General features: G+C 66.2%; 57 protein-coding genes and 1 tRNA gene (2 of these 58 running past the window's edge). 36 read left to right on the forward strand and 22 right to left on the reverse strand.

Going from position 1 to position 55062, the window contains the following annotated elements; all coding sequences use genetic code 11:
* Positions 1–726 carry the 3' portion of an MBL fold metallo-hydrolase gene (locus ACTJI2_RS12065; protein ID WP_440842234.1) on the forward strand. It extends 204 nt beyond the left edge of the window, so the window shows 726 of its 930 coding nt (coding positions 205–930); its start codon lies off the left edge, out of view; its stop codon occupies positions 724–726.
* Here ACTJI2_RS12065 and ACTJI2_RS12070 read toward each other — a convergent pair whose 3' ends face one another.
* From ACTJI2_RS12070 to ACTJI2_RS12100, 7 genes are all read right to left on the reverse strand, one after another.
* On the reverse strand, positions 727–1110 hold the full coding sequence (locus tag ACTJI2_RS12070) for a VOC family protein (protein WP_203323127.1): 384 nt from the start codon (positions 1108–1110) through the stop codon (positions 727–729).
* Positions 1111–1157: 47 nt separating this feature from the next.
* Positions 1158–1541 carry a VOC family protein gene (locus ACTJI2_RS12075; protein WP_183639225.1) on the reverse strand — a complete coding sequence of 128 codons (384 nt, stop codon included), beginning with the start codon at positions 1539–1541 and terminating at the stop codon, positions 1158–1160.
* Between the two features lie 68 nt (positions 1542–1609).
* Positions 1610–2974, reverse strand: coding sequence for a dihydrolipoamide acetyltransferase family protein (locus tag ACTJI2_RS12080; RefSeq protein ID WP_318287767.1), 1365 nt, complete (start codon positions 2972–2974; stop codon positions 1610–1612).
* A complete protein-coding gene (locus ACTJI2_RS12085; RefSeq protein ID WP_183639222.1) occupies positions 2971–3339 on the reverse strand; it encodes an SH3 domain-containing protein in 369 nt (122 codons plus the stop codon). The genes ACTJI2_RS12080 and ACTJI2_RS12085 overlap by 4 nt, the downstream gene beginning before the upstream one ends.
* Positions 3339–4370 carry an alpha-ketoacid dehydrogenase subunit beta gene (locus tag ACTJI2_RS12090; protein ID WP_440842287.1) on the reverse strand — a complete coding sequence of 344 codons (1032 nt, stop codon included), beginning with the start codon at positions 4368–4370 and terminating at the stop codon, positions 3339–3341. Before ACTJI2_RS12090 ends, ACTJI2_RS12085 begins: the two co-directional genes overlap by 1 nt.
* A gap of 8 nt (positions 4371–4378) precedes the next feature.
* Positions 4379–5455: a pyruvate dehydrogenase (acetyl-transferring) E1 component subunit alpha gene (gene pdhA / locus ACTJI2_RS12095; RefSeq protein ID WP_141455536.1), complete on the reverse strand. Its 1077-nt coding sequence runs from the start codon at positions 5453–5455 to the stop codon at positions 4379–4381.
* Between the two features lie 334 nt (positions 5456–5789).
* A complete protein-coding gene (locus tag ACTJI2_RS12100) occupies positions 5790–8990 on the reverse strand; it encodes a lamin tail domain-containing protein (RefSeq protein WP_440842237.1) in 3201 nt (1066 codons plus the stop codon).
* A gap of 247 nt (positions 8991–9237) precedes the next feature.
* Between ACTJI2_RS12100 and ACTJI2_RS12105 the strand changes: the two genes are divergently transcribed.
* On the forward strand, positions 9238–10110 hold the full coding sequence (locus ACTJI2_RS12105; protein ID WP_183639218.1) for a tryptophan 2,3-dioxygenase: 873 nt from the start codon (positions 9238–9240) through the stop codon (positions 10108–10110).
* Positions 10111–10289: 179 nt separating this feature from the next.
* On the forward strand, positions 10290–11795 hold the full coding sequence (locus ACTJI2_RS12110; RefSeq protein WP_203323206.1) for a peptide MFS transporter: 1506 nt from the start codon (positions 10290–10292) through the stop codon (positions 11793–11795).
* An 81-nt stretch (positions 11796–11876) separates the two neighbouring features.
* Here ACTJI2_RS12110 and ACTJI2_RS12115 read toward each other — a convergent pair whose 3' ends face one another.
* Positions 11877–12404, reverse strand: coding sequence for a MarR family winged helix-turn-helix transcriptional regulator (locus tag ACTJI2_RS12115; protein WP_440842238.1), 528 nt, complete (start codon positions 12402–12404; stop codon positions 11877–11879).
* Between the two features lie 99 nt (positions 12405–12503).
* On the opposite strand from ACTJI2_RS12115, the gene hppD reads away from it, so the two are divergent.
* The 4 genes from hppD (at position 12504) to ACTJI2_RS12135 (ending at position 16728) form a co-directional block, all read left to right on the forward strand.
* Entirely contained in the window at positions 12504–13598 is a 1095-nt protein-coding gene (gene hppD / locus ACTJI2_RS12120; protein ID WP_440842240.1) for a 4-hydroxyphenylpyruvate dioxygenase, read from the forward strand.
* Positions 13599–13689: 91 nt separating this feature from the next.
* Complete coding sequence (gene hmgA / locus ACTJI2_RS12125) at positions 13690–14985, forward strand: homogentisate 1,2-dioxygenase (RefSeq protein WP_440842242.1); 1296 nt, start codon at positions 13690–13692, stop codon at positions 14983–14985.
* Positions 14986–15046: 61 nt separating this feature from the next.
* A complete protein-coding gene (locus tag ACTJI2_RS12130; protein WP_440842243.1) occupies positions 15047–15697 on the forward strand; it encodes a lectin in 651 nt (216 codons plus the stop codon).
* 83 nt (positions 15698–15780) lie between these two features.
* Positions 15781–16728, forward strand: coding sequence for a calcium/sodium antiporter (locus ACTJI2_RS12135; RefSeq protein ID WP_440842244.1), 948 nt, complete (start codon positions 15781–15783; stop codon positions 16726–16728).
* Here ACTJI2_RS12135 and ACTJI2_RS12140 read toward each other — a convergent pair whose 3' ends face one another.
* Genes ACTJI2_RS12140 through ACTJI2_RS12165 form a run of 6 tightly spaced genes read right to left on the reverse strand, consistent with a single transcriptional unit; the run spans position 16729 to position 22615 of the window.
* The gene (locus ACTJI2_RS12140; RefSeq protein ID WP_183639205.1) at positions 16729–17091 is read right to left on the reverse strand and encodes a Na+/H+ antiporter subunit G; all 363 of its coding nucleotides are present in this window, start codon (positions 17089–17091) and stop codon (positions 16729–16731) included. It lies immediately after the preceding gene.
* Entirely contained in the window at positions 17088–17372 is a 285-nt protein-coding gene (locus ACTJI2_RS12145) for a K+/H+ antiporter subunit F (protein WP_141455545.1), read from the reverse strand. Before ACTJI2_RS12145 ends, ACTJI2_RS12140 begins: the two co-directional genes overlap by 4 nt.
* Positions 17369–17854, reverse strand: a complete 486-nt coding sequence (locus ACTJI2_RS12150; RefSeq protein WP_183639203.1) for a Na+/H+ antiporter subunit E — start codon at positions 17852–17854, stop codon at positions 17369–17371. Before ACTJI2_RS12150 ends, ACTJI2_RS12145 begins: the two co-directional genes overlap by 4 nt.
* Complete coding sequence (locus ACTJI2_RS12155; RefSeq protein ID WP_440842245.1) at positions 17854–19389, reverse strand: monovalent cation/H+ antiporter subunit D; 1536 nt, start codon at positions 19387–19389, stop codon at positions 17854–17856. The genes ACTJI2_RS12150 and ACTJI2_RS12155 overlap by 1 nt, the downstream gene beginning before the upstream one ends.
* On the reverse strand, positions 19386–19781 hold the full coding sequence (locus ACTJI2_RS12160; protein ID WP_440842247.1) for a Na+/H+ antiporter subunit C: 396 nt from the start codon (positions 19779–19781) through the stop codon (positions 19386–19388). The genes ACTJI2_RS12155 and ACTJI2_RS12160 overlap by 4 nt, the downstream gene beginning before the upstream one ends.
* Positions 19781–22615 (reverse strand): monovalent cation/H+ antiporter subunit A, encoded by a 2835-nt coding sequence (locus ACTJI2_RS12165; protein ID WP_440842248.1) that lies wholly within the window; start codon positions 22613–22615, stop codon positions 19781–19783. Before ACTJI2_RS12165 ends, ACTJI2_RS12160 begins: the two co-directional genes overlap by 1 nt.
* Before the next feature lie 124 nt (positions 22616–22739).
* Here ACTJI2_RS12165 and ACTJI2_RS12170 point away from each other — a divergent pair, with 124 nt between their 5' ends.
* Positions 22740–23609, forward strand: coding sequence for a nucleoside-diphosphate sugar epimerase (locus tag ACTJI2_RS12170; protein ID WP_440842249.1), 870 nt, complete (start codon positions 22740–22742; stop codon positions 23607–23609).
* 16 nt (positions 23610–23625) lie between these two features.
* Here ACTJI2_RS12170 and ACTJI2_RS12175 read toward each other — a convergent pair whose 3' ends face one another.
* The 3 genes from ACTJI2_RS12175 to ACTJI2_RS12185 all read right to left on the reverse strand — a co-directional run bounded on the left by ACTJI2_RS12175 (position 23626) and on the right by ACTJI2_RS12185 (position 25586).
* Complete coding sequence (locus ACTJI2_RS12175) at positions 23626–24105, reverse strand: Mpo1 family 2-hydroxy fatty acid dioxygenase (protein WP_440842250.1); 480 nt, start codon at positions 24103–24105, stop codon at positions 23626–23628.
* Positions 24106–24196: 91 nt separating this feature from the next.
* The gene (locus tag ACTJI2_RS12180; RefSeq protein ID WP_183639191.1) at positions 24197–24532 is read right to left on the reverse strand and encodes an SMR family transporter; all 336 of its coding nucleotides are present in this window, start codon (positions 24530–24532) and stop codon (positions 24197–24199) included.
* A 127-nt stretch (positions 24533–24659) separates the two neighbouring features.
* The gene (locus ACTJI2_RS12185; protein ID WP_183639189.1) at positions 24660–25586 is read right to left on the reverse strand and encodes a phosphoribosylaminoimidazolesuccinocarboxamide synthase; all 927 of its coding nucleotides are present in this window, start codon (positions 25584–25586) and stop codon (positions 24660–24662) included.
* Positions 25587–25771: 185 nt separating this feature from the next.
* On the opposite strand from ACTJI2_RS12185, the gene ACTJI2_RS12190 reads away from it, so the two are divergent.
* The 10 genes from ACTJI2_RS12190 to ACTJI2_RS12235 all read left to right on the forward strand — a co-directional run bounded on the left by ACTJI2_RS12190 (position 25772) and on the right by ACTJI2_RS12235 (position 34287).
* Positions 25772–26098 carry a J domain-containing protein gene (locus ACTJI2_RS12190; RefSeq protein WP_141455554.1) on the forward strand — a complete coding sequence of 109 codons (327 nt, stop codon included), beginning with the start codon at positions 25772–25774 and terminating at the stop codon, positions 26096–26098.
* A 43-nt stretch (positions 26099–26141) separates the two neighbouring features.
* Positions 26142–26813, forward strand: coding sequence for a ribulose-phosphate 3-epimerase (rpe, locus tag ACTJI2_RS12195; RefSeq protein WP_141455555.1), 672 nt, complete (start codon positions 26142–26144; stop codon positions 26811–26813).
* Positions 26814–27177: 364 nt separating this feature from the next.
* Positions 27178–28107, forward strand: a complete 930-nt coding sequence (yegS, locus tag ACTJI2_RS12200; RefSeq protein WP_440842251.1) for a lipid kinase YegS — start codon at positions 27178–27180, stop codon at positions 28105–28107.
* 284 nt (positions 28108–28391) lie between these two features.
* Entirely contained in the window at positions 28392–29867 is a 1476-nt protein-coding gene (gene trpE, locus ACTJI2_RS12205) for an anthranilate synthase component I (RefSeq protein ID WP_440842252.1), read from the forward strand.
* A 34-nt stretch (positions 29868–29901) separates the two neighbouring features.
* Positions 29902–30663: an SIMPL domain-containing protein gene (locus ACTJI2_RS12210; protein WP_440842288.1), complete on the forward strand. Its 762-nt coding sequence runs from the start codon at positions 29902–29904 to the stop codon at positions 30661–30663.
* A gap of 44 nt (positions 30664–30707) precedes the next feature.
* Positions 30708–31286 (forward strand): anthranilate synthase component II, encoded by a 579-nt coding sequence (locus ACTJI2_RS12215; RefSeq protein ID WP_440842253.1) that lies wholly within the window; start codon positions 30708–30710, stop codon positions 31284–31286.
* 52 nt (positions 31287–31338) lie between these two features.
* On the forward strand, positions 31339–32379 hold the full coding sequence (trpD, locus tag ACTJI2_RS12220) for an anthranilate phosphoribosyltransferase (protein WP_440842254.1): 1041 nt from the start codon (positions 31339–31341) through the stop codon (positions 32377–32379).
* Positions 32380–32381: 2 nt separating this feature from the next.
* Positions 32382–32723, forward strand: coding sequence for an antibiotic biosynthesis monooxygenase family protein (locus ACTJI2_RS12225; RefSeq protein WP_183639177.1), 342 nt, complete (start codon positions 32382–32384; stop codon positions 32721–32723).
* 50 nt (positions 32724–32773) lie between these two features.
* The gene (gene trpC / locus ACTJI2_RS12230) at positions 32774–33568 is read left to right on the forward strand and encodes an indole-3-glycerol phosphate synthase TrpC (protein ID WP_440842255.1); all 795 of its coding nucleotides are present in this window, start codon (positions 32774–32776) and stop codon (positions 33566–33568) included.
* Entirely contained in the window at positions 33565–34287 is a 723-nt protein-coding gene (locus ACTJI2_RS12235; protein WP_183639172.1) for an HAD-IB family phosphatase, read from the forward strand. Before trpC ends, ACTJI2_RS12235 begins: the two co-directional genes overlap by 4 nt.
* 15 nt (positions 34288–34302) lie before the next feature.
* Here ACTJI2_RS12235 and ACTJI2_RS12240 read toward each other — a convergent pair whose 3' ends face one another.
* The 3 genes from ACTJI2_RS12240 to crp form a co-directional block, all read right to left on the reverse strand.
* Positions 34303–34677 carry a zf-TFIIB domain-containing protein gene (locus tag ACTJI2_RS12240; RefSeq protein ID WP_440842256.1) on the reverse strand — a complete coding sequence of 125 codons (375 nt, stop codon included), beginning with the start codon at positions 34675–34677 and terminating at the stop codon, positions 34303–34305.
* A 67-nt stretch (positions 34678–34744) separates the two neighbouring features.
* Positions 34745–35494 (reverse strand): sulfite exporter TauE/SafE family protein, encoded by a 750-nt coding sequence (locus tag ACTJI2_RS12245; protein ID WP_183639167.1) that lies wholly within the window; start codon positions 35492–35494, stop codon positions 34745–34747.
* Between the two features lie 105 nt (positions 35495–35599).
* Positions 35600–36286: a cAMP-activated global transcriptional regulator CRP gene (gene crp / locus ACTJI2_RS12250; protein WP_141455566.1), complete on the reverse strand. Its 687-nt coding sequence runs from the start codon at positions 36284–36286 to the stop codon at positions 35600–35602.
* A 182-nt stretch (positions 36287–36468) separates the two neighbouring features.
* Between crp and speD the strand changes: the two genes are divergently transcribed.
* Positions 36469–37263 (forward strand): adenosylmethionine decarboxylase, encoded by a 795-nt coding sequence (speD, locus tag ACTJI2_RS12255; RefSeq protein WP_141455567.1) that lies wholly within the window; start codon positions 36469–36471, stop codon positions 37261–37263.
* 181 nt (positions 37264–37444) lie between these two features.
* Complete coding sequence (gene sugE / locus ACTJI2_RS12260; protein ID WP_183639165.1) at positions 37445–37765, forward strand: quaternary ammonium compound efflux SMR transporter SugE; 321 nt, start codon at positions 37445–37447, stop codon at positions 37763–37765.
* 186 nt (positions 37766–37951) lie between these two features.
* On the opposite strand, the gene coq7 is transcribed toward sugE, so the two are convergent.
* Positions 37952–38596, reverse strand: a complete 645-nt coding sequence (gene coq7 / locus ACTJI2_RS12265; RefSeq protein ID WP_440842257.1) for a 2-polyprenyl-3-methyl-6-methoxy-1,4-benzoquinone monooxygenase — start codon at positions 38594–38596, stop codon at positions 37952–37954.
* 222 nt (positions 38597–38818) lie between these two features.
* On the opposite strand from coq7, the gene rplM reads away from it, so the two are divergent.
* The 6 genes from rplM (at position 38819) to maiA (ending at position 42376) form a co-directional block, all read left to right on the forward strand.
* Entirely contained in the window at positions 38819–39247 is a 429-nt protein-coding gene (rplM, locus tag ACTJI2_RS12270) for a 50S ribosomal protein L13 (RefSeq protein WP_141455570.1), read from the forward strand.
* A 2-nt stretch (positions 39248–39249) separates the two neighbouring features.
* Entirely contained in the window at positions 39250–39642 is a 393-nt protein-coding gene (gene rpsI, locus ACTJI2_RS12275; RefSeq protein ID WP_141455571.1) for a 30S ribosomal protein S9, read from the forward strand.
* A gap of 21 nt (positions 39643–39663) precedes the next feature.
* Positions 39664–39738: transfer RNA gene (locus ACTJI2_RS12280), tRNA-Gln, on the forward strand.
* Between the two features lie 93 nt (positions 39739–39831).
* Positions 39832–40569: a 2OG-Fe dioxygenase family protein gene (locus ACTJI2_RS12285; RefSeq protein ID WP_440842258.1), complete on the forward strand. Its 738-nt coding sequence runs from the start codon at positions 39832–39834 to the stop codon at positions 40567–40569.
* A gap of 58 nt (positions 40570–40627) precedes the next feature.
* The gene (locus ACTJI2_RS12290) at positions 40628–41617 is read left to right on the forward strand and encodes a fumarylacetoacetate hydrolase family protein (RefSeq protein ID WP_183639159.1); all 990 of its coding nucleotides are present in this window, start codon (positions 40628–40630) and stop codon (positions 41615–41617) included.
* A 99-nt stretch (positions 41618–41716) separates the two neighbouring features.
* Entirely contained in the window at positions 41717–42376 is a 660-nt protein-coding gene (maiA, locus tag ACTJI2_RS12295) for a maleylacetoacetate isomerase (protein WP_141455574.1), read from the forward strand.
* Positions 42377–42438: 62 nt separating this feature from the next.
* Here the strand turns inward: maiA and ACTJI2_RS12300 are convergent, their stop codons facing one another.
* On the reverse strand, positions 42439–43584 hold the full coding sequence (locus ACTJI2_RS12300; RefSeq protein ID WP_183639157.1) for a PilT/PilU family type 4a pilus ATPase: 1146 nt from the start codon (positions 43582–43584) through the stop codon (positions 42439–42441).
* Between the two features lie 96 nt (positions 43585–43680).
* Here ACTJI2_RS12300 and ACTJI2_RS12305 point away from each other — a divergent pair, with 96 nt between their 5' ends.
* The 10 genes from ACTJI2_RS12305 to ACTJI2_RS12350 form a co-directional block, all read left to right on the forward strand.
* Entirely contained in the window at positions 43681–44076 is a 396-nt protein-coding gene (locus ACTJI2_RS12305; protein WP_183639156.1) for a DUF4398 domain-containing protein, read from the forward strand.
* Positions 44073–44963 (forward strand): OmpA family protein, encoded by an 891-nt coding sequence (locus ACTJI2_RS12310; protein ID WP_183639154.1) that lies wholly within the window; start codon positions 44073–44075, stop codon positions 44961–44963. Before ACTJI2_RS12305 ends, ACTJI2_RS12310 begins: the two co-directional genes overlap by 4 nt.
* Before the next feature lie 356 nt (positions 44964–45319).
* Positions 45320–45538: a YdcH family protein gene (locus tag ACTJI2_RS12315; RefSeq protein WP_183639152.1), complete on the forward strand. Its 219-nt coding sequence runs from the start codon at positions 45320–45322 to the stop codon at positions 45536–45538.
* Positions 45539–45642: 104 nt separating this feature from the next.
* A complete protein-coding gene (locus ACTJI2_RS12320) occupies positions 45643–47013 on the forward strand; it encodes a pyridoxal-phosphate dependent enzyme (protein ID WP_318287754.1) in 1371 nt (456 codons plus the stop codon).
* Positions 47014–47112: 99 nt separating this feature from the next.
* Entirely contained in the window at positions 47113–48300 is a 1188-nt protein-coding gene (locus ACTJI2_RS12325; protein WP_440842259.1) for a cystathionine gamma-synthase, read from the forward strand.
* 154 nt (positions 48301–48454) lie between these two features.
* Positions 48455–49693 (forward strand): glycosyltransferase family 4 protein, encoded by a 1239-nt coding sequence (locus tag ACTJI2_RS12330; protein ID WP_440842260.1) that lies wholly within the window; start codon positions 48455–48457, stop codon positions 49691–49693.
* Positions 49686–50480 carry an ABC transporter permease gene (locus tag ACTJI2_RS12335; protein WP_318287751.1) on the forward strand — a complete coding sequence of 265 codons (795 nt, stop codon included), beginning with the start codon at positions 49686–49688 and terminating at the stop codon, positions 50478–50480. Before ACTJI2_RS12330 ends, ACTJI2_RS12335 begins: the two co-directional genes overlap by 8 nt.
* On the forward strand, positions 50477–51760 hold the full coding sequence (locus ACTJI2_RS12340; RefSeq protein ID WP_440842261.1) for an ABC transporter ATP-binding protein: 1284 nt from the start codon (positions 50477–50479) through the stop codon (positions 51758–51760). Before ACTJI2_RS12335 ends, ACTJI2_RS12340 begins: the two co-directional genes overlap by 4 nt.
* A gap of 33 nt (positions 51761–51793) precedes the next feature.
* The gene (locus ACTJI2_RS12345; protein WP_440842262.1) at positions 51794–53377 is read left to right on the forward strand and encodes an FkbM family methyltransferase; all 1584 of its coding nucleotides are present in this window, start codon (positions 51794–51796) and stop codon (positions 53375–53377) included.
* A 488-nt stretch (positions 53378–53865) separates the two neighbouring features.
* Positions 53866–55062, forward strand: the 5' portion of a protein-coding gene (locus ACTJI2_RS12350) for a glycosyltransferase (RefSeq protein ID WP_440842289.1). 1857 nt of this gene lie beyond the right edge of the window; only the first 1197 of its 3054 coding nucleotides appear in the window; the start codon lies at positions 53866–53868; its stop codon lies off the right edge, out of view.

The raw sequence follows: 55062 nt of genomic DNA on the forward strand, positions 1-55062 counted from the left end.
GATCACGCCGGCGGCGCGGGCGAGTTGATGGCGCACCTGCCGCATGCGCGCCTGGTCGCGCATCCGCGAGCCGCCCCCCACCTGATCGATCCGGCCAAACTGATTGCCGGCGCCACCGCCGTCTACGGAGAAGCGGAGATGGCGCGCAGCTACGGTTCCATCCGGCCGGTGCCGGAGGAACGCGTGGTCGTCGCCGAGGACGGCCATGCGCTGGAACTGGCCGGACGCCGCCTGCAGTGCATCGACACGCCCGGGCATGCGCGCCACCATTACTGCGTGTGGGACGAACGCAGCCGCAGTTGGTTCACCGGCGACACCTTCGGTCTGTCGTATCGCGAGATGGACGGTCCGCACGGACCGTTCATCCTGCCGACCTCCTCACCGGTGCAATTCGAGCCCGAGGCGCTGAAGATCTCGATCGCGCGATTGCTCGCGTACCGGCCGCGGGCGATGTACCTCACCCACTATGGCCGGGTTGAGGAACCGGACCGGCTGGCGGCGGAGCTGTTCGAACAGATCGATGCGATGTGCGTGTTGGCCCGGCAATGCGACGGCAAGCCGGACAGGCACCGCGCCATGGTCGCCGGATTGACCGCGCTGTACCAGGAACGCGCCCGCGCGCTGCGGTGCCCGCTGGACGATGCCGGCGTGACGCAGGTGCTGGAGATGGATATCGAACTCAACGCGCAGGGCCTGGCCTGCTGGCTGGATCGGGATCGCCGCTGATCAATCCCAGCGGTTCACGCCCTCGCGTTCGCCTTCACCCATCGGCACGATGCAGAAGCGCTGCCCGGTCGGGGCTTCCATCACCCACCAGCGGTCGTGGACGAAGCGGATCCGGCGCGCGCCGAGCTGTTCCAGGCGCGTGGCCTCGGCTTCCAGATCGTCGGCTTCGATATCCAGATGCACGCGGGAAGGGTGATCGACCTTCTGCACCTCCACGTGCAGTCCGCCGGCGGCGTCCTTCAGCCGGTCGTACAGGCCAACGCCGCCATCATCGGCGCTGACCACCGGCAGGCCGAGGGCGCGGCTCCAGAACGAGGAGGCGGCGCCCAGGTCGTCGGTCTGGCAATCAATGATGAATCCGGCGAGGCGGCTGTGGTGGGCCATGTCGATGCTCCGGAAAGGATGGTTTGAACGTCCGCTGGCGGGAGGCGTCAATCCCAATGGTTCGGCTCGACGCCGCGCTCGGGATGGCGCATGCGCACCACGCAGAAACGTTGCCCGGTCGGCGCTTCCATCAGCCACCAGCGTTTGACGAAACCGATGCGCTTGGCACCCAGTTTCTCCAGTCGGTCGGCTTCGGCATCCACGTCGTCGGCCTCGATGTCCAGGTGCACGCGCGAGGCGTGCGCCACCTGTTGCACTTCGACGTGCAGGCCGCCCGGCGCGCCTTCCAGCTCGGCGTAATGGGCTTCGCCATCCTGGTAGGTCTCGCCGCGCGGCAGGCCCAGCGCCTGGCTCCAGAACTGCGCGGCGGTTTCGTGATCGTGGGTCTGGCAATCGATGATGAAGCCAGCCAGCCGACTGCGATGGGCCATGTTCCGTTCTCCGCGACGTGGGAGGAAACGCGACCCGCCGCCGTGTCCGGCGGCGGGTGGGGACCGGCTTACGCCGGCAATGCCAGATCGTCGATCAGCGCCTTGAGGAAGCGCGCGGCTTCGCCGCCGGTGCAGGCGCGGTGATCGAAGGTGACCGACAGCGGGATGATCTTGTGCGACTCGAAGCCGCCCATCACCGGCGTGACCTGGTGGCGGGCGCGGCCGGCGGCGACGATCGCCACGCACGGCGGCACTACCACCGGCGTGGCGTAGCGGCCGGCGAACATGCCGAAATTGGACAGCGAGATCGTGTAGCCGCTCAGCTCGGAAGCCGGGATGCTGCGATCCTCGACCTGCGCGCGCAGGCGGTTGATGCCTTCGCGCACGCCGCGTGCATCGAGGATGTCGGCATTTCGCAGGGCCGGCACGAACAGGCCGTCGTCGGTGTCCACCGCGATGCCCACGTCCACCTGCGGATGCAGGGTGCGGGTGAGCTTGTCGCCATCGAACCAGGCGTTCATCGCCGGCACCGCCTTGCAGGCGCGGACAATGGCGCGGATCAGGCGCACGGTGACGTCGTTGCCCGGCGTCCAGGCATGCACGTCGGCGTCGTCGCTGAGCGTGGTCGGTACGACCTTGGCGTGCGCGTCGGCCATCACCCGCGCCATGTTGCGGCGCACGCCCTTGAGCTGTTCCGGCTGGCCGGTGACCGCCACGCCCGGAGGCTGGGTGCGCATCGGCTTGCCGGAGGCGGACAGCGTGGTGCGCTGCGCGACGGCGGGAGCCGGCGCCGGGGTGGCTTCGGCCACGGCGGCGCGAACCGGTGCGGCGGGCGCCGCGCCGGCCCGGGCCGACCCGTCGGCGGCGGCCTGCTTGACGTCGGCCATGGTCACCGCGCCATCGGCGCCGGTCGCGCGCACGCGGGCCAGGTCGACGCCCAGCTTCTTGGCCATCGCGCGCACCGCCGGCATCGCCTTGACGCCGCCGACCGCGACCGCCTGCTCGGTGTGCACGGCGTTGGAGGTCTGCATCGCGCCGACCACGGTGCCGGCGTCGTCGCGCTCGGTTTCGGGGGCGGCGGGTGCAGGCGCGGGCGCGGCCGCCGCCGGAGCGGGTTCGGGCGCATGCGCCTTGGCCGGGCCGTGGTGGTGGCCGGTGTCCTGGCCTTCCGCGCGCTGCGGCAGGTTGGGATCGGGCTGGAACACCGCCAGCATGCTGCCGGTGACCACCACGTCGCCCGCGCCGCCGGCCAGCTTCAGCACCTTGCCGGAGACCGGCGACGGCACTTCCACGACCGCCTTGGCGGTTTCCATCGAGACCAGCGGCTCGTCGAGCCGGATCACGTCGCCTTCCTTGACGAACCACTCGACGATGGTGGCGTCGGGCAGGCCTTCGCCCAGATCGGGAAGATTGAAGGTCTTGCTGTCGCTCATTCGGATTTCTCTTGTGCAGGTGTTGCTTGGAAAGGTTCCAGGTTGCGCGCCGGAATCCAGCCGGTGCGGCCGAGTGCGTTCTCGGCCCACCACCAGTCCGCCATCTCGTGGTGCAGGGTCAGGATCTCGCCCTTCTCCGCATCCAGTTCGCGCGTGTCGTATTCGTCCGTCGCGGTGGCCGCGCCATGTTCGGCGTCGAACAGCGCGACCGGAATCCAGCCGCCCAGTCCGCTGGCCAGGCTGGTCCAGACGAACTGCGGCCAGTCGGTGTCGCGTTCGCCCAGCGTCACCGGATCGCCGGCGGCGATCCGGATGGCCGGGCGATCCGGCGCGCGGTGCGTCGCGATGACGCGCGCGCGCTTCATCAGCCGTTGGCCAGGGTGCGCTTGGCCGCGGCGACGATCTTGTCGACGCTGGGCAGGTACTTCATCTCCAGGCGGAACAGCGGAATGTGGGTGTCGTAGCCGGTGACGCGCTCGACCGGCGAGAGCAGGTCGTACATCGAATGCTCGGCCAGGCGCGCGGCGATCTCGGCGCCGAAGCCGGCGGTGCGCGGGGCTTCGTGCACGATCACGCAGCGGCCGGTCTTGGACACCGACTCGGCGATGGTGTCGAAGTCCAGCGGACGCAGCGTGGCCACGTCGATGACCTCGGCGCTGATGCCCTCGGCGGCCAGCTGGTCGGCGGCTTCCAGCGCTTCCTTCACCTGCGCGCCCCAGGTCACCAGGGTGACGTCGGTACCGTCGCGCAGCACGAAGCACACGTCCAGCGGCAGCGCCTCGCCGTCGTCGGCGACCACTTCCTTGTACTGGCGATAGATGCGCTTGGGCTCCATGTAGATGACCGGATCCGGATCCCGGATCGCCGCCAGCAGCAGGCCGTAGGCGCGCTGCGGCGAGGAGGGAAGGACCACGCGCAGGCCGGGCACGTTGGTGAAGATGGCCTCGTTGGCCTCGCTGTGGTGTTCCGGCGCGCGGATGCCGCCGCCCCACGGCACGCGCAGCACCATCGGGCAGTGCAGGCGGCCACGGGTGCGGTAACGCATGCGCGCGGCGTGGCAGATGATGTGATCGACCATCGGGTAGACGAAGCCATCGAACTGCGCTTCGGCGACCGGCTTCATGCCCTGCACGGCCAAGCCCACGGTGAGGCCGGCGATGGTGGTTTCGTCTAGCGGGGTGTCGAGGATGCGATCGGCGCCGAAGCGCTGCTGCAGGCCGGCGGTGGCGCGGAACACGCCGCCGTTCACGCCCACGTCCTCGCCCAGCACGATGACCGAGTCGTCATGCGCGATTTCCCAGGCCAGCGCCTGGGTGATGGCTTCGATCAGGGTGATCGCGGTCGGCGCCGCCACGGTGTCGGCCGCCTTGTGCTTGGCGGTGGTGTTGTTTTCCATCACGGTGCTCATGAGCGGCCCTCCGCGGCGAGCGCGGCGGCCCGTTGCGCCAGCAGTTCCGGCGGCGGATCCGCGTACAGGTAGTCGAACATCGCTTCGACCGGCTGCACCGGGGTGTTGAGATAGGCGTTCACTTCCTCGTCCACGCGCGCGCCGCATTCCTCCTTCCACTTGGCCTCTTCGGCCTCGTTCCAGGCACCCTGCGCGACCAGCCAGGTACGCAGGCGGGTCATCGGCTCGCGTTCCCAGGCCGCCTTCACTTCGGCGTCGTCGCGGTAGCGGCGGGCGTCGTCGGCGGTGGTGTGATCGGACAGGCGATAGGTGACGAATTCCAGCACGGTGCCGCCCTGGCCCTTGCGGGCGCGTTCACCGGCACGGCGCATCGCTTCCAGCACGGCGATCAGATCGTTGCCGTCCACCTGCAGGCAGTGCAGGCCGCCGGCCAGGCCTTTCTGCGCCAGCGTCTGCGCACCGGTCTGGGCCTTGCGCGGCACCGAGATCGCCCAGCCGTTGTTGACCACGCACAGGATCAGCGGCAGCTCGTAGGCGCCGGCCGAATTCAGCGCGGCGTAGAAGTCGGTCTTGGACGAACCGCCGTCGCCACAGGTGGCGACCGCCAGATGTGGCTGGCCACGCAGCTTGAACGCCAGCGCGGCGCCGGCGGCGTGCAGGCACTGGGTGGAAATCGGCACGCTCCAGGCGAAGTCGTGGCGGGCGATCTTGAAATCGTTGCCACGTTCGTCGCCGCCCCAGTACATCAGCACGTCGCGCGGCTGCACGCCACGCATGAACTGCGCGCCGTACTCGCGATAGCTGGGGGCGAACACGTCCTCGGGCTTCATCGAGGCGCCGATGCCGACGTGGGTGGCTTCATGGCCCAGGCAGGAGGCGTAGGTGCCCAGCTTGCCGGTACGTTGCAGCGCGATGGCCTTGGTGTCGAAGGTGCGCACGAACAACATCTGCTTGAACAGCTCGCGCAGGCGCTGGGTGTCGCGCCCGGCTTCGGGCAGGTCGTCGCGGACGAGCTTGCCGTCCGGGCCGAGGTATTGGAGGAACTCGATTTCGAACTTTGCGGCGATGGTCATGCCGGGTGTCACTCTGCGGATGTTGCGGCGAATGTTGAAGGATCCAATGTTAAGGAACCGGAGCCGACCGGCCTTCCTGCGCTGCAACAACACAGATCCGCACGGTGCGCGGAAATACCGGGAAACGCTGGCGCGTCAGGTGCTTGGCGCCGGCAGCGCGGCGCCCGCGCGGGAATTGTCCGGAGGTTGGACCAGCGCGATTCTGCGCGGAAAAACCCCGGCTTGACGCGCACGCGGGGAAGGTGCACAGGGCGGGCGCACGCGGAAAACCAAGCGCGGAAACGACAAGGGCGCGGCCAGGCCGCGCCCTTGTTCATCCATCACCGGTGCCGCGTCAGCGGATCAGCTGCGCGCGGTTGTTGCCGGTGTCCGGGTCCGGGGTGGCGCTGTCCACCTGCGCGGTGAAGGCGAACACCGTGCCGCGCTTGGGCCGGTTCGGCACCACCAGCGCGAACGCCAGCACCTGCGTCGAACCGGAGGCCATCGGCGTGCTGCGCGTGCATTGCGCGGCCGAGCCGGTGGCGGTGTCGGCGGCGCGGCCACACGACCAGCCGCGCGGCGCTGCCACCGCCATGTGGCGTGCCTCGACATTGCTGGCCAGCACCACCTTCACCTGTTCGGCGGAATCCGGGCCGGCGTTGCGCACCGGCACCAGCAAGGTGGCGACGGCGCCGCGGCGGAACGTCGCCGCCCCGCCGAGCAAGCGTACCGACAGGTCGGCCTGCGGCAGCGCGGCCACCGTGACCGCCACGGTCGCGGTGTTGTCGGCATTGGCCGGATCCGGCACCGGCGAGCTGGCCGACACGCCCAGGCCGAGCGCGCCGCCGGCGACGCTGGCCGGCACGGCGACCTGCAGGCTGAAGCCGGCTTCGGCACCGCTGGCCAGCGACGGCGTGTTGCAGGCCAGGCGGGTGCTGCCGCCGGATTGCACCGGCGCTTCGCAGGTCCAGCCCGGGGCGATGGCGCCCAGCACCGGTGCCACGTCCGCGGCGAACACGAAGGCGACCGCGGCCGGCGCCGCCACGCCTGGACCGGCGTTGCGGACGGTGGCGGTGTAGGACACGGTATCGCCGACCGCCGCGCTGGCGCGATCCGCGCTCACCGTCGCCGACAGATCAGCGCGGGCGAAGCCCGGCACGCGGATGGCCAGGCGCACCGGATCGTGATCCGAAGAGCGCAGCGCCACGCTGGCGTCGCCGAAGTTGTCCACGCCGAAATCGGCGTTGATGCGCGCGTGATCCACCTGCACGTCCGCACCCATTACCAGCGCCTCGTTGACCAGCACGTGATCCAGGGTCTGCGCGTTGCCGCCGAAGACATAGGAGTAGCGCTGCGCGGGATCGGCGATCAGCTGCGAACCATCGATCAGCGGCGTGGTCACCGGGCTGGCGGCCCAGGTCAGTACCTGATCGGCCGGCGCCGCGTCGCCACGCAGGATGCCCATCACGTCGACGTAGCCGTCGTTGAACTCGAACGCGTTGAAGTCGCCGACCAGCACGATCTTCTCGTTCGGATCGGCCTGTTGCATCTGCTGCACCAGTCCGCCCAGGTAGGCGGCTTGCGCGGCGCGCTTGGCCCGCACGCGATCGCCACCGGTCGGCCAGCCGTTGCTGCCCGGCGCGGTGTCGTCCATGTCGTTGAGCGAACGCAGGTGGTTGACGATCACGGTGACCGGATAGCCGGCCGCACCGTCCTGGTGGATCCGCGCGCGCAGCCGCAGCGGCGGGCGATCGTTGAGCAGGCTGGTGCTGCCGTCGGGATTGGCCAGCGGGGTGTTCTTGCCGAACTGGGCCACTTCCAGCACTTCCACCCGCGGCGCGCCGCCGGCGGTGGCGCGGGAACTGACCAGGAAGCCGACGTTGATGCCGCCGACGTCGTTGCCCGGTTGCAGATAGGGAACATAGCCCGGGCGGCTGGCGCAGGTGGCGTCAATGCGCTCGGACAGCAACTGCAGCACGCGGGTGTTCTCCACTTCCACCACGCCGAGGATGTCCGGCGTCTTCAGGAAGTCGCAGATCGCCAGCGCCGCCTTGGCCAGGCGCTTGTCCAGCGCGGCCGGCGTCAGGGTGACCGCGCCGTTGCCGTCGGCCACCTCGTCAAACAGGCGCAGCAGGTTGAAGCTGCCGATGGTCGCCTCGTCGTAGCGCGCATCCGGAACCGCGCGCGGCGCCATGCCGGCGCCGGCCGTCGGCGGCGTGGCCGGATCCGGCAGCAGCGCCCAGGTGCCGGAGAAGTAGTCGAGCACGCCGGACAGCCCGGTGACCTCGGCGCCGGTGTCGACCGACAGCGGTTGCGCGTTGACCTGCCCACGGCTGCGCACCATCAGGCGTTCCTGGTTGGTGTCGAAGCGCGGCGGATGCTTGTCGCCGGGAATCGGGATGATGTCCATGACGCCGATGCCGGGTTCGCGGAACGGACGCGCGACCTCGGGCAGGGTCACGTGGAACACGCCGTCGCTGCTGGCGGTGGCGTCGTTCTCGTCGATGCTGCCCCCCGAGGGCGCCACCACCACCGCGCGGGCCACGCTCACGCGCATGCCTTCGAGGCGTTCCAGCGTGCCGGGCAGGGCGGCGGGTGCCAGATCGGCGGCCGCCAGTTCGACCGGCGCCGGCAACGCCACGCCGGCTTCCAGCATCTCCACGGTCGGGCCGGTGATCTGGGTGATGGTCAGCTGGTGTGGATTGGAGGGAGGCACGAATTCGGCCACGGTGCCGGTCACGCGCACGCGGTTGCCGACCGCGACGCTCGCCGGCGGCGCGCTGCCGGTGAACACGAACAGCCCTTCGGACGTGGCCGGATCGCCATCGTCGTTGGCGGCCTGCAGGAAGAAGCCGTTGTTGAACTTGAGTGCGGTGACCACGCCTTCGGTGATGACCCGCTTCTCCACATACGGCGAAATCAGTCCGTTGCCCTGGATCTGCGGAATGGTACGGGCCACCGGCGGATCCGGCGGGGCCGCGCCGCTGTTGCGCGGATTGGGCGTGCCGACGCTGAAGTCGGCGCCGTTGTTCTGGGTGTCGATGCTGCCTTCGCCATTGCGCAGCGCCGCGCTGGTGTTGCTCAACGTGCCGGTCGGGGCGGCGCCCTCGAAGCAGTTGGCCGCACTGCCGAAACCGACGAAGTCGACCAGGTTGGCGTCGGTGAGCGGACATCCGCCGGACAGCGTGGCGGTACTGCGGCTCAGTGCGATCTTGCCGGCGGTGCCGGACAGGGTGAGCGTGCCGGTCGCGTCAGGCGTCGGCAGATCGACGGTGCCGCCGTTGCCCTGCGCCTGCTGGATCAGGTAGTAGCCGCCCGGGGCGATGCTGCCGGCGAGGTTGGTGCGGCTCCAGGTGGTACCGGTGGAGGAGGCGTACTGCACGCTCCATCCGTCCAGGCTCACCGCGCTGGCGCCGTTGTTGCGCAGTTCGATGAAATCGTTCTTCAGCGTGGCGCCGCTGTTGCCGCCACCACCGTAGACCTGGCTGACCACCACCTGCGCCTGCGCCGTGGCGGCAAGCAGCAGGGTGGCGACCGAAAACAGCAAGACCGCCATGCGGCGGTTTCGAGGCATGCCCATCAACAGACTCTCCCTGACCGTGAATGCGTGCGCCGCTGCCCGATGCTGCCGTGGCCGGCTCCGGTTGGCGCAATGTAGCGGAAGCCTCCGGCCCGTGCATTGCATGGCGATGACATAAGTCCCGGTTTTTGCAGGCGACCGCCGGCCGGGGAGGGCGCGGTCGGCGGTATCGGTTACGCTGGCGACCCCGCTGCACCCGCAGCCTTGCCCCGCCTGTCGACGGATGTCCGTAGAAAAGAACGAACGCGCCCTGGAAGCCGGCATCCACACCGACCTGGAAGGCCGGCTGACCTACGGCGGCTACCTGCGCCTGGATCGTTTGCTGGCGGCACAGCAGCCGGTCTCGGATCCGGCCCATCACGACGAGCTGCTGTTCATCATCCAGCACCAGGTCTCCGAGCTGTGGATGAAGCTGATGATCCACGAGCTGCGCGCGGCCACCGTGCACCTGCAGCGCGACGAGGTGTGGCAGACCCGCAAGGTGCTCGCGCGCGCCAAGCAGGTGCTGCGCCAGTTGACCGAGCAATGGTCGGTGCTGGAAACGCTGACGCCTTCCGAGTACATGGGATTCCGCGATCTGCTGGGGCCGTCGTCCGGCTTCCAGTCGCTGCAGTACCGCACCATCGAGTTCCTGCTGGGCAACAAGAACGCCGCGATGCTCAAGGTGTTCGCCCATGATCCCGAAGGACAGGCGCAGCTCCAGCGGATGCTGGAGGCGCCCAGCCTGTACGACGAGTTCCTGCGCTACCTGGCGCGTTTCGGCCACGCGGTGCCGCAGGAGCATCGCGAACGCGACTGGCGCCAGCCGCACGTGTCGGATTCGGCGCTGCTGCCGGTGTTCGAGCGCATCTACGAGGACACCGACCGCTACTGGCGCGAGTACTCGCTGTGCGAGGACCTGGTGGATCTGGAATCGCAGTTCCAGCTCTGGCGCTTCCGCCACATGCGCACGGTGATGCGCATCATCGGCTTCAAGCGCGGCACCGGCGGTTCCAGCGGCGTGGGCTTCCTCAAGCAGGCGCTGGAACTGTCGTTCTTCCCGGAACTGTTCGAGGTCCGGACCTCCATCGACGGCGACCGACCGGCGTCGCCCTGAGCCTCCCGGGCTCGGCCCCCGCAGGAAATCCGCGGGTTTTCCGGGCTTTCCGCTAGCCCACCGGCCCCCGTATTCAGGAAAAACGGCATTGACGGAGCCGCGGGCGTCGGTAATTCTCCCCCGTCCCGCGCGGCTTTCGCGTGGATTTGTCATTCCTGAATAACGAGGGGGGAGACCGCATGAGCGGTGCCGTCGATACGCAAAACCCGGTGCAACCGATACCGGAATTCCAGCAGGCCCTGGGCCATCCGCGTCCATTGTGGATGCTGTTCATGACAGAATTCTGGGAGCGGTTCGCCTTCTACGGCATCCGCTGGGCGCTGGTGCTGTACATCGTGGCGCAGTTCTACGGCGGCAGCGGCACCGGCGAGACGCCGGCCAACCAGGTCTATGGCGCCTACCTGGCGCTGGTCTACGCGGCGGCCATCTTCGGCGGCTACGTGGCGGACCGGATCATCGGTTACCAGCGGTCGATCCTGCTGGGGGCGGCCATCATGGCGGCCGGCCTGTTCATGATCGCCGTGCCGGACCAGAACATCTTCAAGGTGGGCCTGGCCACGATCATCGCCGGCAATGGCCTGTTCAAGCCGAACATCTCGACCATGGTCGGCAAGCTCTACACGGTCGGCGACGAGCGCCGTGATTCGGGCTTCACCCTCTTCTACATGGGCATCAACCTGGGTGCGATGATCTCGCCGCTGCTGACAAGCTGGCTGGCCGAGAAGGTGTTCGGCACCGATACGATGCCGGTGTACAAGATCGTGTTCATCACCTCCGGCATCGGCATGCTGATCAGCCTGGTGTGGTTCTGGTTCGGACGCAGCCAGCTCAAGGGCATCGGCGTGCCGCCGGTGGGCGGCGAGAGCATGGCGCGGTTGGCGGTCACGGCGATTTGCGCGATCGCGGCGATCCCGGTGTTCTACTTCCTGCTGAACCTCGGCGCGGATTCACTGCAGTGGATCCTCACCGCGATGTTCATCGGCCTGGCGATCCTGTTGCTGGTCGAAGGCATCCGCAATGGGCCCAAGCAGCGCGACATGGTGATCGCGATGTTGATCATCTTCGCCTTCAACGTGCTGTTCTGGTGCTTCTTCGAGCAGGCCGGCAGCTCCTTCAGCTTCCTCGCCGACAAGATCGTCAATCGCGACTTCGGCGGCTGGATTTTCCCGGTCGGCTGGTTCCAGTCCGTCAACTCGGTCGCCATCATCACCCTGGCCCCGATCATGGCGTGGCTGTGGGTCAAGATGGGCCGCGCCAACCCGTCGATCCCGCGCAAGTTCGGCCTGGGCCTGATCTTCAACGGCCTGGCGTTCCTGCTGCTGATGTTCGCGCTTTCCAGCCTGGTGGATCCGCAGAGCCTGAAGATTCCGTTCTGGACGCTGTTCGCGGTGTACTGGATCCAGTCCATCGGCGAGTTGTGCCTGTCGCCGATCGGCCTGTCGATGGTGACCAAGCTGGCACCGGTGCGCCTGGTCGGTTTCGGCATGGGCGGCTGGTTCCTGTCCACCGGCATCGGCAACAACCTGTCCGGCATCTTCGCCAGCCACGTCAGCGGCGAGACCGGCATGACCACCGCTTCGGCGCTGTCCGGCTATACCTTCGGCTTCTGGACCCTGCTCGGCTTCGGCGTGCTGCTGTTCCTGATCGCGCCGCTGGTGCAGAAGCTGATGCACGGCGTGAAGTAAACCGCCGGCATCGATGGAGAACGAGAAAGGCGGCCGATGGCCGCCTTTTTCGTGTCCGCGGAATGTTTCCCGCGTGCGTTGTCAGTCGGCCTGCTTCCACGGCGTGGAGCCGGTCATGTGGGCGACGCCGTCGGACAGCTTGTCGATCAGCTGGCTGAGCTGCCGGGTTTCTTCCGGGCTCAGTTCCGACAGCAGCCGGCGCTCGCATTCCAGGGTCATCGGCGCGACCTCGTCGTAGACCGAGTAGCCGACTTCCGACAGCGCAAGCACCGAGCGGCGGCGGTCGTCGCCATGGGTATCGCGCTTGATCAGGCCGCGTTCCAGCAGCTTGGCCACGGCCCGGCTGACCGCCACCTTGTCCATCGCGGTGCGCTCGGCGACCTCGCCGGCGGACAGGTCCGAGAACCGCCCCAGCACCGCCATGATCCGCCACTCGGTGATGGCCAGGCCGAAGCGCTGGTCGTACAGGTGGGCGATGGTCTGGCTGACCCGGTTGGACAGCACGCTCAGGCGGTAGGGCAGGAAGCGCTCCAGTTCCAGCACGGCATGGGGATGCTCGGCCGGGAGGGGGGCGGGCGGGGCGTCTCGGGTCGGGTTGGGGTCGTTCATGGGGCCGGTTCGGAAAGGGATGGCGCGGCGCAGCTTGCAAGTAGTTTCAATTGAAACTATAAAGCAGGCTGTCCCACCGCAAGCCTAGCGAGGCGCTCCATGAACGCACAACCCAACCTCGGCATGCAGGTCACCACCTTCGAGAACCCGATGGGTATCGACGGCTTCGAATTTGTCGAATTCGCCGCCCCGGATGGCCAGGGCGAGGCCCTGCACGACTACTTCCGCCGGCTCGGCTTCACTGCCGTGCTGCACCACAAGACCCGTCCGATCACCGTGTACCGCCAGGGCGGAGTGAACTTCCTGGTCAACGAGGATCCGGATTCGTTCGCAGCGGATTTCGCCCGCGCGCACGGTCCTTGCGCCTGTGGCTTCGCGATCCGCTTCAGCAAGCCGGCGGAACAGGTGTTCGACACCGTCCTCCACAACGGTGGCGAGGCGATCGATCACAAGCCGGAAACCCGCGCGGTTTCCGCGCCGGTGGTCAAGGGCATCGGCGACTGCATGCTGTACCTGGTGGATCGCTACGGCGGTACCGGGAGCATCTACGACGGCGACTACCTGCCGGTGCAGGGCGCGGAGCAGAACCCGAAGGGCTTCGGGCTGACCTTCATCGATCACCTGACCCACAACCTGTACTTCGGCAACATGGACAAGTGGTCGGATTATTACGAGCGCCTGTTCAACTTCCGCGAAATCCGCTACTTCGACATCAAGGGCGCCAAGACCGGCCTGCTGTCCAAGGCGATGACCGCGCCGGATGGCATCGTGCGCATCCCGCTCAACGAATCCTCGGATCCGAAGTCGCAGATCAACGAGTACCTGGACGCGTACAAGGGCGAGGGCATCCAGCACATCGCCTGCTTCACCGACGACATCTACGAGACGGTGGAAGCCATGCGCGAGGCCGGCGTCGAGTTCCTCGACACCCCGGACACCTATTTCGACGTGATCGACCAGCGCGTGCCGGATCATGGCGAGGATGTGCCGCGGCTGGCCAGGAACAAGATCCTGATCGACGCCGATCCCGAGACCCACCAGCGCAAGCTGCTGCAGATCTTCACCCAGAACGCGATCGGCCCGATCTTCTTCGAGATCATCCAGCGCAAGGGCAACGAAGGCTTCGGCGAAGGCAACTTCCAGGCGTTGTTCGAGAGCATCGAACGCGACCAGATGCGCCGCGGCGTGCTCTGAACCCGGGCGGCGCCTGGCGCCGCTCCCCAGTTCAGGCAGAATCGCGTCATCGGCATCGCCGCGACGGACGTCGCGGCCACAGGCAGGCACCATGAAAATCAGCGGCTACCAAACCGGTTTCGGCAACCATTTCGCCAGCGAGGCCGTGGCCGGCACGCTGCCGATCGGACGCAACTCGCCGCAGCGGGTGGCCCACGGCCTGTACGCCGAGCAGCTCTCGGGCACGGCGTTCACCGCGCCGCGCAGCGAGAACCGCCGCAGCTGGCTGTACCGGATCCGCCCGGCGGCGATGCATTCGAATTTCGAGGCGTTCGAGCAGCCGCGCTTCCACAACGATTTCGGCAGCGGGCCGGTGACCCCGGATCAGCTGCGCTGGAATCCGCTGCCGCTGCCGGAAGCATCCACGGATTTCGTCGAAGGCCTGTACACCATGGCCGGCAACGGCTCGGCCGCCGGCCAGCATGGCGTCGGCGTCCACCTGTACGCGGCCAACCGCTCGATGCAGGGTCGGTTCTTCTACGATGCCGATGCCGAGTTGCTGATCGTGCCGCAGCAGGGGCGGTTGCACATCGCCACCGAACTGGGCGTGGTCGAGGTGGAGCCGCAGCAGATCGCGGTGATTCCACGCGGCGTGCGCTTCCGTGTCGAACTGCCGGATGGCCCGTCGCGCGGTTACGTGTGCGAGAACTTCGGCGCCGCGCTGCGCCTGCCCGACCTGGGGCCGATCGGCGCCAACGGCCTGGCCAATCCGCGTGATTTCGAAACGCCGCACGCGGCGTACGAAGAAGTGGAAGGCGAGTTCGAATTGATCGCCAAGTTCCAGGGCCACCTGTGGCGCGCGTCGATCGGCCATTCGCCGCTGGACGTGGTCGGCTGGCACGGCAACTACGCGCCGTACCGCTACGACCTGCGCCACTTCAACACCATCGGGTCGATCAGCTTCGATCACCCGGATCCGTCGATCTTCACCGTGCTGACCTCGCCCAGCGACACCCACGGCACCGCCAACCTGGATTTCGTGATCTTCCCGCCGCGCTGGCTGGTGGCGCAGGACACGTTCCGTCCACCGTGGTTCCACCGCAATGTCGCCAGCGAGTTCATGGGCCTGATCACCGGCGTGTACGACGCCAAGGCCGAGGGCTTCGCGCCGGGCGGTGCGTCGCTGCACAACTGCATGACCGGGCATGGCCCGGACGCAGCCACTTTCGAGAAGGCCAGCGCCGCGGACCTCAGCAAGCCGGACGTCATCCGCGACACCATGGCCTTCATGTTCGAGACGCGCGCGGTGATCCGCCCCACGGCGCAGGCGCTGGAAGCCGGGCATCGCCAGCGCGACTACCTGGCCTGCTGGGCCGGATTGCAGAAGCACTTCCGCAAGCCGGACTGATCCGTTCGCGACAGCTTCACCGCGACGCGCTAGGCTGCGGCTTTCCCACGGAGCCGCCGCCATGACGTTCGCCCCCAAGCCGGTCCTGCTGACTTTCGCCCTGACGCTGGCGCTGGCCGCCTGCAAGCCGCCGGCCGCGCAGCCACCGGCCGAGGCGGACGCACCGGCTCCCGCGCCGCCGCCGGCCGCGAGCGTTCCCGCCGAACCCACCACTCCGCCCACCACTCCGCCCGCCACCGATCCCGCCGCGCCGCCCGCATTGGCCCAGGCCGGGCTGGCCGGTTTCGGCGACATGAAGCTGGGCAGCAGCGAAGACGAGGCCAAGGCTGCCTGGGGCGGCGAGCTCAAGTCGCTGCCGGCGGGCGAGGGCAGTACCTGCCACTACCTGCTGCCGAAGTGGGCGAAGGACGGCAACGAACTGGCCTTCATGATCGAGGACGGCAAGTTCGTCCGCTACGACGTCGGCAACGACAAGGAGACCGCGCCCGGCGGCGGCAAGGTCGGCATGCAGGCCGATGCCCTGCAGAAGCTCTACAACGGTGGCCTGCAATCCACGCCGCACAAGTACGTCGAGGGCGGCCAATACCTGTCGATGGCCGCCAGCGGAGTGGCGCCGAGCAAGCTGGTGTTCGAGGTCGGCGCCGACGGCAAGGTCACCCGTTGGCGGGTCGGCCTGATCCCGCAGGCCGACTACGTGGAAGGCTGTTCCTGAGTTTCCCTCCGCCGACGGTGGCTGGCTGGTGGCCGGCCGCCGCGCGGGCATAGAATCGCCCATCGACGCGAGGAGGCGCACGGATGGAAGCATGGGGCTTTTTCCTGCTGGGCCTGGTGCTGCTGGCACTGGGTGGTGATTCCATCGTCAAGGGCGCCTCGGCGCTGGCGCAGCGCCTGGGGGCCTCGCCCTTCGTGGCCGGCCTGCTGCTGATCGCCTTTGGCACTTCGCTGCCGGAACTGGCGGTCAACGCGCGCGCGGTCTGGGTGGGCGCGCAGGACCTGGCGCTGGGCAACGCGGTCGGCAGCAATATCGCCAACCTCGGCCTGACCTTGGGCCTGGCCGCGTTGTGCGCGCCACTGGTGGTGCGCATGCGCCTGCTGTCGCCATTGCTGCTGTTGCTGGTGGCGGCGACGCTGGCGCTGATCGTGCTCGGCCTGGACGGTGTGATCGGACGCATCGAAGGCGGTGTGCTGCTGCTGGCCTTCGTCGCCATGCTCGTCTTCCTGCTCGCGCGCGGTACGCGCGAGGACGAGGCGGTGCGCGCGGATGTCGCCGCCTATGCCGGTCCCGCGGTTGCCTGGTGGCAGGCATTGCTGCGTCTGGCCATCGCCATCGCGCTGCTGTACTTCGGCTCGAAATTCATCGTCCAGTCCGCGACCACGCTCGGCGCCGGACTGGGCCTGACGCCGCTGCTGTCCGGCCTGTTGCCGGTGGCGATTGGCACCGCCCTGCCGGAAGTGGCGGCCGCCATCGCGGCGGCGCGGCGCGGGCAGGGCGACATGGTGGCCGGCCACGTGATCGGTTCCAGCCTGTTCAACCTGTTGGTCGTGGTGGGCGGCATGGCGGTGTTCCGGCCGCTGCCGCTGCCGACCTCCTTCGTCCGCCTGGAGCTGCCGGCGGCGATCGCCTTCGCGGTGATCCTGTTGCCGATGTTGCGCGGGGACCTGCGCGTGAGCCGGGGCGAGGGCGCCGTGCTGGTGCTGGCGTTCGTGGCCTGGGTGGTGCTGGAAATCGCGATGCTGGCCTGATCAGGCCGGGTCGTCCTGCGCGGGTTCGCCCGCCTGTCCATCGGTCTGGCCGGGTTCGGGTGGGCGCGTGGCCATCTTCAGCGACAGCGCGGCCTTGGCCATCAGGTGCGCACTGATCGGCGCGGTGATGAACAGGAACGCGGTGACCAGCAATTCACGCGGTTGCGGATCGTGCCCCAGTGAAGCGTGGTAGCCGACCGAGGCCAGCAGCACGCAACCCACGCCCAGCGTGCTGGCCTTGGTCGGGCCATGCAGGCGCTTGAAGAAATCCGACAGCTTGGCCAGTCCGTAGGAACCGACCAGGATGAAGAAGCTGCCGACGGCCAGCAGCGTCGCGAGCAGTACGGCGATCAGCATGTTCATTCGACGATGTCCCGGCGCAGGATGTACTTGCTCAGCACTACGGTGCCGACGAAGCCGAGCATCGCGATGATCAACGCGGCCTCGAAGTAGATTGGCGTGTCCAGGTGCATGCCGAACAGCATCAGTTCGGCGATGCCGGCCACGAACAGGGTATCCAGCGCGAGAATCCGATCCGGCACGGTCGGCCCGCGCAGCAGGCGCCACAGCGCCAGCAGCATGGCCAGGCCGACCACGTGCATGGAGCCGACGATGGCCACGGCGACGATGGATTCGGGCGTCATGGGAATATCTCCATCAGGGGCGCTTCGTAGCGGTGCTTGATCTGGGCGACTACCGCTTCCGGATCCTTCAGATCGAACACGTGCACGAGCAGATGGCGGCGGTCGTCCGACAACACCGCCGACAGGGTGCCGGGTGTCAGGGTGATGATGCTGGTCAGCGCGGCGATGCCATGGATGTTGCCGATGTCCAGCGGCACCCAGACGAAGCCGGGCGTGATCGCCGACTCCGGTCCCAGCACGCGGCGCGCGACTTCGATGTTGGAACGGACGATGTCCCAGCCCAGCACCCACAGCATGCGCGGTACCTGGCGCAGGCGGCCGATCCGGGCGAACTCGCGATCCAGGCGCGCGGCGAACAGCGGGATGACGATCGCCAGCACCACCGCCAGCACGGCGTGCCCCCAGCTGAGCGCCGAGTTCATCAGCAGCCAGAAGCAGAAGATCGTCAGGCTCAGCGGCCAGGAAGGAATCCAGCGCTTCATCAGGGTTTCCTCATCGCCGGCAATTGCGCGCGCACCTGTTCCACATAGTCGGTCGGCGACAACAACTGGGCGGCGGCGGCTCGCGTGTAGCCCAGGATCGGGGCGGCGGCCAGCACCATCGCCACGCCGTAGCCGAGCAGCAGCACGGTGGCGGCGGTTTCCAGCGTGCGCGCCGGCGCCGCGATCGTGCCCGATGGTGCGGGAACCTGGGCGCCCGGGGGCACCCGCCAGAACAGCCGCGTGCCCGCGCGCGCCATGCCGACCAGGACCAGGAAACTGCTCACCAGCAGCGCCGCCCAGATCCAGCGTTGCTCGACCGTGGCCATCAGCAGCACCAGCTTGCCGATGAAACCCGACAGCGGCGGCAGGCCGGCCAGCGATACCGCCGCGATCAGGAACATCAGACCGGGCAGGGTCTTGGACGGCACCGGCAGTCCGCGATCCCCGCGATCGCCATCGGCGCCGCGCTGGCGCCGGACCAGATCCGCGATCAGGAACAGCGACGCGCCCGCGAAGGTGCTATGCGCCAGGTAATAGAGTCCCGCGCCGATGGTGCCTTCGCGGGCCAGCGCGAAGGCGATGAACAAGGTCGCCGCCGACACCAGCACCAGGTAGGCCGCCAGCGCGCGCAGCCTGACCGCTGCCATCACTCCCAGCGAGGCCAGGGCCAGCGTGATCACGCCGGCCGGCAGCAGCCAGTCCCAGGCGAATCCGGCCAGCGCGCCGGCCGACGCGCCGAACAGCAGCAGGCATACCCGCAGCACCGCGTACAGGCCGACCTTGGTCATGATCGCGAACAGTCCCGCGACCGCGGCCGGTGCGTGGGTGTAGGTCTGCGGCAGCCACAGGTACATCGGCAGCAGCGCCGCCTTGGTGCAGAACACCAGCAGCAGCAGGCCGGCGGCGGCCTGGATCAGCGGCAGATCGGCGGCCGGCGCCTGCGCGATCTTCGTCGACATCTCGGCCATGTTGAGCGAGCCGAGCAGCGCGTACAGCAGGCCCAGCGCCATCAGGAACAGGGTCGAGGCGGCGATGTTGACGCTGACGTAGTGGAAACCGGCGCGCATGCGATCGCCGCGCCCGCCGCTGAGCATCAGTCCATAGGAGGCGATCAGCAGCACTTCGAAGAACACGAACAGGTTGAACAAATCGCCGGTCAGGAACGCGCCGTTCAGGCCCATCAGCTGGAACTGGAAGAAGGCGTGGAAATGCGGCGCGCGCCGATCCCAGCCGGCGCCGGCGTGCAGCAGGCAGGCCACCGCCAGCAGCGCCGACACAAGCACCATCATCGCCGACAGGCGATCCACCATCAGGCTGATGCCCAGCCGCGCCGGCCAGTCGCCGAGCAGATAGACCAGCACCGTGCCGTCTGCGGCCGCGCGCAGCAGGCACACCGCCACCAGCACCTGCGCGGCCAGCGAGACACCGGCAATCAAACGTTGCGGCACCATGCCGAAACGGCGGTGCTCGGCGAACAACGCCAGCGCCGCGGCGAACAGCGGGATCAGGATCGGCAGCAGCGGCAGGTGGCTCATGCCTTCCTCCGCCGGTCTTCGTGGTAGCTGTCCACGCGCGCCTCGTGCAGGCGTTCGCCGGCGGTGCCGTCGACGTGATCGCTGCCGTTGTCGGCGCGGCTGCGGATCGCCAGCACGATGCTGACCGCGGTCATCGCGAACGCGATCACGATCGCGGTCAGCACCAGCGCCTGCGGCAGCGGATCGGTGTAGTAGGCGAGGGTGGTCGCCACGCCGTCGCGCAGCACCGGCGGCTTGCCGGCCACCACCCGGCCGCCGGCGAAGATCAGCAGGTTGGTGGCGTAGGAGAGCAGGGTCATCCCGAGGATGACGTCGAAAGTGCGCGCGCGCAGCAACAGGTACACGCCGGAGGCGGTGAGCAGGCCGATCGCGCTGGCCAGGGCGAGTTCCATCAGCGTTCCACCTCGCCGGTCCGGAGTGAGCGCCGGTCGAGATCGATGACACCATCGCGCGCTTCCCGCGTGCGCGAGGGTTTGATCGTGCCCAGCATCGAGAGAATCAGCATCGCGCCGCCGAACACCACCAGGTAGACGCCGGTGTCGAACACCATCGCGCTGGTCAGCTCCAGGTCTCCGATCAGCGGCAGCGTCCATACGACGTGGCCGCTGGTGAGGAACGGGTACCCCAGCAGCAGCGGCGCGACCCCGCCCAGCCCCGCCACCAGCAGGCCCACGCCGATGCAGCGCACGTAATCGAAACCGAAGCGCGACTCGACCGAGGCGGCGCCCTGCATGACGTACTGCATCAGCAGCGGCACCGCCAGAACCAGACCGGCGACGAAGCCGCCGCCGGGGGCGTTGTGCCCGCGCAGGAACAGGAAGAACGAGACGGTGAGCGTCAGCGGGAACATGATCTGGGCCAGATCCGCCGGCACCGGCAACGGAATCGGCGGGCCGGGCATGATCTTCTCCGGCGCCATCCGCGCGCGCCGCAGCAGCGCATGCACCAGCAGGGCGGCGATGCCGAACACCGTGATCTCGCCGAAGGTATCGAAACCGCGGAAATCGACCAGGATCACATTGACCACATTGTGGCCGAACGCCTCCGGCAACGAGCGCGCCAGCATTTCCTCGCCGATGCCGCCGGCCGGCCGGGTCATCGCCGCGTAGGCCAGCACCGCCACGCCGGTACCGGCGACCAGGGCGATCACGATATCGCGCCAGCGCCGCGCCGCGTTGCGCTCCGGCGGCGAGCGGAACGGCAGGTAATGCATGCCCAGCAGCAGCAGCGGCAGGCTGACCATTTCCACCAGCAACTGGGTCAGCGCCAGATCCGGCGCCGACAGGAACACGAAGGTCAGGCTGACCGCCAGTCCCGCGCCGCCCAGCAGGATCAGCACCACCAGGCGCTGCCGGTACCAGCGCAGCGAGGTGATCGCGCAGGCCGCCAGCACCAGCCACAGCACCCAGCCCAGCGGCGGCATCGGTTGCGGCGCGCGCCATTCGATGGAAGCGCCGCCGGACAGGAACGGCGCCAGTCCGACCGCGATCGCCGCCAGCACCAGCCAGGCCAGGCTGCGCTGCAGGCTGCCGTTGGCGATGCGCCGGGTCAGCCGCTGCGCCAGCGCGAACAGCGCCTCGACGTTGAACAGGAAGATGCGTCGTCCCAGCGACTGGCGGACGATCGCGTGCAGATCCAGCAACCGGCGCAGGCCGAAATACAGCGCCACGCCGCCGACCAGGCTGACCACGCTCATCAGCAGCGGCAGGTTGAAGCCGTGCCAGACCGCCAGGCTGTAGGTCGGCGCGGCGGCGCCGAGCGTGCCACGCACCGCAGCCTCCAGCACCGGGGCGATGGTCCAGGCCGGGACGATGCCCACGATCAGGCACAACACCACCAGGATCTCGACCGGGATCTTCATCCAGCGCGCGGGCTCGTGCGGCTCATGCTCCAGCGCGCGGGGGCCCTTGCCGAAGAACGTGTCGTGGACGAAGCGCAGGCTGTAGGCGACGCCGAAGATGCCGGCCAGCACCGCGACCAGGCTCATCGCCGCGCGCATGGTCGCGTGCGCGTCGCTCATGTCCAGCGTCTCGGCGAAGAACATTTCCTTGGACAGGAAACCGTTGAGCAGCGGCACGCCGGCCATCGCCAGGCTGGCGATGATCGCCAGCGCGCTGGTGAACGGCAGGTAACGGCGCAGGCCACCGAGCCGGCGCATGTCGCGGGTGCCGGTCTCGTGATCGATGATGCCGGCGGCCATGAACAGCGAGGCCTTGAACACCGCGTGGTTGAGGATGTGGAACAGGCCGGCGACCACCGCCATCGGGGTGGAGAGGCCGAACAGCAACGTGATCAGGCCCAGATGCGAGATGGTCGAATAGGCCAGCAGGCCCTTGATGTCCTGCTGGAAGATCGCCTGCCAGGCGCCGATCAGCAGCGTCGCCGCGCCGATCGCGCTGACCAGGTAGAAGAACAGTTCGCTGCCGGCCAGGGCAGGGTGCAGGCGCGCCAGCAGGAACACGCCGGCCTTCACCATCGTCGCCGAATGCAGGTAGGCCGAAACCGGTGTCGGCGCGGCCATCGCGTGCGGCAGCCAGAAGTGGAACGGAAACTGCGCGCTCTTGGTGAACACGCCCAGCAGCACCAGTACCAGGGTCAGCGGATACAGCGCGTGCGCGCGGATCTGCGGGCCGGCGGCGAGCACGTCATCCAGTTGGTAACTGCCGACGATATGGCCCAGCAGCAGCGCGCCGGCCAGCAGCGCCAGGCCGCCACCGCCGGTGATCGCCAGCGCCATGCGCGCGCCCTCGCGGGCGTCCTGGCGCTGGTGCCAGTAACCGATCAGCAGGAACGAACTGATGCTGGTCATCTCCCAGAACACCAGCAACAGGATCAGGTTGCCGGCCAGCACCACGCCGAGCATGGAGCCCATGAACAGCAGCAGGTACGCATACAGGCGCACCGCCGAATCGCGCGGGCTCAGGTAGTAGTGCGCGTACATCACCACCAGCGCGCCGATCGCCAGCACCAGCCCGGCGAAGGTCCAGGCCAGGCCGTCCAGGCGCAGGCCGAAGGCGAGGCCAAGGTGGGGAATCCAGGGATGCTCGGCGCGCACGATGCCGCCTTGCAGGATCTCCGGCGTCATCGTCGCCAGCAGGCCCAGGCCCAGCAATGGCGCCGCGCCGGCCAGCCAGGCCGCCATGCTGCGCGACTTGGGTCGCCACAGTGCGATGAGCAGGGCGATCAGGAACGGCAGGCACAGGAGCAGGTCGAGAGATGCGGACACTCGTCGGACTTCGATGGCGGGTGTTGACCCGAGTTTAACAGGGCAACGCACGCGGAATGGCGGCTTCGCTATGCTTTGCACCGGTTCCGGCCATCTCGTTCATCCACGGGGAAACGTGCATTCCATGTCTTCGCAGTCCCGCAGCGCCCTGATCTTCGGCGGCACCGGACAGATCGGCGCGGCCCTGCTGGCGCGTCTGCGCGCGGCGGGTTGGCGCAGCTACGCCGTGTCACGGCAATCGCGCGAGCAACAGTCCGGCGTTCACTGGTTGCGAGGGGAGTTCGACGCGATGCCGGAACTCCCCGAGCGGGTCGACGTGATTTTCAGCACCGGTCCGCTGGATCGCTTTTCACATTGGTACGCGGACGCGCGAATGGCATGTCCGCGCGTGGTGGCCTTCGGGTCCACCAGCGTCGAGACCAAGCACGCTTCCGCCGACAGTGGCGAGCGTGATCTGGCCGGACGCCTGCGGGATGCCGAAGCGCGGGTGTTCGGGACGGCGGCGCTGCGGGGGACGCAGGCCACGGTGCTGCGTCCCACGCTGGTCTATGGCGCGGGCAGCGACCAGACCCTGTCGCGAATCGCGGCGATGGCACGGCGCAGCGGATTCTTCGTGTTGCCTGCCAATGCGCGCGGACGGCGCCAGCCGGTCCATGTGGCGGACCTGGCCGCGGCCGCCCAGGCGGTGGTGGATGTGGCGGCCACGCACGCCAAGGCCTATGCGTTGCCCGGTGGCGAAACCGTGGTCTATCGCGAAATGGTCCGACGCACGCTGGCCGCGCTGCAGCCTCCACCGCGCCTGATCGTGCTGCCGTCGCCGCTGTTTGCCGCCGCGGTCCTGGCGGCGCGCGCGAGCGGACGCTTGCAGGGCCTGACGGGTGCGGCGGTGGCACGTATGCGCGAGGACCTGGTGTTCGACGCCGGGCCGGCGCGACAGGATTTCGGCTACGCGCCGCGCGGTTTCCAGCCGGATGCGGACATGCTGCCGCGCTGAGCGCGGCGCATGCCGATCAGTAACGCCAGCCCATCACCCGGTAGAACTTGGCCAGGACCCAGGCCGGCCCGATCAGCAGGTAGGTGAGATCGGTGAGGAAACTCGGTTTGCGGCCTTCGATCTTGTGGCCGATGAACTGCGCGATCCAGGCGATCACGAATACGCCCAGGGCCAGCCAGAACAGGTTCGCCACCCCCAGCATGCCTTCCAGCCAGCGGGTCAGCCAGGCCATCGCCACGAAGATCGCCAGCATGCCCAGGCCGAGCGGGCGCGACATCCGGTTGTAGAACATCCACGCACCGAACATCGCCAGCGCCGCCCAGATGCCGGACTTCATCCAGGTGCCGAACACGGGGATGCACCACAGCAGCGCGACCACCGTCCACAGGATGGCGGGGACGGCGAAGAGATGGATCTTCTGGTTGGTGACGTTCTGGTGGTCGCCGGAATAACTGGCGAACCAGCGGTCCACCGGGCGTTGCGCGGTCGCGTTCATGCATCCCTCCCGAGGATGTCGATGCGGCAGGGTATGGAGCATAGCGCAGGCGCGGGCGGCGCGCGTCGCCACCCGGCCCCGGGTGGGCGGACTAGTGGGTGGAAACCCGCGAGAACAACTGGATGACCGCGACCCCGGCCACGATCAGGCCCATGCCGAGCACGGCGGGCAGGTCGAGCGCCTGCTTGAGCACCAGCCAGCCGACCAGGGCGATCAGGACGATGCCGGCGCCGGACCAGATCGCGTAGGCGACCCCGACCGGAACGGTCTTCATCACCTGCGACAGGCAGTAGAAGGCGATGCCGTAACCGGCCGCCACCAGCAGCGAGGGACCGAGGCGGGTGAAGCCCTCCGCCGATTTGAGCGCGCTGGTGGCAATGACCTCGGCGACGATGGCGACGGCCAGGTACAGGTAACCCGGATTCATGGCGGCGGGACAGGCGGCGTGCGTGGCACGGGACCGGGATGCTAGCCCACGCCGCGGTGAACGCCGCCCGACCGGCCCGCGGCCCGAACCGGAGGAACGGGCTCCGGGTGCAGTCTATTGCCTGCGATCAATCCAGCCGCAGATCAGCCAGCCGCAGCAGCGCTTCGGCGTACTTCGCGCGGGTGCGTTCGATGACTTCGGCGGGCAGGCGCGGGCCGGGCGCGGTCTTGTCCCAGTCCAGCGTTTCCAGGTAGTCGCGCACGAACTGCTTGTCGTAGCTCGGCGGGCTGGTGCCGACCTCGTACTGATCCGCCGGCCAGTAGCGCGAGGAATCGGGGGTCAGCATCTCGTCCATGATGTACAGGCGCCCGTCGGCGTCGGTACCGAACTCGAACTTGGTGTCGGCCAGCAGGATGCCGCGCTCGGCCGCGTACTCGGCGGCGTAGCGGTAGATGCGCAGGGTGGCGTCGCGCACGCGCTCGGCCAGTTCCGCGCCCACGGTCTTGACCATCGCGTCGAAATCGATGTTCTCGTCGTGGTCGCCGACCGCCGCCTTGGTGGAGGGGGTGAAAATCGGTTCCGCCAGACGTTCGGCCTGGCGCAGGCCGTCGGGCAGCTCGATGCCGCTGACCTTGCCCGTGCGCTGGTAGTCCTTCCAGCCGCTGCCGATCAGGTAGCCGCGGGCAATGGCTTCCACCGGCACCGGCTTGAGCCTGCGGGTCACCACCGCGCGCTTCGCGTACAGCGCGGGATCCACGCCTGCGGGCAGCACGCTGGCCACGTCGATGCCGGTCAGGTGGTTGGGCAGCAGGTGGGCGGTCTTGGCGAACCAGAAGTTGGAGATCTGGCAGAGCATCTCGCCCTTGCCGGGAATCGGATCCGGCAGCACCACGTCGAACGCGCTGAGGCGATCGGTGGCGACCATCAGCAGGTAGTCGCCGGGCGGCGCGTCGGCGGGCAGACGCTCGCGGGGAATGTCGAATACATCGCGGACCTTGCCGCGGTGGCGCAACGGCAGGCCGGGCAGATCGGATTGAAGCAACGTCGTCGGCACAAATACTCCTCGGGGAGTCCGGATTTCGGTCGGAAGGGCGCGCGCAGCGCACCCGAAGTCCTCCCCGCTCCGTGTCCCGCAAGCCGCCTGGGCGTGCCCGGAACCCGGCCGGGCCGCGTAGTGTACGGCGATGCCGGGCCGCTGTGCCGTAAAATGGCCGCCAATTTCACGGAAACCCCGCCCGGATGAAGCGCTGGTACGGCAAATTGCTCGGATTCATCGCCGGCTGGCTGCTGATGCGGCACCCGGTGGGCGGCCTGATCGGCCTGCTGATCGGCCATGCCTTCGACGAAGACTGGTTCAAGCTGTCCCGGGACAACCCCTACCGGGTGTTCAACCTCACCAGCGACGCCACCGACGCCGAGATCGACCAGGCCTACCGCCGGCTGATTTCCCAGTACCACCCCGACAAGTACGCGGGCGCCGCCGAGGAACTGCGCCGCCAGGCCGAGCGCAAGGCCGGCGAAATCAATGCCGCCTACGACCGCATCAAGACCCTGCGCCGGCGCTGAACGCGCCCGCGCCTTCCCGCCGCACCGACCCGACGAGAGCCCCATGTCCGATTGCCTGATTGCCCCCTCCATCCTGTCCGCCGACTTCGCCAGGCTGGGCGAGGAAGTCGACAACGTGATCGCCGCCGGCGCCGACTGGGTGCACTTCGACGTGATGGACAACCACTACGTCCCCAACCTCACCATCGGCCCGATGGTGTGCCAGGCCCTGCGCAAGCACGGCGTCACCGCGCCGATCGACGTGCACCTGATGGTGGAACCGGTGGATCGGATCATCCCGGACTTCGCCGAGGCCGGCGCCAGCATCATCAGCTTCCATCCCGAGGCCTCGCGTCATGTCCATCGCACGGTGCAGCTGATCAAGTCGCACGGCTGCAAGGCCGGGCTGGTGCTGAATCCGGCCACGCCGGTGGACGTGCTGGACTGGGTGCTGGCGGATCTGGATCTGGTCCTGCTGATGTCGGTGAATCCCGGCTTCGGCGGCCAGGCATTCATTCCTTCCGCGCTCGACAAGCTGCGTGCGGTCCGCGAAAAGATCGATGCCTCCGGCAAGGCCATCCGGCTGGAAATCGACGGCGGGGTGAAGGCCGACAACATCGGTGAAATCGCCGCAGCGGGCGCCGACACCTTCGTCGCCGGCTCGGCGATCTTCAACGCGCCGGACTACGCCGATGTCATCCGCCGCATGCGTGAAGCCGTCGCCGCCGCCCGCTGAGTAGAGCGGAGCTTGCTCCGCTGCCCCGGCCGTCAAATCCCGGCCAAGAAGAAAGGCGGTGGCCAATGACCACCGCCTTTCGGAAAATTGGAGGCTGATCCTGCCTCCGCCCATCGTCCCTGCTATGACTTTCTACGCTACCGGCGCCGGATGACACCCGGATGACAGCCGGGCCTCATCACGGTAGTTCAGGCGGTTGCGCAATGTGCGCCGGGATCGACCCAAGCGGGAACGAAAGCAACGGCACCTGCACGATTGCCGCGACCGCTGCCGGGCAGGCATTCCGCATCGTCCGCACCCACGCGTTAACCTGCCGGTGCGCGCGACCTGCTAGCGTTCGCCATCCCCTTCTTCATCCTCCTTCATGCAGACAGCGCGCTGGCGTCTCATCCTCAATGGCAAAGCGGCGGGCGACGATGCCCTGCGCGCGGCGGTCGCGCACTGGCGTGAACGCGGGATCACGCTGGAGGTGCGGGTGACCTGGGAAGCCGGCGACGCCGAACGCCACGTATCCGAAGCAATCGCCGAAGGCGTGGACACGCTGGTGGCTGCCGGAGGCGACGGAACCCTGAGCGAGGTGGCGACCGCACTGGCCCATCGCGAGGAAACCGCCGACGCGCTCCCCACGCTGGCCCTGGTGCCGATGGGCACGGCCAACGACTTCGCCGCCGCCGCCGGCATCCCGCCCGAGCCCGGGGACGCGCTGGGACTCGCGGCCGCCGAACCCGCGGTGCCGATCGATCTGCTGAGGATCGAAACTGGCGACGAGGTCCATTGGTGCGCCAACCTGGCCAGTGGCGGGTTCGGCACGGAAGTGACCGTGGAAACCGATGAAGGCCTGAAGAAAGTGCTGGGTGGGCTGGCCTATCTGGTCACGGGGATTGCCCGTCTCGGCCGCATCGAGCCGATCGTGGCGGAGCTGCGCGGCCCTGACTTCGCCTGGGGTGGCGAGTTCATTGCCCTGGGCATCGGCAACGGGCGCCAGGCCGGCGGCGGTCAGGCGCTGTGTCCGGATGCCGTCGCCAACGACGGACAACTCGATCTGACCATCGTGCCGACGCTCAACGGGGAAGTGGGCGCGACCGTGGGAACTTTGCTGACCCAGGGCAAGCGCGAGGCGCTGGAGCGGATCGCCACGCATGCGCGCCTGCCCTGGGTCGAGTTGTCGGCAGCCGAACCCATCACACTCAACCTCGACGGCGAACCGGTGCGTTCACGGCATTTCCGCATCACCTGCGTCCCCGGCCGCCTGCGCATGCACCTGCCACCCGATTGCCCGCTGCTGCACGGCTGACCCAGCGTTCGCTGGATGGCGACGGATTTCGCGCCGGACCATATCCAGCCTCCACCAGAGGACGATTTAAGGTCCGCCTCCCGCCGTCCCAGCGAAAGCCGGGACCCATTTCCACCCAGTGATCCACAGCCCCGAGGACTGGCCCGGCGGCCCGGCCATCGGGTAGAGTAGCCCCGTGTTCAGCCAGACGACCCCGCTTTCCGTTTCTTCCGCACGCCGCTGCTGGCGATGGTGGCCCGTTGCCGTCGTCTGCCATGCCCCCGCGTCCCGGAAGGAAAGCCGTCTTGATTTCGCTCGAGCAGTTCCAGCGCCACGCCGCTGAAGGTCACACCCGCATCCCCGTTGTCCGTGAAGTGCTGTCCGACCTGGACACGCCGCTCTCGGTCTACCTGAAACTCGCCGACGCCCCGCATACCTACCTGTTCGAATCGGTGGAAGGCGGCGAGCGTTTCGGCCGCTATTCGATCATCGGCCTGCCGGCGCGGCGGGTGATCAGCTTCCGTGGGCACACGCTGGAAATCCGCGAACGCGGCGAACTCGTGGAACGCCGCGAAGTGGCCGACCCCTTCGCCGAGGTCGAGTCCCTGCGTGCCGCGCATACCGTGCCGCGACTGGAAGGGCTACCCGGTTTCACCGGCGGGCTGGTGGGCTGGTTCGGTTTCGAGTGCATCGGCTATATCGAGCCGCGCCTGAGCGGCGGCGACAAGCCCGACGAACTCGATACCCCGGACATCCTGTTGATGCTGTCGGAAGAACTTGCGGTGTTCGACAACCTCAAGGGGCGCCTGTACCTGATCGTGCACGCCGATCCGCGCGAGGACGGCGCCTGGGAAGGCGCGCAGGCGCGCCTGGACGCGCTGACCGCCAAGCTGCGCCAGCCCGGCGCGGGCTATCCGGCGCCCATCACCTGCGATGTGCTGGACGAAAGCCACTTCGTCTCCGGCTTCACCCGCGAGGGCTTCATCGCCGCGGTGGAAAAGTCCAAGGACTACATCCGTGCCGGCGACATCTTCCAGGTAGTGCTCTCGCAGCGCCTGAGCGTACCGTTCAGCGCGCGTCCGGTGGACGTGTATCGCGCCCTGCGCGCGCTGAATCCGTCGCCCTACATGTATTTCCTCGATGTGGGCGACGTCCAGGTGGTCGGCTCGTCGCCGGAAATCCTGGTACGCCTGCAGGACGGCGAGGTCACCGTGCGTCCGATCGCCGGCACCCGTCCGCGCGGTCGCACCCACGACGAGGACCTCGCGCTGGAAGCCGAGCTGCTGGCCGATCCCAAGGAGCGCGCCGAACACCTGATGCTGATCGACCTCGGCCGCAACGATGCCGGCCGGGTCTCCGAGGCGGGGACCGTGCAGGTCGGCGAACAGTTCGTCATCGAACGCTACAGCCACGTCATGCACATCGTCAGCGAAGTGACCGGCCGGCTGCTGCCGGGCCTGAGCTACGCCGACGTGCTGCGCGCGACCTTCCCGGCCGGCACCGTCAGCGGCGCGCCGAAGATCCGCGCGCTGGAAGTGATCCGCGAGCTGGAACCAATCAAGCGCAACGTCTACGCCGGCAGCATCGGCTACATCGGCTGGCATGGCGATGCCGACACCGCCATCGCCATCCGCACCGCGGTGATCAAGGACGGCCGCCTGCACGTGCAGGCCGGCGCCGGCATCGTCTACGACTCGGATCCGGACAAGGAATGGGACGAGACGATGAACAAGGGCCGCGCGCTGTTCCGCGCGGTGGCCGAAGCGGCGAAGGGATTGTGAGAATCCACGGGACGAAGGAGTTGTACCGATGCGAATGATGAATCGATTGTTGTGGGCGATGGTGTTCCTGTCTGCCCCGATGCTGGCCGCCGCGCAGATGAATGCCTTGCCGGCCCAGCCGCATCTGTTGGTCAAGGGGCAGGGCACGCGCACGGTGGTGCCGGATCGCTTCACTGTTTCCCTGGACCTGCAGGTGACTGACCTGGACACCGACGCCGCCAGGCGGAAGGTGCAGGCCAGCGCCGCCCAGGTCATCGAGGCCTTCAAGCGCAACCAGGTGATCGAAGACTCCCTGCAGGCATCCTCCCTGAGTGTTTCCCCTGACTATGATTGGCGCGACAACAAGCGGGAGTTCAAGGGAAGCCAGGTGCGCCGGAAGGTCCTTGGAACCTTTTCACGGCTGGAAGATACGCAGGCTTTCCTGGCGCAAATCAAGGCCAGTCCCGAGCTCCAGATCGCCAGTCTCGAACCGGGCTACTCCGTAGAGGCCAGCTTGCGCGGGCAGCTCAAACGCGAAGCCGGTGAGCAAACCCGGCATACGGCCGAGCAGCTGGCCAAGGCATACGGTACCCGGATTCGTGGCCTGTACAGCATTTCCGATGTGGCCCCGGATTTTGCCTATGGCGTGCAGGCGGGAACATGGCCCAGTGGTCCCGTAGCGGCCATGGAGCCCAGGCCGGCCGATACCTACCTGCCGCCGGCTCCCGCGGCACCGCCGCTGCATGCGGAAAGCCTCACGGCCGGCACCCTCACCTTCACCGAAAACGTGTACGCGATCTTCCTGATCGCACCCTAGCCCCGCATTCCTCTTTCCATTGAAATGAAAGAGGGGAGTTCCCCATGCTTTTGATGATCGACAACTACGACAGCTTCACCTACAACCTCGTGCAGTACCTGCAGTCGCTGGGCGCCGAGGTGAAGGTGGTGCGCAACGATGCGCTGACGGTGGACGAAATCGTGCGGCTCGCGCCGGAACGCATCGTCATTTCGCCCGGTCCGTGCACGCCCAACGAGGCCGGTGTCTCGCTGGAGGTGATTGAATCGCTGGGACGGAATACGCCGATCCTCGGCGTGTGCCTGGGCCACCAGAGCATCGGCCAGGCCTACGGCGGCAAGGTGATCCGTGCCGGCCAGATCATGCACGGCAAGACCTCGCGCATCCGTCACGAGGGTCGGGGCGTGTTCGCCGGTTTGCCGGATGCCTACGAGGCCACCCGCTACCACTCGCTGGTGGTCGAGCGCGGCTCGCTGCCGGACGCGCTGGAGATCACCGCCTGGACCGAGAACGAGGACGGCTCGTTCGAGGAGATCATGGGACTGCGGCACCGGGAGTTCCCGGTGGAAGGCGTGCAGTTCCACCCCGAGTCCATCCTGACCGAGCATGGCCACGCCCTGCTCAAGAATTTCCTTGAACGATAGCGCCACCGGTCGGCCGCCCCACGCCGCCAACCAGCCACGCGGGAATCACACCATGCCCCTTACCCCCCAGGAAGCGCTGCAACGGACCATCGAGCACCGCGAGATCTTCCACGACGAGATGGTCGACCTGATGCGCCAGATCATGCGCGGCGACGTGTCGCCGACGATGACCGCGGCCATCCTCACCGGCCTGCGGGTCAAGAAGGAAACCGTCGGCGAGATCGCCGGCGCCGCCACGGTGATGCGCGAGTTCTCGCGGCCGGTGCCGATTGCCGACACCCGCCATCTGGTCGATATCGTCGGCACGGGCGGCGATGGATCGCACACCTTCAACATCTCCACCTGTTCGATGTTCGTGGCCGCGGCGGCCGGCGCCAAGGTCGCCAAGCACGGCAACCGCAGCGTGTCCTCCAAGTCCGGCAGCGCCGACGTGCTGGAAGCACTGGGCGCGGCGATCGAACTGCAACCGGAACAGGTGGCGAGTTCCATCGAACAGGCCGGCATCGGCTTCATGTTCGCGCCGGTACATCATCCGGCGATGAAGGTGGTCGCCCCGGTCCGCCGCGAAATGGGCGTGCGCACGATCTTCAACATCCTCGGTCCGCTGACCAATCCGGCCGGCGCGGCCAACATCCTGATGGGCGTGTTCCATCCCGACCTGGTCGGCATCCAGGCGCGGGTGATGCACGAACTGGGCGCCGAACGCGCGCTGGTGGTGTGGGGCCGGGACGGCATGGACGAACTGTCGCTGGGCGCGGCCACCCTGGTCGGCGAACTGCGCGACGGCGTGGTGCGCGAGTACGAAGTGCATCCGGAGGATTTCGGCATCGCCATGTCCGCCAGCCGCAACCTGCGCGTGGCCGATGCCGCCGAGTCGAAGGCGATCCTGCTGGGCGTGCTGGACAACAAGCCCGGACCGGCACGCGATATCGTCGCGCTCAATGCCGGCGCGGCGCTGTACGTGGCCGGCGTGGCCGACAGCATCGAGGACGGCATCGTCCGCGCACGTGAAGCCATCACCGACGGTCGCGCGGCCGCGCGGCTGCAATCCTTCGTCGAGACCACCCGGCGCCTGGCCGGGGAAGGGAAGTAGACATGGCCGGCAACGGTTTCGCCCAGCTCCCCAAGCCGCCGTACTACGCGGTGATCTTTTCCTCTCAACGCAATGGCCAGGATGACCCGGGCTATGGCGCGATGGCCCAGCGAATGGTCGAACTGGCCGTGCAGCAGCCGGGCTTCCTGGGCATCGAGTCGACCCGGGGGGCTGACGGCTTCGGCATCACCGTGGCGTACTGGGACAGCGAGGACGCGATCCGCGCCTGGCGGCAGCACGCCGAGCACACCGCGGCGCGGGAGCAGGGCCGGCGCGACTGGTACGATCACTTCGAACTGCGCGTGGCCAAGGTGGAACGCGCCTACGGCTGGGATCGCGGCTAGGACTTCCCGCGCCGCCGCACCACCGAAGACTGGACATTGATCGGAACCCCATGAGCGACATCCTCAACACCATCCTCGCCCGCAAGACCGGGGAAATCGCCGAGCGCAGCGCCCGCGTGCCGCTGGCCGAACTGGTCGCGCGTGCCGCCGACGTGCCCGACACGCGCGGCTTCGCCGATGCGCTCAACGCGATGATCGCGCAGGGCGATCCGGCGGTGATTGCGGAGGTGAAGAAGGCCAGTCCGTCCAAGGGCGTGATCCGGCCCGACTTCCGCCCGGCCGACATCGCGGTGAGCTACGAGTTCGGTGGCGCGGCCTGCCTGTCGGTGCTGACCGACGTGGATTTCTTCCAGGGCGCCGACGACTACCTGCGGCAGGCACGCGAGGCCTGCACGCTGCCGGTCCTGCGCAAGGACTTCACCATCGATCCCTACCAGGTATACGAGGCGCGCGTGCTGGGGGCCGACTGCATCCTGCTGATCGTCGCCGCGCTGGATGACAACCAACTGGTCGAGCTGTCCGGCCTGGCGATGCAGCTGGACATGGACGTGGTGGTGGAAGTGCACGACATCGACGAACTGGAGCGCGCCCTGCAGGTGCCGGTGCCGCTGGTCGGCATCAACAACCGCAACCTGCGCACCTTCGAAGTCTCGCTGGAGACCACGCTGGCGATGAAGGACGCGGTGCCGCGCGACCGGCTGCTGGTGACCGAGAGCGGCATCCTGGTACCGGACGATGTGGCACGGATGCGCACGGCCGGGGTCAACGCGTTCCTGGTCGGCGAGACCTTCATGCGCGCGGACGAACCGGGCGAGGCGTTGCGTCAGCTATTCTTCGCGTCATGAGCGATCTTTCCTACCCGAAGCCGCGTCCCGAGGCGCCGCTGGTGGTGTTCGATTTCGACCATACCCTGTACGCCGGCGATTCCGGCGGTCATCTGGTGACCTGGCTGATCAGGCGCAACCCGCTGCGTGCCGCCGTGGCGATCCTCGCCTCGGTGGTGCTGGGCCCGATGGTGGCCTTCCTGCCAACCCGCCGGCATGGCATTTCCGGCTACATCTGGATCGGTACCTTTGGCCTGCATGGGCGCCGAAGCTTCGACTCATTGATCGATCGCTACGTCGCCACCCATCGCGAGGAAGTGCGGCAGCGACTGCTGCCGGTGGCGCTGGAGGTATTCCGCCAGCATCGCGCGTCCGGTGACCGGGTGGTGGTGGCCACCGGCGCACCACCGGAACTGGCGCGGGCGATCCTCAGCTTCGTCGCCCACGAGGACGTGCCGGTGATCGGCACCGCGGTGGGGCCGCGCCTGGGCGCGGTGGTCGCGACCCGCCATTGCCACAACGAGGAAAAGATGCGGATGCTGCGCGAACGCGGCTATGGCGAAGTCGCCGTGGCCTATTCGGACAGCAGCGCCGATCTGCCGCTGCTCAAGGCCGCGCGCGCCCCGGTGGTGGTCAACCCGAAACCTGGCCGGATCGAAATGTTCCGGCGGGTGTTGCCGGCCGGCACGCCGATCCTCAACTGGGGCTGCCGCGATCGCGGTGGCGAGCCGGTGTCCTGACGGAACGGGCGGAACTTACAGCCGCTCAGGGGCGTTCCAATCCCTGATCAGGTCCATCAGATCGTGATGGACGAAATCCTGGTACTCGCCGGCATCATAGAACCGGCCGTAGCAGTTCTTGCAGCTCTCGAACCAGATGTGCGGCTGCTGCGGATCGACCATGCGCACCAGATCCCAGTGGCCGATGCAGACCGGGCACTGGATGCGGTCGACCTCGTTGCATTTTTCGCCCTGCGCCGGATCCCCGGTGTCGATCTCGTCCACGCGCTCCTTCAGGAGTTCATGGGTACGCATGTCGAACCACAATCCCTTGCAGTGCGTGCAGCGGTGCACGTCGGCCTCGGGCAGGTTCAGTCGCTCCATCGCGTGGTGGCACTTGGGGCATTGCATGGCGGGGCGGCTCGCGGTGGGAAAACTGGCGGATACGTTAGCGGGCGCGGCCCGGCTTGCCCAGCGCTCAGAACAGCCAGGCCGCGCCGATGTGGTACAGGCTGATGCACAGGACCAGCACGCCCACCACGGTCAGCACGACGCGCTCCGGCACATGGCGCACCAGATAGGCCGCCAGCGGTGCGGCGAGCACGCCGCCGATCAGCAGGCCCAGCACGATTTCCAGGTGCTGCAGGCCGATCGTCAGGAAGAAGGTCAGCGAAACGGCGAGGGTGATGACGAACTCGGCCGCGTTGACCGTGCCGATGGTGGTGCGCGCCTTGCCGCCGCCGGCAAGCAGGGTCGAGGTCGCCAACGGGCCCCAGCCGCCGCCGCCGCTGGCATCCAGCAGTCCGGCGAAAAAGCCCAGCACGGGCACCCGCTGGATCTGCTTCTTCGGCATGAAGCGGCCGAACGAGCGCAGCAGGATCAGGATCGACAGCAACAGCAGGTACAGGTAGACGAAGGGACGGATGGCCTCGCCAGGCAGCCGGGTGAGCACGTAGGCGCCAATCACCCCGCCAAGCGCGCCGGACAGGGTCAGGCGCCAGAACAGGCGCTTGTCGATGTTGCGGAAATAGGCATGCGAGGCGCCCGAGACGCCCGTGGTGAAGACCTCGGCCGTGTGGACGCTGGCGCTCACCGCCGCCGGCGGCAGGCCCATGCCCAGCAGGATCGACGAGGAGACCAGCCCGAAGGCCATGCCCAGCGCGCCGTCCACCAATTGCGCGCCCAGGCCGATGAGGATGAACCAGTAGAACTCGCTTCCAAACGCCATCCAGCGCTTCCCGTGGGGCAGGAATGCCCGGTTTGCGCGGTCAGGATAACCGGAGGCGGGGAGGCCGGGTCCATCTGGACCCGGCGGGGCAATCAATGTGACCCGTCAGCGCGTGCCGTACAGCACCACGGTCTTGCCGCGCGCGTGCAGCGTGCCGTCGGCCTGCAGCTTCTTCAGCACGCGGCCGGCCATCTCGCGGGAGCAGCCCACCAGGCGGGCCAGTTCCTGGCGCGACACGCGCAGCTGGGTACCCTGCGGATGGCTCATCGCCTCCGGTTCGCGGGCCAGATCGTGCAGGGTGCGCACGATGCGGTCGGTGACGTCCAGGAAGGCCAGCCGGCTGGCTTTCCTGCTGGTATCCAGCAACCGGCGCGAAAGCTGCGCGCCGATGGCGTAGAGCAGCTTGGGCGCATCCGCCGACAGCGAGCCCAGGAACAACTGGTGCAGGCGTTCGTAGCTGATCTCGGCCAATTCGCACTGGGTCCGGGTTCGCAGGATGACTTCCCGCCGGTCGGACTCGATGAACAGGCCCATTTCGCCGACGAACTCGCCGCCGCCGAAATAGCCGAGCACCAACTCGCGGTCGTCATCTTCTTCCGTGATGATGCTCACGGAACCGCTGACCACATAGTAGAGTGTGCCGGCGGGATCCCCCGGGCGGAACACATCGGCCCGAGCGGGATAGCGCCGGCGATGGCTGTGGGCGAGGAAACGCTCGATCGTGGCTGCATCCGGCGTCAGCGGGCTGGCGGCGGTGCGAGCGGGGGCGGAAAGAGGCAGGCCAGGGCTCATGATGGTCGGGGCGGTGAATTCAGGAAGCTTAGTCCCAATACGCCCCGGACGGCAAACCCGGGCCATGCAAGCGCCGGGCCAAACCCGCGTCGGCCGGCCGTCGGCCCCGGACATTTCGTTGTCACGTCGTTTGCCCCATAATTCCGCCCCTTCCCCATTACCCCCAAAGAGGGACCGCTGCCGTGGTAAAACCACTGCCTCGCCTCAGGCTGCAAGGTTTCAACAACCTCACCAAGGCGCTGAGCTTCAACATCTATGACGTGTGCTACGCCGTTTCCGAAGACGAGCGCCAGCGCTACATCGAATACATCGACGAAGAGTACAACGCCGATCGCCTCACCCAGATCCTGACGGATGTGGCGGAGATCATCGGTGCCAACATCCTCAACGTGGCCCGCCAGGACTACGACCCGCAGGGTGCGTCGGTGACGATCCTGATCTCCGAAGAACCGGTGATCGACAAGAAGCAGGCAGGCAAGGAGATCATCTCCGACGCGGTGGTGGCGCACATGGACAAGAGCCACATCACCGTGCACACCTATCCGGAGACCCATCCGCAGCACGGCATCGCCACGTTCCGCGCCGACATCGACGTCGCCACCTGCGGCGTGATTTCGCCGCTGAAGGCGCTGAACTACCTGATCGAGAGCCTGGAGTCCGACATTGTCATCATGGACTACCGGGTGCGTGGCTTCACCCGCGACGTGAAGGGCAAGAAGCACTACATCGATCACAAGATCAACTCGATCCAGAACTTCCTGGCGAACAACATCAAGTCGCGCTACGAGATGTTCGACGTCAACGTCTACCAGGAAAACATCTTCCACACGAAGATGCACCTGAAGGACTTCGACCTGGATCAGTACCTGTTCGAAGAGAAGGCCAAGAACCTGTCGTTCAAGGAACGGATGAAGATCGAGGCGCTGCTCAAGCGCGAGATCGAGGAACTGTTCCACGGGCGCAACCTGTCCGAGTAGTCGGCGGGCCCGCGCCGGTTACATCCGGTTCGGGCGCGCGGGTTCACACTGGCGCGCAAATCAGGCGGGACGACCCGCCCGCGGCCCGCAGGCCGCGAAAGCAGGACCGACGGCGGTCCGGAGCGAAAGTTCCGGGCCGCTTTTTCTTTGGCGGCCCGGGCACAACCTGGAGGAAAGACGTATGGCGTGGGTATATCTGGTGCTGGCCGGCCTGCTGGAAGTGGTGTGGGCGATGGGCCTGAAGTATTCGGAAGGTTTCAGCCGGCTGTGGCCGAGCCTGATCACGGTGGTCGCGATGGTGGCCAGCTTCTGGCTGCTGGCGACGGCGCTCAAGCAGATCCCGCTCGGCACCGGTTACGCGATCTGGGTGGGCATCGGCGCCGTGGGCACCGCCCTGCTCGGCATGCTGGTGCTGAAGGAGCCAGCCACGGTGGCGCGGCTGGTCTGCATCGGCCTGATCATCGCCGGCATCGCCGGGCTCAAGCTCACCTCGAACGGGTAAACAGGCCCGGGCGCCATCGCCGTTTCCGGCTGGCGCATGGCGATACGCCGTGGTCCCGACCAAGGCCGGGACCCATTTGCCGTGACTCCGATCGGGACGGACGTGCCGGAGGAGCCCGTCGCTTCAGGAAAGGGCGAGAAGCGGGGGCGGGGCGGAGGGGCCGCGAAAAATGGCTTTCCGGACCACCTACAGGCGGTAGGCAACCGTCTTCATGAACCGCGAGGCGGCGGCCATCAGGGTGGGAATCGGCGATGGCAACACCCGCGCGCCGGCCTGTTCGGCGTGCTCGGCGTGACGGGCCTCGTCGGCCTTCATCACCTTGAGGATCTCGCGGCTGCGCAGATCCGCCTCCGGCAGGGTTTCCAGATGCTCGTCCAGGTGCGCTTCGACCTGGTGTTCGGTTTCCACCACGAAACCCAGGCTCCAGCCGTCGCCGCGCAGGCCCGCGAGCGCACCCAGGGCGTAGCTGCCGCCGTACCAGAGCGGGTTGAACAGGCTCGGCCGACTGTCCAGCTCGCGCAGGCGGTCGGCGCACCAGGCCAGGTGGTCGGTCTCCTCCTGGGCGGCTTCCAGCAGGTGGGCCTTCGTCGCATCGTCGCGTGCGACGGCCGCCTGGCCGAAGTACAGGCCCTGCGCGCAGACCTCGCCGACATGGTTGATCCGCATCAGTCCGGCCGCGTGGCGGCGCTCGCCGGCGTCCAGTTCGACCTCCGGGGTGTCCCCGGCCGGGTTCGGGCGCTGCGCGGCCGGGCTGCCGAACACGGTTTCCAGGGCGCGCTGGGTCTCGATCAGGAACTGGTCCAGCGGGGTGTGCAGGCGGAGCGGACGCATGGGACGGGCAGTGGCGAGTGGGGTGGACGGATTCTCGCCCCCGCCGCTTCCCCTGCCAACCCGGCGAGCGCCGCCGCCCGGATTCCGCCAGGGGGCCGACTTGCACGCCGCTCGACCGACCAGTACAATCCCGCTTCTTTCGCTCCACCCTTCACATCGCGTGGCAAAGTTCCGTCGGCGCCCGCCGGCGCAATCCGCCCGACCCACACCTAGAGTTCCGTCATGAAGACCTTCACCGCCAAGTCCGAGACCGTCCAGCGCGACTGGTATCTCGTCGACGCCACCGGCAAGACGCTCGGCCGTCTGTCCACCGAACTGGCCCGCCGCCTGCGTGGCAAGCACAAGCCCGTCTACACCCCGCACGTCGATACCGGCGATTACCTCGTCGTGATCAACGCCGAGAAGATCGCGGTGACCGGCAACAAGCTGGCGGACAAGAAGTACCACCGCTTCACCGGCTACATCGGCAACCTGAAGACGGAAACCCTGGCGCAGGCGCTGGAACGTCATCCGGAGCGCGTGATCGAGACCGCCGTGAAGGGCATGCTGCCGAAGGGCCCGCTGGGCCGCGACATGTACCGCAAGCTCAAGGTCTACGCCGGCCCGAATCATCCGCACGCCGCTCAGCAGCCGCAGGTCCTGGACATCTAATCATGGCTATCACTCAGAACTACGGCACCGGCCGTCGCAAGTCTTCCACCGCCCGCGTGTTCCTGCGCAAGGGCACCGGCAACATCACCGTCAATGGCCGTCCGCTGGACGAGTTCTTTGGCCGTGAGACCGCGCGCATGATCGTGCGCCAGCCGCTGGAACTGACCAAGAACACCGAGAATTTCGACATCGTCGCCACCGCTTCCGGCGGCGGTACCACCGGCCAGGCCGGCGCCATCCGCCTGGGCATCGCCCGCGCGCTGGTGGAATATGACGAAACCCTGAAGACCGAGCTGCGCAAGGCCGGCTTCGTGACCCGCGACGCCCGCGAGGTCGAGCGCAAGAAGGTCGGTCTGCACAAAGCACGTCGTGCAACCCAGTTCTCGAAGCGCTAAACTACGCTCCACACGTTTTACAGCCCCGTCGCCAAGCGGTAAGGCACCTGACTCTGACTCAGGCATTCGGTGGTTCGAATCCATCCGGGGCTGCCAATTCGAAGACCGGTCACTCTGGCCCCGCCAGGGAACCGGAATCCAGCAAAAGCCCGCCTCGCGCGGGTTTTTGCTTTTGCCGAGGACCATGCGATGGTCGCGACGTTCCTGCCGCCCTTCATTCCCGCCGCGCAACTGCTGCCGCAGATGCGCCAGCGCGGCTATGCCGTGCTCGAGCCGGCCGCCGTCGGCGAATTGTGCGGCTTTCCGGTCCCGGCCCTGGACGTGTTCAAACCGGACTGGGACCATCTGGCGGTCGATGAGTATCTGAAGGACGGCGGACGCTACCGGCGACGGCGGCATTCCTGTTTCGTCGTCGAGGGCGACGAGTTGGCCCAGGCGCCACATCGCGCGCACTGGCAATCGCTGGACTACAACGCGCTGCACGGTGGCATGCGCCGCTGGTTCGAGCCGATGCGGCCGGAAACCGCTGGCCATCCGCTGTGGCGGCATCTGCTGATGGCGCTGGGCCGGGTCTGCTCCGAGCTGAAAGGCGCGCGTGCCTGGTATGTCGAAGCCCACCAGTTCCGCATCGACACCACCGACGGCATCGGCCGCCCCACGCCCGAGGGCGCCCATCGCGACGGCGTGGATTTCGTGGCGGTGATGCTGGTGGATCGGGTCGGCATCAAGGGCGGCGAAACCCGGGTGTTCGAGGCGGCCGGCCCGGACGGGCAGCGCTTCACCCTGGAAGCGCCCTGGTCATTGATGTTCCTGGATGATGCCCGGGTGATCCACGAATCCACCCCCATCCAGCCCGTTGAAGGGCAGGCGGGTCACCGCGATACGCTGGTACTGACTTTCCGCGCGGATGGCTTCCAGGGCGACTGACAGCGTGGCGCGCAGGTAGTTACAATTGAAACCATAATCAGCAGAGGTCCGCAGAGCGATGAAACTGGGTTCTTTGAAGGAAGGCGGCCGCGACGGCACGCTGGTGGTGGTGTCCCGTGACCTGGCCCGCGCCGTGCGCGCGACCGGCATCGCCGCGACCCTGCAGCAGGCGCTGGAAGACTGGTCCAATGTCGCGCCGCGCCTCAATGCCCTGTCCGAGTCGCTCAACCATGGCGACGCCGACGGGGTGTTCGATCTGGATCACAAGGCGCTGGCCGCACCGCTGCCGCGTGCGTACGAATTCGTCGACGGCAGCGCCTACCTGCCGCATGTCGAGCGGGTGCGGCGTGCCCGCAACGCCGAAGTGCCGGAAAGCTTCTACACCGACCCGCTGATGTACCAGGCCACCAGCGCCGGCTTCCACGGCCCGCGCGATCCGGTCCGGGTGGTCAGCGAGGACTACGGCATCGATCTGGAAGCGGAAATCCTCGTGGTCACCGACGACGTGCCGATGGCGGTCACTCCCGAGCAGGCCGCAGGACACATCCAGCTGATCGGCCTGGTCAACGATGTATCGCTGCGCAACCTGATTCCGCCGGAACTGGCCAAGGGCTTCGGCTTCCTGCAGTCCAAGCCGCGTTCGGCGCTGTCGCCGGTGTTCGTCACGCCCGACGAACTCGGTGACGTGTGGCGCGGCAACAAGGTGCACCTCCCGCTGCTGACCCATATCAACGGCGAATGGTTCGGCGCGCCGGAAGCCGGCGTGGACATGCAGTTCGACTTCGCCCAACTGGTCGCCCATGCCGCCAAGACCCGCCCGCTCTCGGCCGGCACCTTGGTGGGTTCGGGCACGATCGCCAACGAGGACGTCTCCAAGGGCGCGTCCTGCTTCGCCGAGCGACGCACGGTGGAGACCTTGCGGGACGGCAAGCCGAGCACGCCGTTCATGAAGTTCGGTGACGTGGTTCGCATTGAAATGCTGAATAGTGACGGCGATTCCATTTTTGGCGCAATCGAGCAGCGCATCGAGCCCCAGTCCTTGCCTTGAGCCGGCCGGAGAGCGCAAATGGACCAGACTGTCGCGTAGGGGGGCTCATGGGCGTTCGGCAACAGGGAAGGCAAAACAAAACGGAACGGAGTTTCCGCCATGGGTGAGCAACTGAAGCTCTATTCGTACTGGCGTTCCAGCGCGGCCTACCGCGTGCGCATCGGCCTGAACCTCAAGGGCCTGGCCTACGAGACGATTCCGGTCCATCTGGTCCGCGAAGGCGGGCAGCAGCACCATCCCGATTACGTCGCCAAGAATCCGCAGCACCTGGTACCCACCTTGCTGCACGGGACCCGGGTGATCCGGCAGTCGCTGGCGATCCTCGAATACCTCGACGAGGCCTGGCCGTCCCCGCGACTGCTGCCAATGACCGCGCGCGACCGGGCGCGGGTGCGCGCGCTCGCGCAGATGGTCACCAGCGACATCCATCCGCTCAACAACCTGCGCGTGCTCCAGTACTTCGAGAACACCTGGCATGTCCCGCATTCCGAGCGCGACGACTGGATCAAGCATTGGATCCTTGAAGGGTTTTCCGCGATGGAGACGCTGTTGTCAGGGGATGCGGCGACCGGCGCCTATTGCCATGGGCAGACGCCGGGCATGGCCGATTGCTGCCTGATCCCGCAGATCTTCAATGCCCGCCGGTTCGGCGTGGACATGGAGGCGTTCCCGACGCTGGTCAGGATCGAACAGGCCTGCCTCGCGCTACCGGCCTTTGACCTGGCGCGCCCGGAAAAGCAGCCCGACGCACAGCCCTGAGGCGGCCGCGTATCGGTGTGGTGGAGCCAGAGCGTAGCGGAGCAAGCTCCGCTCTACGTCTGTCAGCCGAAGCCGTGGGTGATGCGGGGGGACGAGGTGCCCGGATTGGAATTCTCGTAGTCCGCGTAGGGATCGTGCTCGCCCTGGCTACCCTCCGAGAGGCGGAACTTCAACGCCAGGCCATCGCGCGAATCCGCGGCGCGCAGCGCCTCCTCCTGCTCGATCTCGCCGTCCTTCGCCATACGGAACAGGCACTGGTCGAAGGTCTCCATGCCTTCCTCCAGCGATTCCTCCATCGCCTGCTTGATCTCGTGGACCTGGCCGCGGCGCAGCAGGTCGCGGATCATCGGCGTGTTGATCAGCACTTCCGCGGCCGGCAGGCGGCGCCCGTCCACGCCCTTGACCAGGCGTTGCGACACCACCGCGCGCAGGTTCAGCGCCAGGTTCATCAGCACGTTCTTGTGCGCGCTCTCCGGGAAGAAATTGAGGATGCGCTCGATGGTCTGGTCGGCGTTGTTGGAGTGCAGGGTCGCCAGGCACAGGTGACCGGTTTCGGCGAAGGCGATGGCCGCCTCCATCGTGGTGGCGTCAAGGATCTCGCCGATGAGGATCACGTCCGGCGCCTCGCGCATCGCGTTCTTCAGCGCGTTGTGGAAGGCATGGGTATCCAGGCCGACCTCGCGCTGGTTGACGATCGATTGCTTGTGCTTGTGCAGGTACTCGATGGGATCCTCGATGGTGAGGATGTGCCCGGTGGTGTTGCTGTTGCGGTGGTCGATCATCGACGCCAGCGTGGTCGATTTGCCCGAGCCGGTGGAACCCACGATCAGGACCAGCCCGCGCGGGGTCATGATGATGTCCTTGAGCACCGGCGGCAGGTGCAGGTCCTCGATGGACGGGATCACGCTGCGGATGGCGCGGATCACCATGCCGACCTCGCCGCGCTGCTTGAACACGTTGACGCGGAAACGCCCCGCATCCTGCAGGGCGATGGCCATGTTCAGTTCCAGCTCGCGCTCGAACACGGGCACCTGGCCCTCGTCCATCAGCGAGTAGGCAATCTTCTTGACCATGCCGGGCGGCAGGCCGGTATTGCCCAGCGGATAAAGCTTTCCCTCAATCTTGATATAGACCGGCGCCCCGGTGGTCAGGAACATGTCCGAGGCGTTTTTCTCGGTCATCAGCTTCAGGAAATAGCCGATGTCCATGTGCGAGCATCCCCATTTGTGGCGGCCCACCGTTGCAACGGGGGCGCAGGCTTCCGACAATGGCCGCGCGATCCCCTGATACGTCACGGCACCCAGATGATTCGTAGCTTCGCACAAATCCGCTTGCCCCTGTATGTGATGGTGGCCGCACTCACGGTCGCCGGCGGGTCGGCATTCCCGATCCGGGCCCAGACCGCGACGACGCCGGAACTGGAAACGGCGCGCCAGGCCGTGGAGCGCGCGGATCAGGCCGACGCCGATCAGTACGCCCCGGACCGCATGGCCATCGCGCGCCAGTTGCTCGCCCAGGCCCAGGCCGCGCAGAGCAGCCGCGACAAGAAGCTGGCCCTGGACCTGGCCATCCGTGCGGCGGCCGATGCCGACGTGGCGCGCGCGCTGAGCCTGGAGGCGGTGGCGAACGCCGACCTGCAGCAGCGACGCGCCGAAATCGCGGATCTCCAGCGCAAGCTCGGCATGGAGGGCGGCCAATGAACCGCAATCTCCGTCGCGCGGGCCTGCTGGTCCTGCTGCTGTCGCTGCCGGCCGGCGCATTGCTGGCAGCGGACAATCCCGTCGTCATCCAACTCGGCCAGCGCCTGGCGGCATTGCGCGCCAATCCCGAATACGCTGAATTGGCGGCCTTCGAACGCCTGCAGGCCCAGCAGGCCATCAGTGAACTGGCCGAAGCGCGGCGCAGTGTCCGCGAGCGGGCCCAGTACGTCGCCGAGCGGCGGGTGGAAATCGCCGAGATCGCCACCCGCACCCAGGCCGCGCAGCGCGAAGTCGGACGCCTCGATCGCACCCGCAGCGAGCTGCTGGTGGAAGCCAGCCGGCGCGAGGCCGAACGCGCCCGGCAGGAAGTCGAGCGGATGCGCATCCAGGCGCAGATCCAGGCCGAGGAAGCCGAGCGCCTGCGCCAGGCCGCCGAAGCCGAAACCCTGGCCCGCCAGGACGCCGAGCTGGCGCTGACCAGCGTGGCCGGGCAGCAGAGCGCCAAGCTCAGTGCCGCCCGGCAGAAGGAAGCGCGGCTGGCCCGCGAGGAGGCCGAACTGGTGTCGGGGACCAAGCTGCCGGCTTCGAAGTTCGAGGCGCGCGGCGAAGTCTTCACCCTGCCGGCGAGCGCGTTCTCCGGCGGCTCGGCCAAGCTGTCGGAGGCGGGCCAATCCAGCGCGTCCGCGTTGGCCGCCTACCTGCAGGCCAGTCCCAAGGCCAAGGCCCGGATCGAGGGTTTCGGCGACAAGCAGACCCCCGGCCAGCGCCGCGCCGACGCCTTGCGCGATGCCCTGGTCGCGGCGGGCGTGTCCAAGGGCCGGATCCAGGCCGCCGGCAAGGGCAACGGTTCCAGCAGCAAGGCGGCGGAGATCGTGGTCACGCAGTAGTTTTGTTTTTAAAAACAAAGACCTGCACGAAAAACGGGGCGTTCCGGACGAACAGTCTGAACGCCCCGTTTGCCGTTCTTGCCTTGTCGGATCAAGGACTTGTGAAGGGGCTTGTCGGGTCCGGGGACGAGGAGTAGGGTCATATACCCAAGCGACCCCCGTCGCTTGGCTCACCGGAGAGTCGAGCCGATGACGTTGTTCAAAGCCCCAGAGGAGAACGCCCCCGACGGCCAGGTCCGTGCGGGTGTTCCCGGTGGGGGCGCCCGCCATCCCGCTTCGACGTTCCGCTCCCAAGCCAACGCCCCGAGCCTGCCCAGGCCGGGGCGTTCGTTTTTCCGCTGAAGGAGGTACTCCCCATGTTCGAAGGTCAACCGCAGACTGAAATCGACGCACTGATCAAGGCCGACCCGGAATTCAAGCAGCTGTACCAGCGCCATCGCGAACTGGACAAGAAGGTCACCGATGCCGAGCTGGGCGTGCTGCCCATCGACGACAATCTGCTGGGACAGATGAAGCGCGAGAAGCTCGCGACCAAGGAACGGCTGATCCGCATCTACGACGCGAAGCCGCACTGACCCACGACCCGCTCCATCGTCGCGGGCGGCGGNCGGCCGTCGCCGCCCGCGTCACTCGATGCGATAATCCGGGCTCCATCACGATCCGTGAGCGCGAGTCCGCAATGGCGATTCAATCTTCCGTTCTCCAGCTGATCGGCAACACGCCGATGATCAAGGCCCAGCGCCTGGACACCGGCGTCTGCGAGCTGTTCCTCAAGCTGGAAAGCGCCAACCCCGGCGGATCCATCAAGGATCGCATCGGCCTTTCGATGATAGAGGCCGCCGAAAAGCGCGGCGATCTGAAGCCCGGCGCCACCCTGGTCGAGGGCACCGCCGGCAACACCGGCATCGGCCTGGCGCTGGTCGCCCAGCAGAAGGGCTACAAGCTGATCCTCGTCGTCCCGGACAAGATGAGCCGGGAAAAAATCTTCAATCTCAAGGCGATGGGCGCGGAAGTCGTGCTGACCCGCTCGGACGTGGCCAAGGGCCATCCGGAGTACTACCAGGACCTGGCCGCCCGTATCGCCAGCGAGACGCCGGGCGCCTACTTCATCAACCAGTTCGGCAATCCCGACAATCCGGCCGCGCACGAATTCGGCACCGGCCCGGAAATCCTGGCCCAGATGGACGGGAAGCTGGACGCGCTCGTGTTCGGCTGCGGCAGTTCCGGCACCATGACCGGCCTGTCGCGCGCGTTCGCCAAGGATGCCCCGGGCGTGGAGATGGTGCTGGCCGACCCGGTCGGTTCCATCCTGACCCAGTACATCAACGAAGGCACCCTCAGCGAGAAGTCCGGTACCTGGCTGGTGGAAGGCATCGGCGAGGATTTCCTGCCGCAGATTTCCGATTTCAGCCGGGTGAAGAAGGCCTATTCGATCAGTGATAGGGAGAGCTTCCTGACCGCGCGCGAGCTGCTGGCGAAGGAGGGCATCCTCGGCGGCTCCTCCACCGGCACCCTGCTGGCCGCGGCCCTGAAATACTGCCGCGAGCAGACCACGCCCAAGCGCGTCGTGGTGCTGGTGCCGGACACCGGCAACAAGTACCTGTCCAAGATGTACAACGACTACTGGATGCTGGACAACGGCTTCATCGAACGCCCCCAGTACGGCGACCTGCGCGACCTGATCCTGCGCCCCTACAGCCAGCGGGACACCGTGGTGGTCAGCCCCACCGACCTGCTCACCACCGCCTACCAGCGGATGAAGCTGTATGACGTGTCCCAGCTGCCGGTCATGGAAGGCGACAAACTGGTGGGCATCGTCGATGAAAGCGACGTGCTGCTGCACGTCTACGGCGACGAGGCCCGGTTCCGCGACCCTGTGTCCACCGCCATGGTCAGCAAGCTGGATCGCCTGGACGTCCGTTCCCCCATCGAGGCCCTGCTGCCGGTGTTCGACCGCGGCCAGGTTGCCATCATCACCGATGGCGACGCCTTCCTGGGCCTGATTACCCGGATCGATTTGCTGAACTACCTGAGGCGCCGGGCGCAGTAGGTTCCCGGCCCCTGCCGGCCGGGCGGGGAAAGGCGTAAAAAGGACAGTACGTTAAGCCACGACTGCTAAAATTCGCGGTCGATCTCCAAAGGATTTTCCATGTCGGACCCCAAGCCCCATGACGAGGCGGGCGCAGCTTCGCTTGCCCTAGCCACCCTGGCCATCCACGGCGGCCAGGCCTCGGATCCGAGCACGGGGGCGGTCATGCCGCCCATCTACGCCACCTCGACCTATGCCCAGGCCAGCCCGGGCGTACACCAGGGTTTCGAGTACTCGCGCACGCATAATCCGACCCGGTTCGCGTACGAGCGTTGCGTCGCCACGCTAGAGGGGGGCAGTCGCGGTTTTGCCTTTGCTTCCGGCATGGCGGCCACCTCGACCGTGCTGGAACTGCTGGACAGCGGCAACCACGTCATCGCGATGGATGATATCTACGGCGGCAGCTATCGCCTGTTCGAGCGCGTGCGCAAGCGCAGCGCCGGCCTGGATTTCAGTTTCGTCGACCTGACCGACATCGCCGCGTTCGAAGCCGCCATCCGCCCGAACAGCCGGATGGTCTGGATCGAAACCCCGACCAACCCCATGCTCAAGATCGTCGATATCCAGGCGATCGCGGAAGCCGCCCGCAAACGCGGGCTAATCGTGGTGGTGGACAACACCTTCGCCTCGCCGATCCTGCAGCGTCCACTGGCGTTGGGCGCGGATATCGTCATGCATTCGGCGACTAAGTACCTCAATGGACACTCGGACATGGTCGGCGGCATGGTCGTGGTCGGCGGCAACACCGAACTCGCCGAACAGATGGCGTTCCTGCAGAACTCGATCGGCGCGGTGCAGGGGCCCTTCGACAGCTTCCTCGCCTTGCGAGGCCTGAAGACGCTGCACCTGCGCATGAAGGCCCACTGCGAAAACGCGATGGCGCTGGCCGAGTGGCTGCAGGTACAGCCGGCGATCGAGAAGGTCATCTATCCCGGTCTCAAGGATCATCCGCACCATGGACTGGCCTCGCGCCAGATGCAGGGTTATGGCGGCATTATCTCCATTGTCCTGAAAGGCGGCTTTGAAGCCGCCCGCAAGTTCTGCGAAGGTACCCACCTGTTCACGTTGGCCGAATCCCTGGGGGGCGTGGAAAGCCTGGTCAATCATCCCGCGGTGATGACGCACGCGTCTATTCCGGTGGAGCGTCGCGCTCAGTTGGGAATCACGGATGGGCTGGTCAGGTTGAGCGTGGGCGTGGAGGACCGCGACGACCTGCGCAAGGATCTGGCGGAAGCGCTATCGGCATGACGATGCCCGATCAAGGTCTGCGCCAGACGCTATAGACGGCGGCCGAATGAGCTCACTTCTTGCCAGCTTGTTGGCCCGCGGTTACTCCCTGGGTTGGTTGCGATGGCTTTTCCAGAGGCTGCCGTCAGGCCTGCGTGGCGGTGCGCACTCGCGAATGGCCGAGCGCCTGGCGAGTGCGAACAGGTTTCGCCGCACGGAGCGCTGGGAAGATCCATTGCCCGGATGGGACGCGATTGCCTCCTCTTCCCCGCAGAACGATGATCGGGATGGTGTCAATATCGTCGGCTTCATCCGTGGTGATTTCGGACTGGGGGAGTGCGCCAGGAGGTATGCGGGCGCATTGCTACGGAATGGGATTCGCACTTCACTCTACGACGTGGATCTTAATCTTCCGCATGGCAGGGACAACCACAGCCTGGACAGGTGGATCACGAATACCCTGCCGCATGCCTTCAGCATCGTATTCGTGAATCCGGACTTTCTGGATGCGGCCATCGAGAGAATTGGACGATTGCGTCTTCAACAGCAGTACGTCATCGCCTGTTGGTTCTGGGAACTGGAAACCGTTCCCGAAGCCTGGCGCCCGGCGGTGGAGCTCGTGGACGAGATAATGGTGGCCTCGGAGTTCATGGCCGACGCATTCCGCCAAGTGACGGAAAAGCCCATCCTGCGCGTGCCGATTCCCGTGGAGGAGCCGTGGTACAGCAGGCTCGAACGCAGCGACTTCGGATTGGAGAAGGGCAGGTTCATGTTCCTGTGCAGCTTCGATTTCGATTCGTGGCTGACGCGCAAGAATCCATTTGCAGTGGTCGAAGCGTTTTCTCGTGCTTTCCCGCCAGGAAGGGATGATATCGGCCTTCTCATCAAGTCGAGCAACGGGGACCGGTATCCGAAGGAGTTGTTGGCCCTGCTTGAAGCCACATCGAAGGACCCGCGGATCATGGTGCGCGATGAAATCATCGAGAAGCCGCATTTCACCGCGCTTCAGCGTTGTTGCGACGCCTATGTCTCGCTCCACCGTTCGGAAGGCTTCGGGTTGGCACTGGCCGAGTGCATGGTGATGGGAATACCGGTCATCGCTACCCAATGGTCTGGAAATCTCGAGTTCATGGACACCGGAAATTCCGTCCTGATCCCCTGCGTGACCAGGCGCGTGGAGGTAGGGGAATATCCGCATGCCGATGAGGCTTACTGGGCCGAACCATCGGTTCCCGCCGCAGCCGAGGCGATGCGTAGGCTGGCCGATGAAAGAAGTGAAGCCAGGCTGATTGGATTGCGTGGACAGCGCGATGTCCGCGCCCGACTTGCGCCAGAGAAAATTGCCGCTGCCATCATGGAACGCATTGGATTCCTGAGCCGCGGCATGAAGGAAAGGAAAATAGACAATGCTTGAGATATTGCGCGCGATATGGGCGTATCGGTACTTCGTGGCATCCGCCATACGCAATGACTATCGCCTCCGCTTTTCAAGAAGCAAGATGGGCCTTGCATGGATGGTGATCCATCCACTTGTCCAGGTGCTCATATTCGCACTGGTACTGTCGGAACTCCTTTCCGCCAGACTGCCAGGTATCGACAGCAAGTTCGCCTACGCTATTTATCTGATGGCGGGGATTCTGTGCTGGACGCTGTTCTCGGAGACAGTGAGCCGCTTCCTCACGGTGTTCATCGATAATGCCTCCCTCATCAAGAAGATGGCTTTTCCCCGGGTGAATCTGGCGGTGGTGTCAGGTGGCATCGTCCTCCTCAACAACGTGCTCCTATTCGTTTCGATCCTGGTCGTCTTCTCCGTGCTTGGCCATATGCCAGGAATGAGCATGCTATGGCTGCCAATCCTGGTGCTTGTCACGTTTGTTCTGGCCATGGGGGTCGGGTTGGTCCTTGGCATACTCAATGTATTCATGCGCGACATCGGACAGGTGGTACCGGTGGTCCTCCAGGTGCTTTTCTGGCTAACGCCGATTGTGTACAGCATCGAAATCGTGCCTGCATCGATGCGGACGGCATTGCGCTGGAATCCGATCTATCCGCTTGTTGCCAGTTACCAGAACGTCCTTGCCTTCAACCGACCGCCGCTGTGGACCGAGTTGGGCATCCTGTTCGTCGGTGCCCTGGCGCTTCTCTTGATCGCGTTGCTTCTGTTCCGGCGGGCGAGTGCTGAAATGGCGGACGTGCTATGAGCGGCGAAATCAAACTCTCGAATGTCGGAAAAGCATATCGGAACTGGGATAGCGAATGGGACCGGATAGGTTCCTGGTTCGGCCTTCCGGTAAACAATCCGGAAGAGCATTGGGTTCTCCGGAACATCGATCTGGTGGTCCGCCCAAGTGAAACCTTGGGTATCATCGGGCAAAACGGCGCCGGAAAAAGCACGTTGCTCAAACTCATCACCGGGACCACCCGGCCGACGGAGGGTGCGATAGAGAAGCGCGGGCGCGTCGCCGCGATTCTCGAACTCGGGATGGGCTTCAACCCGGACCTGACGGGGCGGCAGAACGCATGGCATGCGGCGGGCTTGATGGGCTATTCGCCATCCGAAATCGAAAGTGCCATGAAGGATATCGAGGACTTCGCTGAAATCGGAGAATACTTCGATCAGCCGGTGCGCTGCTATTCGAGCGGAATGCAGATGCGAGTCGCCTTCAGTGTGGCGACGGCGTTCGTTCCCGATATCCTGATCGTCGATGAAGCGTTGTCCGTGGGCGACAGTTATTTTCAGCACAAGAGTTTCAATAGGATCCGGCAATACCGCAAGGCAGGCGTTTCCATCATTTTCGTGACCCACGGGATGTCCGACGTGAAAACGCTGTGCGACCGCGTCGTCCTGCTCGACAAGGGGCGAATCGTCAAGGAGGGATTGCCTGACGAAGTGGTCGATTACTACAACGCCATGGTCACCGAAAGGGAGAACCGGAATCTGACCATCGAGCAGAAACGTGATCAGGATGGTTGGCTGACGACACGAAGTGGCACAGGGGAGGTCCGGGTTTCATCACTGGCCCTCTATGATCAGGAAACCGGTGATGAAGTGAAGCTCGCCCGTGTAGGTCAGAAACTCGAGGTACGCCTGAGGGCAATCGTGTCTCAGGACGTCCGGCGGCTGGTGCTCGGCTACATGCTTCGAGACAAGCTTGGACACGTGGTATGGGGGACAAACACTTGGCACACTCACCAGGTCCTCGCGAACCTCCGGGCGGGCGACGTTGTTGAATACAGGCTTCCTTTCGAGTGCACGCTGGGACCTGGTTCCTACTCGGTATCCCCGGCGCTGGTGAGCACGGAGAATCATCTGGTCGACAACTACGAATGGACCGACAACATGCTGGTATTCGATGTTGCGAATATGGACTATTCCGTTTTCATAGGCAGCAACTGGATAGACACGAAGTTCTTGATAAGAATCAATGGCCAGGAGGAGTATGGAATAGCTCCCTTGGACATTGACCGCCCTGGCAGTTGAGCGAACTGCCCGCATCCAACAATGAGTACCGCAATGGAACCCATCATTTCCTACGCCCAGAATTTCGAAGACGTAATTCTGTGGCGCGTCCTGGGTGACGTCGATGAGGGCTGCTACGTGGATATCGGCGCGCAGAGTCCGATCGTCGACTCCGTCAGCCTGGCCTTCTATGAGCGCGGATGGCGAGGAATCCATGCGGAGGCCAACGACGATTACGCGGATGAGCTTCGACGCGCAAGACCAGGCGATATCGTTGTCGCCGCGGCTGTTTCCTCATCGCGTGGGATGGCGACCTTCTATGCGCTTCCGAACACGGGGTTGAGTACTCTGGACGCCGCCGTGGCCGAAGAGCATGTCAGCAGGGGCGGCTATGCGCTCTCGGCGAAGAGCATGCCAATGGTCACACTGGATGATGTAATGGATCTAGCCGGCGAGAGGGAGATACATTGGCTAAAGATCGACGTGGAAGGTGCGGAAAAGGCGGTCCTGGACGGATGGGAGTCCGTCAGGAGGCCCTGGGTGGTCGTCATCGAGAGCGTTCAGCCCATAACCCACGAGTCGACCCATGAGGCCTGGGAGCATGGTCTGCTTGAGAAGGACTATCAATTCGCGTACGCAGACGGTCTGAATCGCTTCTACCTGCACAATGACCGGTTCGAGCGGATTGGTAGGTTCGAGTTTCCTCCCAACGTCTTCGATCAGTTCAGCTTGAGCGGCACTGCTACCTCTTCTTTCGGAGCCCATCTTCTCCAGAAGGCCAATGACGCAACCAAGGCCGTGAGGAAAGAAACCGAACTGCAAAACCAGGCGGCGCTTGAGGCCGCGCAGGGCGCGTTGAGTACGGCCGAGGAAAAGATCCGGGAGTACGCGCATCGGCAGGAACATCTCGACTGGCTGACACGCCATCAGACCGAGACGATCGATGCCGCAGAAGCGCGAATCATGGAACTGGAGGTGCATAGCCTGGGACTTGCGGAAACCCTACATGCCAGAGAAACCGAGATTGCCGAGGCCAATGGACGGGTTTCGGAACTTCGCGCGGCGTTGGTCATGGCGCAGGAAAGCATGCTGTCGGCTTCAAAACGAATGGCTTCCGAACGCATTGCCGCGGAGATGCGTTCATTCCGGTTGGAGGCGAAGGCAACCTCCCTTAGCGCGAAGACGGAACAACGAACCCAGGTCTTGGAGTCAATGCGCGTCCTGACGGTCGATCTACAACGACAGCTGGATGAAGCGCGACAGGAACTTCAGGGATACCGGCAGCAAATCAATCAGTTCGTCAGTAGCACCTCCTGGAGATTGACCGCGCCGTTAAGGGCGGCATCCTACATGGCTAGGGGCAATCTGGCGGAGGCACGAGCCTCGGTCCGCAGCATGGCATCTCTTTTTAAGGAAGGGGGATGGGTAAGGCGGAGTGCTGCAAGGTTGTTCCCGGCAGGAACCCGGCTTGGGTCCAGGCTTCGCCGAATTACCACGGATAGCGCTACTCCGGTGTCTGCCCCGGCTGCCCGGCCAGCGGCAGATCAACGTGTAATCGATATGGATGAAAAACGGATGTTGCGATTGCTACAGGAAAGAGCGGGAGTCATAAAGCGGAGCATGGAGAGACATCGTTGAAAATCGCGATTGACATGCAATCCCGGCAAACGCTCGGAAGCCGTGAGCGCGGAATCGGACGCTATTCGCTGTCTTTGGCAAAAGCAATGCTGGAGGTTGGAGGGGGGCACGAATTCGTCTTCGTGGCCAACCGTGTCCTTGGCAACATCGACGCAGTACGTGATGACTTCGGGCTTCCGGAAGGATCGCCGGAGTTACATGTGTTCGAATCCCTGAGGCATACGGAATCATCCGATCTTGCTAACGAGTGGCGACGGAAAGCCAGCGAGATCGTACGAAGGAGTTTCCTGGCCGGGCTAGGGGTGGACGCCGTGCACACCACCAGCCTTTTTGAGGGATATGGTGATGATACTTGCGCCTCCATAACCAGGGGGAACGGTGCCTATCTCGAGGCAGTCACCCTTTATGATCTGATTCCATATACGTTTCCCAGCGTATATCTGGCCAATCCGGGAATTCGCAATTGGTACTACGAGCGCCTCGGACACATGAGGCGCGCCGATCTGCTGTTGGCGATTTCCGAGTTTTCGGCGGGCGAAGCGTGTGTGCGGCTCGGACTGAGAAGGGAGAATGTTTTCAATATATCCGGCGCCGCCGATGCTCATTTCCGGCCTTTGACATTGAACGAAGACCGGCGAGATGAGCTTCTGGCGAAGTATGGGTTGCGCCGGTTCATCATGTATACCGGTGGGATTGACCATCGGAAGAACATCGAACGCCTGATTGAAGCGTATGCCAGGTTGCCGGCGGGCCTTGTTGCGACGCTCCAGTTGGCAATCGTATGCAAGGTACATCCCCAGGAGAAGCAAAGGCTGGGTGAGTTGGCACGCTCGCTGGGTCTGAACGAAGATCGCCTCGTCCTGACCGACTTTATTCCGGATGATGATCTGGTCGCTCTCTACAACACCTGCGACTTGTTCGTCTTCCCCTCCTGGTGCGAAGGATTCGGATTGCCGGCCCTTGAGGCCATGCAATGTGGCGCTCCCGTCATCGCGGCGGACGCGTCTAGCCTTCCCGAGGTAGTGGGAAGGAAGGACGCGCTCTTCAATCCGCTCGACGTAGACAGCATCGCCGCGAAGATGGGCCAGGCTCTCGAAGATCACGCCTTTCGCGATGATCTCCGATTGCATGGCGTCCAGCGAGCGAGTGGCTTTACCTGGAACGAATCGGCCAGGCGGGCTCTCGAAGCGATGGAGGAATCGCATGATCGGAGGACGAATCTCGCGACCGGACGTTCGCAGGTGCTGTTCGGGCAGCACATCCGCCCGAAGCTGGCTTTCGTTTCACCACTGCCTCCTGACAAATCCGGAATCGCGGCTTACTCGGCGGAACTGCTCCCGTTCCTTGAGGAATACTACCAGATAACACTGATCCAGCCGGATGGTGAAACGGATGATCCGTATCTTCATGCGAACATGCCGATCCATGACGCGGATTGGTTCAGAAAGAATGTGGACCGATTTGATCGCGTCATCTACCAGTTTGGAAACTCGTCGTTCCATGCCCACATGTTCGAACTGCTGGAGGAAATTCCTGGATCGGTGGTGTTGCATGACTTCTGGCTCAGTGGCGTGGTTGCGTACCTCCAATCGACAGGCAGGATGCCAGGATTCTGGGATGAGGAACTCTACTACTCCCATGGCTGGCCCGCGTTGGCCGACCGGAGCACCAAGGATGACGAAGTC

Origin of the sequence: Pseudoxanthomonas sp. 22568, assembly GCF_052044485.1 — a bacterium.
Taxonomy (GTDB): Bacteria; Pseudomonadota; Gammaproteobacteria; order Xanthomonadales; family Xanthomonadaceae; genus Pseudoxanthomonas_A; species Pseudoxanthomonas_A beigongshangi.

Bases quoted from the DNA above. Each gene is read 5' to 3' on its own strand.
- ACTJI2_RS12150 (WP_183639203.1), bottom strand. From the start codon at position 17,854: ATGAAGCGCTGGATTCCTTCCTGGCCGCTGAGCCTGACGATCTTCTGC.
- ACTJI2_RS12235 (WP_183639172.1), top strand. From the start codon at position 33,565: ATGAGCGATCTTTCCTACCCGAAGCCGCGTCCCGAGGCGCCGCTGGTG.
- rpsI (WP_141455571.1), top strand. From the start codon at position 39,250: ATGGCTATCACTCAGAACTACGGCACCGGCCGTCGCAAGTCTTCCACC.
- ACTJI2_RS12110 (WP_203323206.1), top strand. From the start codon at position 10,290: ATGAGCGGTGCCGTCGATACGCAAAACCCGGTGCAACCGATACCGGAA.
- crp (WP_141455566.1), bottom strand. From the start codon at position 36,286: ATGAGCCCTGGCCTGCCTCTTTCCGCCCCCGCTCGCACCGCCGCCAGC.
- ACTJI2_RS12300 (WP_183639157.1), bottom strand. From the start codon at position 43,584: ATGGACATCGGCTATTTCCTGAAGCTGATGACCGAGAAAAACGCCTCG.
- ACTJI2_RS12140 (WP_183639205.1), bottom strand. From the start codon at position 17,091: ATGAACATGCTGATCGCCGTACTGCTCGCGACGCTGCTGGCCGTCGGC.
- ACTJI2_RS12290 (WP_183639159.1), top strand. From the start codon at position 40,628: ATGAAACTGGGTTCTTTGAAGGAAGGCGGCCGCGACGGCACGCTGGTG.
- maiA (WP_141455574.1), top strand. From the start codon at position 41,717: ATGGGTGAGCAACTGAAGCTCTATTCGTACTGGCGTTCCAGCGCGGCC.
- ACTJI2_RS12155 (WP_440842245.1), bottom strand. From the start codon at position 19,389: ATGAGCCACCTGCCGCTGCTGCCGATCCTGATCCCGCTGTTCGCCGCG.
- hppD (WP_440842240.1), top strand. From the start codon at position 12,504: ATGAACGCACAACCCAACCTCGGCATGCAGGTCACCACCTTCGAGAAC.
- ACTJI2_RS12105 (WP_183639218.1), top strand. From the start codon at position 9,238: ATGTCCGTAGAAAAGAACGAACGCGCCCTGGAAGCCGGCATCCACACC.
- yegS (WP_440842251.1), top strand. From the start codon at position 27,178: ATGCAGACAGCGCGCTGGCGTCTCATCCTCAATGGCAAAGCGGCGGGC.
- ACTJI2_RS12215 (WP_440842253.1), top strand. From the start codon at position 30,708: ATGCTTTTGATGATCGACAACTACGACAGCTTCACCTACAACCTCGTG.
- trpD (WP_440842254.1), top strand. From the start codon at position 31,339: ATGCCCCTTACCCCCCAGGAAGCGCTGCAACGGACCATCGAGCACCGC.
- ACTJI2_RS12190 (WP_141455554.1), top strand. From the start codon at position 25,772: ATGAAGCGCTGGTACGGCAAATTGCTCGGATTCATCGCCGGCTGGCTG.
- pdhA (WP_141455536.1), bottom strand. From the start codon at position 5,455: ATGACCATCGCCGCAAAGTTCGAAATCGAGTTCCTCCAATACCTCGGC.
- sugE (WP_183639165.1), top strand. From the start codon at position 37,445: ATGGCGTGGGTATATCTGGTGCTGGCCGGCCTGCTGGAAGTGGTGTGG.
- ACTJI2_RS12100 (WP_440842237.1), bottom strand. From the start codon at position 8,990: ATGGCGGTCTTGCTGTTTTCGGTCGCCACCCTGCTGCTTGCCGCCACG.
- ACTJI2_RS12285 (WP_440842258.1), top strand. From the start codon at position 39,832: ATGGTCGCGACGTTCCTGCCGCCCTTCATTCCCGCCGCGCAACTGCTG.
- ACTJI2_RS12175 (WP_440842250.1), bottom strand. From the start codon at position 24,105: ATGAACGCGACCGCGCAACGCCCGGTGGACCGCTGGTTCGCCAGTTAT.
- trpC (WP_440842255.1), top strand. From the start codon at position 32,774: ATGAGCGACATCCTCAACACCATCCTCGCCCGCAAGACCGGGGAAATC.
- ACTJI2_RS12075 (WP_183639225.1), bottom strand. From the start codon at position 1,541: ATGGCCCATCGCAGTCGGCTGGCTGGCTTCATCATCGATTGCCAGACC.
- ACTJI2_RS12115 (WP_440842238.1), bottom strand. From the start codon at position 12,404: ATGAACGACCCCAACCCGACCCGAGACGCCCCGCCCGCCCCCCTCCCG.
- ACTJI2_RS12340 (WP_440842261.1), top strand. From the start codon at position 50,477: ATGAGCGGCGAAATCAAACTCTCGAATGTCGGAAAAGCATATCGGAAC.
- ACTJI2_RS12085 (WP_183639222.1), bottom strand. From the start codon at position 3,339: ATGAAGCGCGCGCGCGTCATCGCGACGCACCGCGCGCCGGATCGCCCG.
- ACTJI2_RS12345 (WP_440842262.1), top strand. From the start codon at position 51,794: ATGGAACCCATCATTTCCTACGCCCAGAATTTCGAAGACGTAATTCTG.
- hmgA (WP_440842242.1), top strand. From the start codon at position 13,690: ATGAAAATCAGCGGCTACCAAACCGGTTTCGGCAACCATTTCGCCAGC.
- ACTJI2_RS12070 (WP_203323127.1), bottom strand. From the start codon at position 1,110: ATGGCCCACCACAGCCGCCTCGCCGGATTCATCATTGATTGCCAGACC.
- ACTJI2_RS12225 (WP_183639177.1), top strand. From the start codon at position 32,382: ATGGCCGGCAACGGTTTCGCCCAGCTCCCCAAGCCGCCGTACTACGCG.
- ACTJI2_RS12135 (WP_440842244.1), top strand. From the start codon at position 15,781: ATGGAAGCATGGGGCTTTTTCCTGCTGGGCCTGGTGCTGCTGGCACTG.
- ACTJI2_RS12240 (WP_440842256.1), bottom strand. From the start codon at position 34,677: ATGCAATGCCCCAAGTGCCACCACGCGATGGAGCGACTGAACCTGCCC.
- ACTJI2_RS12090 (WP_440842287.1), bottom strand. From the start codon at position 4,370: ATGGAAAACAACACCACCGCCAAGCACAAGGCGGCCGACACCGTGGCG.
- ACTJI2_RS12080 (WP_318287767.1), bottom strand. From the start codon at position 2,974: ATGAGCGACAGCAAGACCTTCAATCTTCCCGATCTGGGCGAAGGCCTG.
- ACTJI2_RS12320 (WP_318287754.1), top strand. From the start codon at position 45,643: ATGGCGATTCAATCTTCCGTTCTCCAGCTGATCGGCAACACGCCGATG.
- ACTJI2_RS12315 (WP_183639152.1), top strand. From the start codon at position 45,320: ATGTTCGAAGGTCAACCGCAGACTGAAATCGACGCACTGATCAAGGCC.
- rpe (WP_141455555.1), top strand. From the start codon at position 26,142: ATGTCCGATTGCCTGATTGCCCCCTCCATCCTGTCCGCCGACTTCGCC.
- ACTJI2_RS12325 (WP_440842259.1), top strand. From the start codon at position 47,113: ATGTCGGACCCCAAGCCCCATGACGAGGCGGGCGCAGCTTCGCTTGCC.
- ACTJI2_RS12245 (WP_183639167.1), bottom strand. From the start codon at position 35,494: ATGGCGTTTGGAAGCGAGTTCTACTGGTTCATCCTCATCGGCCTGGGC.
- ACTJI2_RS12160 (WP_440842247.1), bottom strand. From the start codon at position 19,781: ATGGAACTCGCCCTGGCCAGCGCGATCGGCCTGCTCACCGCCTCCGGC.
- ACTJI2_RS12335 (WP_318287751.1), top strand. From the start codon at position 49,686: ATGCTTGAGATATTGCGCGCGATATGGGCGTATCGGTACTTCGTGGCA.
- rplM (WP_141455570.1), top strand. From the start codon at position 38,819: ATGAAGACCTTCACCGCCAAGTCCGAGACCGTCCAGCGCGACTGGTAT.
- coq7 (WP_440842257.1), bottom strand. From the start codon at position 38,596: ATGCGTCCGCTCCGCCTGCACACCCCGCTGGACCAGTTCCTGATCGAG.
- ACTJI2_RS12330 (WP_440842260.1), top strand. From the start codon at position 48,455: ATGGCCGAGCGCCTGGCGAGTGCGAACAGGTTTCGCCGCACGGAGCGC.
- ACTJI2_RS12210 (WP_440842288.1), top strand. From the start codon at position 29,902: ATGATGAATCGATTGTTGTGGGCGATGGTGTTCCTGTCTGCCCCGATG.
- ACTJI2_RS12170 (WP_440842249.1), top strand. From the start codon at position 22,740: ATGTCTTCGCAGTCCCGCAGCGCCCTGATCTTCGGCGGCACCGGACAG.
- ACTJI2_RS12310 (WP_183639154.1), top strand. From the start codon at position 44,073: ATGAACCGCAATCTCCGTCGCGCGGGCCTGCTGGTCCTGCTGCTGTCG.
- ACTJI2_RS12130 (WP_440842243.1), top strand. From the start codon at position 15,047: ATGACGTTCGCCCCCAAGCCGGTCCTGCTGACTTTCGCCCTGACGCTG.
- ACTJI2_RS12305 (WP_183639156.1), top strand. From the start codon at position 43,681: ATGATTCGTAGCTTCGCACAAATCCGCTTGCCCCTGTATGTGATGGTG.
- ACTJI2_RS12180 (WP_183639191.1), bottom strand. From the start codon at position 24,532: ATGAATCCGGGTTACCTGTACCTGGCCGTCGCCATCGTCGCCGAGGTC.
- ACTJI2_RS12145 (WP_141455545.1), bottom strand. From the start codon at position 17,372: ATGACGCCCGAATCCATCGTCGCCGTGGCCATCGTCGGCTCCATGCAC.